We start from the raw sequence: 57671 nt of genomic DNA, 5'->3' as shown, positions 1-57671 counted from the left end.
CGAACACCGCATCGGTGTCGTCCAGGCTTATCAGCAGGTAGTTACCAAATCCTGGATGTACCTTGATGCCGGGCAGCATACTGAGGCCGGCTTGCAAATAGGCACGGTTGGCGGTCAAGTCCAAAACCTGATATTTCATCCGCGCCAAGCCAGGTTCTGAGAGCGCTTGCTCGGCAATCTCTGCCACCGGGACCGGCACGGGATACGGCGGGATCACCTTGAGCATCAAGTTAATAATAGCGGGATTGGCGAGGGTAAAGCCGCAACGCAGTCCCGCCAGAGCGAACGCTTTTGATAGGGTGCGCAAAATGGCCAGATTATCAAAGCGTGCGAGCAAGTCGGTGCAGGTCGCTTCTGGACTAAATTCGATATAGGCTTCATCCAGCACCACAATCGCGCGATCTTGAGTGCGGGTAAGTAGCGCTTCTATGTCGTCGCGGTTAATGAGATTGCCGGTCGGATTATTGGGACTACACACGAAGATAAGCTTGATGCTGGCATCTGCCACCAAGGCGGTATCAATTCCTGCCATGTCCAGCTGCCAGTCCGCGGTGAGAGGCACTTGGGTGGTCGCGATCCCTTGGTTTTCCGCACTGACCGCATACATGCCATAGGTAGGCGGGCAAATTAGCACGCTATCTTGGTTTGGTTCGCAAAAGGCACGCAGCAACAAATCAATCCCTTCATCGGCGCCACGAGTGGTGATGACTTGGTTCGTTGCTACGCCGGCATAGTCTGCATAGGCATTAATCAATGATGCCGGCTGGCAGCTGGAGTAGCGATTGAGCCCTTGTCCACTTACGGTGTAAGTATTGTCAAAGGGTGACTCGTTGGCATTGAGCCAGACATCCCCGCTACCGCCGATACGGCGGGCTGACTGATAGGGAATAAGCGCTTGTACTTGCTCACGGGCGAGTTTTTCGATACTCATGCTAACGAGTCCTCTGAGGCTTGAGTTTGTTGTAGTTTAGTCAGACGAATTTCGACCGCTTGGCGGTGAGCATCCAAGCCTTCTGCTTCGGCAATACGCATCACTGTTGGGCCCAGTGTTTGCAAACCCGTGTCACTAAGCTGTTGCACTGTCATTCGCTTGGTAAAGTCGGCCAGCCCAAGGCTGCTGTAGGTGCGCGTATAACCATAAGTGGGGAGCACGTGATTGGTGCCAGAGGCGTAATCGCCCACAGACTCGGGCGAGTATGCGCCCAAGAAAATCGAGCCAGCGTTATCCAATAGGGGCAATAAGTCCCTTGGCTGTTGAGTTTGCACAATCAAGTGCTCTGGCCCATAACGGTTAGAAATCGACACGCACTGAGTGAGGGTGTCGGCAATAATAATCACACTGCTGCCCAGCGCTTGTTTGGCAATCGCAGCGCGGTTGAGCGTGGTTAATTGCTGCTGCACTGCATCCGCCACTTTCTCTGCCATTTCTGGCGCGGGGGTCACTAGCACTACTTGCGAGTCGGGGCCGTGCTCCGCTTGGCTGAGTAAATCAGCGGCAACAAAGTCCGGATCTGCGCCAGCATCAGCAATCACTAACACTTCCGAGGGGCCAGCAGGCATATCCATGGCTGCGCCATTGGCGGCCAGGCTCACTTGCCGTTTGGCTTCGGTGACATAGGCATTACCCGGGCCAAAAATTTTATCCACCTTGGTCACGCTTTGGGTGCCAAAGGCCATCGCCGCCACCGCTTGTGCGCCGCCCAGGGTATAAATCTCATCAATCTCGCACAGTTTGGCACAGTATAAAATTTCATCGGCCACCGGCGGCGGGGTACACAGCACTACTTTACGACAGCCGGCAATTTGTGCGGGTACGCCCAACATCAATACGGTAGAAGGCAAAGGCGCGCTGCCACCGGGAATATACAGCCCCACACGGTTAATCGGGCGGGTAATGGATTCACACACCACCCCTGGCATGGTTTCGACTTTTAACGGCTGCGCTTTTTGCGCACGGTGAAAGGTGCTGATGTTATCGTAGGCTTGGCGTAAGGCGAGTTTGATATCTTCTCCCAAGCGCGCTTCAGCCTCGGCCAAGGTCCCTTTGTCGAGTTTGATGCTATCCAGTTCGACACCATCAAACTTTTGGGTCAATGCTTTTAAGCTATCATCTCCCCGTTCACGGACATCGGCGATAATCTCCGCGACGCTCGCTTGGGTTTGGGCGCCGGTTGTGATTGCTGGGCGGCGCATTAAGCCTTCTTTTTGTGACTCTCCGAGTGATTTCCAGACTACTGTACGCATGGCGACTTACTCCATCATCTTTTCAATCGGCAGGACCAAAATTGAGCTTGCGCCCAACTGCTTCAATTTTTCCATCGTTTCCCAGAACAGATTCTCGGTGCTCACAAGGTGCACAGCAACACGGTTTTTCTCGTGAGCCAACGGCAAGATGGTGGGATCTTCCGCGCCGGGGAGTAATTCGACCACTTGCTCTAGGGTGTCGTTTGGCGCGTGGAGCATGATGTATTTAGACTCTTTGGCTTGGATGACCCCTTGCATGCGAGTGAGCAAGCGTTCAATCAATGCGGTTTTTTCGTCACTGAAGCGGCCCTCGCGCTGGATCAATACCGCTTTGGAGCGGAAAATGACTTCCGCTTCTTTCAAGCCGTTCGCTTCTAAGGTGGCGCCCGTTGAGACCAAATCACAAATCGCATCAGCGAGCCCTGCACGCGGCGCGACTTCGACTGAGCCATTGAGCATACAAGTGCTAAAGCTCACACCTTGTTTGTCCATATAGGCTTTAAGGATGTTGGGGTAGGTGGTGGCAATGCGTTGGTTGGCCAGGTCTTGTGGGCCGTTATAGCTTTGGTCTTTATCGAGAGCGATGGAGAGACGACAGCCGCCGAAATCGAGTCGGCGCAGCAGTTGATATTGGCTAGGCTCGCCCAGCTTGATGCGCTCAAGGCGTACTTCCTCTAGTTCGTTTTCGCCAATTACCCCTAAATCAACCACGCCGTCCATGATAAGGCCCGGGATATCATCGTCACGGACCAGCAGCAGATCGAGAGGCATGTTTTCGGCGTGGACCACTAAACGTTCACCGGTGTAATTGATTTTTACCCCGCAGCGTTTAAGCAGCTCTTGGCATTCTTTGGCGAGGCGCCCCTTTTTTTGGATGGCGATACGTAGGCGTTGTGTTTGCATGTGTGCTTCCTTGTCTAAAAATGAAAAGCTAAAAAAGAAAAAACCCTCGGAAGACGGTGCTCCCGAGGGTCTGAATTTGTTAGCTGGCTAATGACCGACGGAAGCGCTTGTTACTCGTCTTCCAGTCGAAACCATTCTTCCCGAAAGACTAGTCAGGATGATGGTGGTGATGCATTGTCATTAGCGTTGAAGTCATTTTTTGATGTCCATTTACGTTGGTCAATCTCGTCTCTTTTTCGACAATATCAAAGTGAGCTTAGATTGCAACTCCCAATATGGAGATTTTTTCACCGCCTACAGCGGTGAGCGGTGACGCCGAATCAAACGGTGGCGCCTATACGTAGACATCCAGCGAGCCATCATCTTTTTTGCGTGGCGCGTTCTCTTTTTCAGCTTTTGGTGACGCATCATGATCCGATGTGTCATCCAAGCGGCGTTGTTTGCGCTCTTCAATGCTAGCCTGTTTCTTAATCGCCCAAACTTTGGTGGGTGGTGCAGAGGGCTTTCGGTACACAGGACTTAGGTTGCCAAGCCAATTCATAGTGCGTCCTCCTAGCGTCTTAATTAGAGTATCGACCAGAGAACGCAAAGCTTGATTGTTTTTTGAGCAGCTTAGGGTGGGTTAGCCACAACACTTTTTAAATTTGCGTCCGCTGCCACACGGGCAGGGGTCATTACGTCCCGCTTTGACATGACCGGGGAAGACACCATCGATATATCGCCACTGAAGCTGTCCATCGATCGTTTCTTTGACAAAACGAGAGCGCTCGAACAGGCACTGAGGCTCACCGTCGGCAATAAAGTGAGCTTTGAAGGTCACAAAGCCAAGTTCACCTTGTTGCAACACCTCACTATCTAGCACCTCGAGAGACTGCCACTGATGTTGAGTCATGGTGGCAATGTCTTCACGAAACGAGCTGGCGCCACATTCACTGTGATAGGTCGCAACAATAAAATCCACCAAGCCTTTGGGGTGTGCACTATAACGAGCGCGCATCAATTGCTCAGGATGAGACGCATTGGCAGGGTTTTGGTGAATAGGGGCGCAACAGTCTTGATAGGTTTTATGACTGCAACAAGGGCACAAGTCAGTTTGCATAGCTTTCTCTTAACAATAGGCTGAATGGCTTAACGATGGATAAAGTTGCGGGTTTGTAAGTCACACCCTTGGGCACTACACATCAAGACAGAACCGTGATCATACCAGTCGCCTAACACAATCCGTTGGTACGCGGTGCCGTGTTGGTGCCACTGATGAATATGAGGGCGGTGAGTATGGCCGTGAATCATGTTAGTGACTCCCGCTTTATCCAACTGGCGCTGCACTTCTTGTGGCGTCACATCCATGATGGTGGATGACTTTTGCTGGTTGGCATTGGCACTGCCTGCGCGCATTTTGGCCGCAATCTTACGGCGCCATGTTAGCGGCAAGCACAAAAAGAGTCGCTGCAACCAAGGCTGGTGGACTTTGCGGCGAAACGCTTGATAGTCAACATCCTCTAAACACAAGGTATCCCCGTGTAAGATCAGGGTAGGGGTGCCATATAAATCGATGCACTCAAGCTCGTTTAACAGGGTTACGCCGGTTTCCATAGCAAAGCGTTGACCAATCAAAAAATCGCGATTGCCATGAATAAAATACACCGGCACGCCGCGCTCCGTCACCGCAGAAAACGCCGCTTTAATTTGTTGGTGAAACGGGCTGTTATCATCATCACCAATCCATGCTTCGAATAAGTCCCCGAGTACATAGAGCGCGTCGGCGTGTATCACTTCCTGCTGCATAAAACGTTCAAAGCAGTCGGTAATATCAGGCCGCGTTGGGCTTAAATGGAGATCGGCAATAAAGAGGGTATGTGGCATGCGTTGGCTTTATGATGGTAATAAAAGAAAGGGTAGCCTGAGCTACCCTTGTTGACGAGTGCGGCTTAGTCTTCGATAGTCACGCTATCGATCAAGACTTCTTCAACCGGCACGTCTTGGTGGACATAACCCCAGTTACCGGTGGCAACGCCTTTAATTTTGTTCACGACGTCCATGCCATCAACCACTTCTGCGAATACACAGTAGCCCCAGCCATCTGGCGTTTTAGCTTTGTGATCGAGGAACAGGTTGTCATTAACGTTGATGAAAAACTGCGAGCTTGCTGAGTGCGGCTCCATGGTGCGCGCCATCGCAAGCATGCCAGTACGGTTACTTAAGCCGTTATCCGCTTCGTTTTTAATCGGTGCGCGGGTTGGCTTTTCTTCCATGCCAGAGGCCATGCCACCGCCTTGGACCATAAAGCCGTCAATCACGCGGTGGAACAGGGTTCCGTTGTAAAAGCCGTCACGGCAGTATTGTAAAAAGTTCTCGACCGTAGCCGGTGCTTCGTCCGCAAACATGCGTAATTTGATGTCACCGAACGTGGTATGAAGAGTCACCATGATGTAATCCTGTCATTGGCTTGGCTATAAGGAGCCAAGATTTTAGCCTAACAACGTCTCTGATCAAGCTCGATCCGTGATACAAGCCGAATTAATCCATATTCTCTGGTTCAAAATGATGCAGCAAGGTCTTCAAAAGGCCGGACAATTGGTCTTGTTGTGCTTGACTCAACGGGCTCAACATTTTGTGTAAGTTATCGGTGTGCGCCACCACTGCATCATCAATCAATTGCAGTCCAGCGTCGGTCAATGAAACATAAACACCACGGCGGTCATTGGGATCTGGACTGCGTGCAACCAACCCTTTCTGCTCGAGGCGATCAATTCGATTGGTCATTGCACCTGAGGTGAGCATCAGCGATTGCAGCAGCTGGTTGGGTGTAAGCGTGTGCGGTTTGCCTGAACGGCGCAGCGTTGCGAGGACGTCAAACTCCCCCGGGTTTAAGTTGAATTGATTGAACACCTGCTGAAGGCGCGGATTAATATGCCCTACCACGCGCGCCAACCGCCCGGTAATGGCCATCGGAGAGGGGTCGATATCAGGGCGTTCTTGATGCCACTGAGACAAAATCATATCGACTTTATCGGGCGAACCGAACTCGGCTGAGGATGGCGTGGCGACTTGGTGTTGCTTAGTTGATCGTGTCATGAAAATACCGTGGTTTATTTATCGGTAAAGATTCTTTACAGGAAGCTAAGCGATCTTATCCATGAGCTCAACCACTCATGACAGTTTTTAGTAACGAGATGTGAGTGAGATCGTAGACAACAATTCGGGCAAGACAGCCTGTTGCGTGTCTGTCGTGCTTGCGTCAAGCAGGTATAAAAGGTGTAATAGTCCATTCATTCTAATTTTGTCACTATCGTAACGAGTAACCAAAACCACTATGTCGACGCCAACTAACACGTTAAAGATATACAACTCATTGACGCGAGAGAAAGAGATCTTTCAACCCATCACGCCGGGAAAAATCGGCATGTATGTCTGTGGGGTGACCATTTACGATCTTTGTCATATCGGTCATGGGCGTACTTTCGTGGCGTTTGACATGATCTCACGTTATTTGCGCCATCGTGGTTATGACTTAACGTTTGTCCGCAATATTACCGACATCGACGATAAAATTATCAAACGTGCGGCGGAAAACGGCGAAAGCTGTGAGTCACTGACTGAGCGTTTGATCAGTGAAATGCATCAAGACTTTGATGCGCTCAACATGGCACGTCCCGATATCGAACCGCGCGCCACCGACTACATTGATGAAATTATCTCGCTAGTCGAAAAGTTGATTGAGCGAGGCTTTGCTTACGTTGCAGACAATGGCGATGTGATGTTCGAAGTCGCGAAATTTGACGATTACGGCAAGCTATCCAAGCAAGATCTTGAACAACTGCAGGCCGGTGCCCGTGTTGATGTGGAAGCGGCGAAGCGTAGCCCTCTCGATTTTGTGTTATGGAAAATGTCTAAGCCGGGCGAACCAACTTGGGAGTCGCCATGGGGAGCCGGCCGTCCGGGCTGGCACATCGAATGTTCAGCGATGAACTCTGCGATTTTAGGTGATCACTTTGATATTCACGGTGGCGGCTCTGACTTGCAGTTCCCTCACCATGAGAATGAAATTGCACAGTCTTGCTGCGCGCACAACACCCAGTATGTGAATACGTGGATGCACAGTGGCATGGTGATGGTTGACCGTGAAAAGATGTCCAAATCTTTGGGGAACTTCTTTACTATCCGCGACGTGTTGGCGCACTACGATGCCGAAACCGTGCGCTACTTCTTGCTGTCCGGTCACTATCGTAGCCAGCTCAATTACAGCGATGAAAACCTCAATCAAGCCCGTTCAGCGCTCGAGCGTCTGTACACTGCACTGCGAGGGCTCGACGAGGCAACRCCAGCCGGTGGCGATGAATACGTGGCACGCTTTGAAGCGGCGATGGACGATGATTTCAACACGCCAGAAGCCTACTCCGTGCTCTTTGATATGGCGCGTGAGGTTAACCGCTTACGCGGCGATGATATGGCAGCGGCATCCGCACTGGGTGCGCAAATGCGTAAATTGGCGTCGGTTCTTGGTTTGCTTGAGCAAAATGCCGATAGCTTCTTGCAAGGCGATGCAGGCGCTGACGATGAAGTGGCAAAGATTGAAGCCCTCATTCAAACACGTAATGACGCCCGTAAAGCCAAAGACTTTGCGGCTGCCGATGCGGCGCGCGATGCGCTCACCGCGATGGGCATTGTGCTAGAAGACGGTCCTCAAGGCACCACTTGGCGTCGTAAGTAAGCCAAAGCATAGCGCCCTCGAACGACTCACCCAAAAAACGGAGCCCCAAAGCTCCGTTTTTTCTTATCCGAATCGCATGCTTTTATTGGCACTCATGTTTTACTCGCGATAGTGGCGGTGCTATTCCAATCAAGGCAGCTGTTACAGTCCGGGTGTCACCACGCGTTTGTCGGCTTCCGGCAGCTCACTGCCGCAATGCTTACAAAATGACGCATCGGACTCATGGCCGCTTTTTGAACAATTCGGACACTTTACTAAGTTGCGATGCAGTGACATCTGCTGGCCAATCTCAGCGGTGATGATCCCGGTAGGCACGGCAATGATCGAGTAGCCCATCAACATGGTGAATGACGCCAAGGCCTTACCTACATCGGTTTGCGGCACTATATCACCATAGCCCACCGTGGTGAGGGTGACGATCGCCCAGTAGATAGCATAGGGGATACTGGTAAAGCCGTTTTCTGGCCCTTCAATCACATACATGAGTGCGCCGAACACGGTGACTAGAATTGCCACGGAGAAAAAGAAAATCATCACCTTGCGCGATGATAGCATCATCGAACGGAGTAAGATGTTGGAGTCTTCCAAAAAGCGCATCAACCTCAGAACCCGAAAGATACGTAAAACCCTTAGCAGGCGTACGACCATTAAATAGGTGGTGCCGGGAACAAAAATCGCGATATAGGTCGGCAAAATTGCAAGTAAATCGACGACACCATAAAAGCTACGCGCGTAAGCAGAAGGACGTGGAGAGCAGTAAAGGCGCAGTATGTACTCAATGGTAAAGATGCCGGTAAAGCCCCACTCAATCCAAAACAACCAGTTGGACCACTTAGCGTGAAAGCTAGCAATCGACTCCAGCATCAGTACCACCATCGAGGCGAGGATCAGCACGATCAACGCGATATCAAATGCTTTTCCATGCGGTGTGTCAGTGCCAAAAATGGTGGTATATAAATAGCGTTTTACTCGGTTTTGCGCGTCGGCCATAAGAGGTCCTTGCTATGAATGACACTGATATTGGGCCGAAAAAAAACCGGCACTGCAACCTTTGCTGCGTGCCGGTTATACGTAACTGTGGCTCGGATTACATTTAGCTCAGTCCGGGGAACAACGCCCGCATTCCTGAGGCAATAAACTCAATGCCTAACGAGCCTAGAATAAGGCCCATAATCCGAGTAATGACGTTGATACCCGTTTGGCCGAGAAAGCGCACTACCGCAGGGCCCACACGGAACAGTCCCCAAATACCGGCGGCAAAGATCACTAAGGTGGCAATCAGTGTCAGCGTGCTCCATGTATCTGGGTATTGAGAACCGTAAACAATGGTGGAGCTGATCGCACCCGGGCCAGCCAGCAAAGGCATCGCCAGCGGCACTACACCGACTTGTTCCCGACTGATCGACTCAGACTGCTCTTGCTTGTTTTGCTTACCTTCGCCGAGCTTCCCGTTCATCATGGTAAAAGCAATACTCAGCAATAGCATGCCTCCCGCCACGCGGAACGAGTCCAGCGAAATACTGAACAAATCCAACAACATTTGTCCGGCCAGCAAGGAAACAATCAAGATAACGGCGACGGCGATCGCGGCAGTATAGGCCGTGCGATTGCGTTCTTGTTCATCGAGATGGGCGGTCAAGGTGACAAAAACGGGCATGATACCAATGGGGTTAACAGCGGCAAAAAGCCCGACAAAAAACTGTACGAAGATCATGGGGTCGAAGGCTGCCATGGCGACTCTCGTGATGCGGTGAGGAAGTCCAGTTTCTCTCGGGTTAATGGTTGCGTCAGTATAGCGAGCTCAGCCCAAAAACCAACCGCTTGAGCTTGCATTTTATGCATTTACTGATTGCGTTTCTTTAAACGGATTTTTTGATGTGCTACAGGTGGGCGATCACTGTCACGCAACTTTCTCTCAGCAAACTATACTGAGGGTCGAGTGACGTGGACATAAATAACAACTTTAGCGGCTATTTGTTGAAAATTTCATACAATACCCGCCTTTGGTACTGAGATGTAATGTAAATTACATGTTGCATTGGTGAAAAATGTAGACACATGCCCAGTGTGCTACAAAGATAATAAACCCAGTAACAATGGGGATTAAACGCAGAGATTATTGATATTGATTTGATAACAAATGATCGAGATCAAGTTGTTGATGCTGTGAAAATTTATACTCAGTTTTGAAAGTTATTTACTAAATGCCACGCACCAAACCGTGTCGCTAACTGTCAGAAACATCGGTTAGCTTGCAACAATGCTGCGGCAAGCAATTACTAAATGATTTTCAAATATGAACCAGGAGATGACTATGCCTGTCACTAATATTGCTGAACTCAACGCCATGGTTGAGCGTGTCAAAAAGGCACAAAAAGAATTTGCCACCTACTCACAGGAGCAAGTTGACAAAATCTTCCGTGCAGCCTCGCTTGCCGCGAACAATGCGCGTATCCCTCTGGCCAAACAAGCTGTTGAAGAGTCAGGCATGGGTATCTTGGAAGACAAGGTAATCAAAAACCACTTCGCGTCTGAGTTTATCTACAACAAATACAAAGATGAGAAAACCTGCGGCATTCTAGAAGAGAATGATGAGTTCGGCACCATCACTATCGCTGAGCCTGTAGGCCTTATCTGTGGTATCGTTCCAACCACCAACCCGACCTCTACCGCGATTTTCAAATCACTGATTTCTTTGAAAACCCGTAACGGTATTATCTTCTCGCCACACCCACGTGCGAAAAACTCAACCAATGATGCGGCTAAACTTGTGCTGGAAGCAGCGGTTGCAGCAGGTGCACCGAAAGACATCATCGGCTGGATTGACCAACCTTCAGTTGAGCTTTCTAACGCATTGATGAAGCATGATGACATCAACCTGATCCTTGCGACCGGTGGTCCAGGCATGGTTAAAGCGGCTTACTCATCAGGTAAACCTGCGATTGGTGTCGGTGCGGGTAACGTGCCGGTCGTGATTGACGAAACAGCGGATATCAAACGTGCGGTTGCATCTGTATTGATGTCAAAAACCTTCGATAACGGTGTGGTCTGTGCATCAGAGCAAGCGGTTATCGTGATGGACGAAGTGTACGACGAAGTGAAAGAACGTTTTGCTTCTCACAAAGCTTATGTCCTGAGCAAAGCCGAAGCAGACAAAGTGCGTAAAGTTATCCTGATTAACGGTAACCTGAACGCAGACATCGTTGGCCAGCCCGCCACTAAGATTGCCGATATGGCAGGTGTGAGCGTGCCGTCTGACACCAAGGTACTGATCGGCGAAGGCCTTGAAATCAGCATCGAAGAAGAATTCGCTCACGAGAAACTCTCGCCAACCTTGGGTATGTTCCGTGCGAAAAGCTTCGAGCACGCCGTGGATATGGCATGCAAAATGGTAGAAATGGGCGGTATCGGTCATACCTCTGGCTTATACACCAACCAAGACGTTAACCAAGATCGCATCAAGTACTTCGGCGACCGCCTGAAAACAGCGCGTATTCTGGTGAACATCCCAACCACCCACGGTGGCATCGGTGACCTGTACAACTTCAACGTTGCACCATCACTCACACTGGGTTGTGGCTCTTGGGGCGGTAACTCGATTTCTGAAAACGTTGGGCCTAAACACCTGATGAACAAGAAAACTGTTGCGAAGCGAGCTGAGAATATGCTGTGGCACAAACTACCAAAATCTATCTACTTCCGTCGCGGCAGCTTGCCAATCGCGCTGAGTGATTTGGAAGACAAGAAACGTGCGATGATCGTGACTGACCGTTTCTTGTTCAACAACGGTTACTCTGACGATATCGAAAAAATGCTCAAAGCGCAGGGCATGGATGTGACCACCTTCTTTGAAGTGGAAGCCGATCCTACCTTGAGCGTGGTACGCAAAGGTGCCGACGCGATGAAGAGCTTCCAGCCAGACGTGATCATTGCCCTAGGTGGTGGTTCACCAATGGATGCAGCGAAAATCATGTGGGTTATGTACGAGCACCCGGAAACTGCGTTCGAAGAGCTAGCAATGCGCTTTATGGATATCCGTAAACGTATTTATAAGTTCCCTAAAATGGGTAAAAAAGCAGAGCTGGTTTGTGTAACGACCACATCAGGTACAGGCTCAGAAGTAACGCCGTTTGCAGTTGTTACCGACGATGAAACCGGTGCCAAATACCCACTGGCTGATTACGAGCTGACACCACAGATGGCGATTGTTGATGCCAACTTGGTAATGAACATGCCGAAGTCTCTGACTGCCTTTGGTGGTTATGATGCGATTACGCACGCTTTGGAAGCTTATGTGTCAGTACTGGCAAGCGAATATTCTGACGGTCAAGCGCTACAAGCACTGAAACTGCTGAACGAGTATCTACCAGCGAGCTATGCGCACGGTGCGAACGACCCAATTGCACGTGAAAAAGTACACAATGGTGCGACCATTGCCGGTATTGCGTTTGCTAACGCCTTCTTGGGTGTGTGTCACTCAATGGCGCACAAAATCGGTGCTGAGTTCCACTTACCACACGGTCTTGCTAACGCACTGCTGATTTCAAACGTGGTTCGTTTCAACGCCAACGACAACCCAACCAAACAAACTGCGTTCTCACAGTACGACCGTCCACAAGCACGTCGTCGTTATGCAGAAGTTGCGGATCACTTAGGTCTGTCTCAAGACGGTGACCGCACAGCGCAGAAGATTGAGCGTCTCCTCGCTTGGTTGGAAGAAATGAAGTTGAAACTGGATATCCCTGCGTCTATCCAAGCGGCCGGTGTCCCAGAAGCTGACTTCATTGCCAAACTTGATGAGCTTGCGGAAGAAGCGTTCGATGACCAATGTACTGGTGCGAACCCACGCTACCCACTGATCAAAGAGCTAAAAGAAGWGCTGTTGGCCTCTTACTACGGTAAGCCATATGTTGAAGGTGAAACCTTCGAAGGCACCACGGTTATCAAGAAAAAAGATGACCAACCAGCGGCCGCGCCAACTAAAGCGGGTGCAGACAAAAAAGGTGCGAAAGCAAAAGCCTAATCGCGACGCTTTCACCGAATAAAAATCAAGACCCGCCTCGGCGGGTCTTTTTTGTGCGTTTAATGGCTTAACTTGGCGGGGTGAACATACGTCTCAGCATCAGGCCTGAATCGGGATCTTGAATACAGAGCCCTTTGGTTACGGAATACGGAAAGAGACGAGATGCTTCGCTTACGAAGTACGGGAAAAGCATAAAGCCGTTTCTAGGCCCTAGGCCCTAGGTCCTCGATCCCTCTACCCACTTGCCTCTAATAATCGGCCGTTAAAAGAGTCGTTGGAGACGATATATTCCGCATTACGAATCAGCTCATCATCCATTCCTCCGCTTGCGCGATTCATCGTGCGTCCGCGAGGAACAATACCGCCAACGCGAATTTTGAGCCCAGATAATTCTTTAGCCCACCGCTGAGTGAGCCCTCCAATCATGGCATTAGCGACCGTATCTGGGGTTAAATGATGGCCGGCAACATTAATAATCACACCGGGGCGTCCACGCTGTTGCATGCAAACGGCGGCGCGTTGCACGACGACATAATAATGCGAAGTAGAATCGGCGACCGTTTGTGGCATATCACCCAAGTTTCCATTGTCTAAAAGGCTAGGCAGAACATCCCCTTGCCAATGATTGATGAGCACATCAATACCACCAAACAGTGTGACGATTTGAGCAAAGGCATCATTGATGGATTGAGGCTGATAATCGGCTAAACAGATCGGCTGGATCCGGCCGGGATAATCTCGGCACTGATCGGCGCTTAGGCGTAGCGTCGGCCACTCGGTATCAAGCAGTACGACATCGGCGCCTAATGAGCAAAAATGTTCAGCCATGGCACGCCCGGATGGCGAGCCGCCTGCTGTGATGACGACCACCGCGTTATCTATCTTCATGGTCATTTCCTCAATCACATCAATCCTTTACGAAAAATCACTGTCTCTACAATATGTTACGAATTTCATTCACGAGAAAGTGACAACTTACCCCCAGCTTGTTCAAGCGTGGGAAGTTAATACTGGTACAGAAACACGCGGGGTGCGCAAAAAATGTTCAAAACAAGTGGGTAAATTGGGGATCGATTGCTCGGAATATATAGAGGATCACATTTTGGAAAAGGATCGCTATTTATCGTCGGGATCGACTTGCGATCTTGGTGGTTATGCGCTCACACGCATTTTGTCTTGGCAGTGTGCGGTGGTGAGATTTTCATACAAGGTCGTCGGGTTGAGTGAGAGTCGTGCAGACTCGCTATCTGCCAATTTACGACGCTGGTGGCCAGATAAATTGTGATAGACCGCCTCATCAAAGCCGTGGGTGCCTTGGGGCGGGTAGTGCATGGCAGCAGGTGCGAGCTGAAAGCGCAGATGTGCACTGGCAATCCCGCCACGGTGGAAGGCATCGGCTTGCGCACCAGCACGAACGTAATCTTCTTCATTACTGGCCGCCAACGGCTGAGGTGGGGCAAGCTGAAATTGACGACGTAGAACCTCATCATTAATGGTCTTTTCGTCAAGCGGTGAGAGTGGCGTTGACTCATTGGCATCACCGGACATCAGGGCGAGCATCAACGCAAAATCAGAGCGACGTCCTTGCGTCACTGCATGATTCAGCTTGTCTCCAAACTGCACATCACTGATGATGCGTGCTTTGTCGATGGTGTGCACTGTCACTGTGGGCGCCTTACCTTAAGTATCAAACCAATGAGCCGGTTACTTTGGTTATCGGCAAGGCGCAGAGAACTTTAGCTTTTTTTGCCTACTGAGCGTTTTAACTGACTTTCGCTAACCGCGGCTTCAGGGGCTGAGTTTGTTGGCCGGCAAAGTGACGCATGGAAAACGCAACGCGCGCTTCGGGTAATGGTGGATAGCGACATGGCGGTAAAGACTCGATCAACCTTAGTCTGGGCAACAAGCCACAGCCATTGGCGATTTGAATCGCAAGCCCGGGGCGAGCATTTAACTCCAACACCATTGGGCCTTTGTCTTTATCAAGGACCATATCGGTGCCCATGTAACCGAGCCCAGTCATCTCCCACGCACTGGCGGCAAGGGTGAGCAATTGCTGCCAATGTGGGACCCTAAGCGTATACAAGTCTTGGTGCGTATCAGGGTGGTGAGTAATGGGGCTGTTAAATTGCACCGCTTTTAATGCATGACCAGTTGCAAGATCCAGCCCAACCCCAACCGCGCCTTGGTGCAGGTTAGCCTTACCGTCTGACGCCGAGGTTGAGAGACGCATCATCGCCATCACAGGATAGCCTTGAAACACAATCACACGAATATCAGGCACGCCTTCATAACTAAAGCCGCTAAAGCTGTCATCGAACGCGATTAAGTTCTCGACCACCGCCACATCGGCTTTACCGCCGAGGGAAAACAAGCCCGCCAATGTGTTGGTAATATGGCGCTCTACATCGTCATGACTGACTTCTTTGCCGGAGGCTTTAAAATAGCGCCCTTGGTGATTTTGCGTGATCACCATGATCCCTTTACCGCCAGAGCCTTGGGCCGGTTTAATCACAAAGCCCGGCCAGTTTGCGACCATGGCGTGAATGCGTTTAACATCCGCTTGGCTATCAATCACACCAATCAAGTCCGGCACCGTCGCGCCGGCTTGTTGTGCAATCAGTTTGGTTTTGAGCTTATCATCCACCAGTGGATACAAGCGTCTATCGTTGTAGCGACCAATATAACGAATATTACGTTGGTTCATGCCCATCACGCCCGCTTCATTGAGACGGAAGGGCGACGCCAGTTTAGCGAGGAGTGTTCGCATCATCACCTCCCGAGGTGGGCGCAAGGCCGAGACTTTTTTCATTAGCAGCAAGTGGGCGGAAGCGCTTCAGCTCAGAGAGGCGATAGCCCGTGTAGTTACCCAGCATTAAGATCAGGGCCAGAATCACTAACTGCACACCAATGAAATTAAAGGTCAGATGGCGAACTAACTCATTGGTCATCGCGAGATAGACCAGCACGGCGGTGAGAAGCGAGCCGCCGCCTTGAATAACCACCTCTTTAGCGCCTTCTTCTTCCCATAGAATCGACATCCGTTCAATCGTCCATGACAAGATGATCATCGGGAAGAAGGTAATGGTTAGTCCTTCGATTAGGCCGATGTGGAACGCAATCACACTGAACACGGCGATAATCAAAATCACGGTAATAATCACCGCAGAGATCCGTGCCACCAGCAATAAGTTGAGCCGGGAGAGATAACTTCGGATCACCAAGCCCGTGCCGACAATCAGAACAAAGCCAACAATGCCGGTGATTAATTGGGTTTGCACAAACGCGACTGCAATCAATACTGGCATAAAGGTGCCAGAGGTTTTTAAGCCAACAATGACCCGTAAGAACACCACGATCAGCGCACCAATTGGGATCAGCATGATGGTTTTGAACATGGCTTGCTCTTCAATCGGCAAGCTATGAATCGAAAAGTTGAGCAGATCGTCGGCGTTCACTTTGGCGGTGGTCGCCTGCTGCGGACTGATATCCTGAGAAATGATCGAGAAGTTGACATGACTGTGCTCACCGCCTGTCACTTCCAGCAAAGGACCGCCTCGTTGGTTCCATAGGAGAACGTCGTCGCGATGGCCATTTTGTCCGGTAGTGAGATCGAATAAATGCCACTGTGTGTCTTGCCACACTTGGATCATTGGTGAGATGCTTTGGCGACGGCGACCGTCTTCTAACTTCAAACCACCCACAACGCGGGCATGGATCCCTTCTAGCGCCAATGTCTTTTGAACCGCATCTGGCTTATCAAAGGCGTTAAGCAACAATGCCGCGTTTTGGCTGTCGGTGCTGTTAAATTGTTTGATTAGCTCTCTGGTCAGGGTGATGTTATCCGCCGAGCGGGCGCGAGCACGATCGAGTAAGGCGAGCGCAGCGTTTTTAGCCGCATTGTCCATTACCGGGGCAGCAACGGTGTCGTGCTCCGGTGGCGTCATGGTATAGCGGGCACTGTCATCCACCAGCATTTGGTTTTTGAAATAAAGGGTTTGTTCGCCGGTGGCGGTGCGTGTTGACCATTGCGCTTGGCGGCCGTAGTCGGTATCAAGCAAAGAAAACCCATAGCCAGATGACGAGGTGCTTTCGTCAATCAAAGTCAGGCCGGGTTGGCTATCGGGCGCGGCAAGATTCACCTTCACCGGCCCACCGGTGGCATCAAAATTGATGCGTGCTTCAATCTGCCACACTTGGCGAGTTTCATCAGCGAGCCATGGCACGCCATAAACCATATGACGGTATGCGCTTAACGCAATACCTGCCAAGACCAGAAAACCGATTAAAAAGTAAAATGGAACACGTGAAACCATAAAGGTGACCTATTTTTGGTTAGCGTCGTTACTGCTAGCATCCGGTTGCGTTTCAGGCTCGTACTTGGGATGAATATGTTCTTGGCTGACATCAACCACTGCGAGATCTTTGAAGAACTCTCGGCCCAGTAGGACGGGATATTCCATGTTGGTGCGATCAGCGAGCGTAAATTGGGTTTTTTCGTGGATACTGCCGACACGGATCCAGGCTTCTACAACTGGACGACGGTCGGTTTTATCGGTGGAAGATTGGCGAATACGCACCCAGCGTTTCACCGGCATTTCCATAAACACGGGCTCGTCATTATTTTCGCTATGGTTAACGTTAAACTTCACCCAAGTATCACCATCGCGTTCAAATTCTTGAATATCCACTGCATTCAATGAAGATGTTTCTGCGCCGGTGTCAACGCGCGCTTGGAAAGTGCTTTCTACCGCGTCAAACCATACCCATTCACGGGCACCCAATAAGACTTTATCGTCGTTGACCGGGACACGAACCACTTTCTCTTTCACCTTCACTTCCGGTTTGGCCTCCGCCATGTTGGCGTACACTTTCGCTTGGGTGCGCTGCATCACTTTCAGTTGGCTTTCGATCGCACTGATTTTGTCAGATAAACGAGAAAGCGCATCATCATGATTCGATAATGACGCGGATAGATTTTGCTGTTGCTGATTGGTTTGTGCGGCAACATGGTCAATTTTGTCCAATGTTTCTTGGTGTTGGTGCTGTGAGGTGAGGGTACAACCTGACATCGTTAACAAGAGCGCACTAATCAGTGAGCAGCGAAATAACATCATAATCTCCAACCGGTGCAAAAATGGTTCAGTCACGTCTCAGTCAAGGCGCCGAACGGTGAGCGCAAATTCTAATCGATGCGGCGAAGATGGGTAGAGGGATTCTGTCAAAAGTTAGTCAGGATTGACTGAGTGATGGTTTTATCGACGTTTTCTGTCACTTTTTGCCCGTTATCTTTTTGATCTGGATAGAAAATATGGCGTGAACGTGAAAGAAAGTCGAGGCGGTTAAATAATGTTCTGCTTGCTGAACGTCAAGCCAACGTGCGCCCCTTGTCAAACCAAGAGGCGCGCAATCATTAATCAGGGTTACGTGCGACCAAAATGGCACGTTTAGGGGCGGGATAGCCTTCTACCGTAAGATGCGGATTGGCAGGGTCAAGGTAATCGGGCAGTGAATTATGGGTCATCCACTCGGTGCTGCGTTGTTCGTCAGTGGTAGTAACACACTCATCAACAATCCGAACGTCTACGAAACCGACCTTTTCTAACCAGACTTTCAGTGCACGAGCTGAGGGGAAGAAATACACATTACGCATTTGCGCATAGCGGTCAGTCGGAACCAACACTGCGTTTTCATCACCATCGATCACTAAGGTTTCCAACACCAGCTCGCCATCTTTACGCAATTGATCTTTGAGTTGCATCAGATGATCGAGCGGGGAGCGGCGGTGATATAACACACCCATACTAAACACGGTGTCGAATGCACGCAGCGCCGGCAGTTTTTCGATTCCCAAAGGCAGAAGGTGGGCGCGTTGGTCGTTGCCCATCAAGCGGCGGATGGCATCGAACTGCATCAAGAAAAGCTCTGATGGGTCAATACCGACGGTCAGTGCTGCGCCTTCTCCCAGCATACGCCACATGTGATAGCCATTACCACAGCCAACATCCAAGATGTAACGGCCTTTGAGTGGCGAAATATGAGGAAGCACACGATCCCATTTCCAGTCGGAGCGCCATTCGGTATCAATATCAATGCCATGCACCTGATACGGGCCTTTGCGCCACGGATGGAAGCTACGTAATAAGTTTTCGAGCTTTTTGCGTTCACCGGACGGCAGACTTTGGTCATCGCCAATACGCACCGCGTCTTTCAGCTCAACCGTTTCTGGCGCGGTAGTTGGGATCTTATTAAGCACCTTAATCCACTTCGGCATATCGCCATGCGGCTGGTTTTGCCACTCCGCTAATTGGGCCGGGAGAACCTCCAGCCAGTGGCTTAGGCGATTTTTGGCAATAAGCTGATAGAAGTCAGAAAAATCAAACATGAAACTACTCGTACCGGTTGGCTTACTTGATGGCTAGCATAGAGCCGAAGTTAAAACACTGGAACCACATGGCAACACTACTAAAACCGATATCACTCAATCGGGCTTTGTGGGTGCCAATACTGTCTGGACGCATGACGTTTTCAAGGGCGCTACGCTTTTGGCTAATTTCCAGCTCGCTGTATCCATTGGCACGTTTAAAGTCATGGTGTAGGTCAATCAAAAGCTCGTTGGCAGTGTCATCATCAAAGCAGTACTTTTCCGATAAAATCAGGATGCCACCGGGATTAAGCCCTTGGTAAATTTTGCTTAACAAGGCTTGGCGGTCGTCAGGACTTAAAAATTGCAGGGTAAAGTTAAGTACAACCATAGACGCATTTTGGATCTCGATATCTCGAATATCCGCTTCTTTGACCTCTACGTCAGCAGCACCACGGTATGCGTTCACATGGAGACGACAGCGTTCGACCATCGCCGACGAGTTATCTACCGCGATAATCTGGCAGCTTGCGTGTTCGATATGGCGACGCATCGATAAGGTGGCCGCGCCCAATGAACAGCCCAAATCGTAGATATTGGTATTTGGCTTGGCAAAACGCTGCGCCAACATCCCAATCGCCGAAATGATATTGCTATAACCCGGTACGGATCGTTGAATCATGTCCGGAAAGACTTCGGCGACGTTCGCGTCGAAGGTAAAATCACCCAGTTTTTCAATGGGCGCCGCGAAAATTTTATCCTGATTAGCCATGAGAGCCCCTACAAATCAGCCAATGCCCAGCAGTAAAAGCGGCGTATTGTAGTGAATTTTTCCCCGTCTGTCTTTATTCTGCCTTGCCATTGTCCCTAGGTGATTACAGCAGCGAGAACTGCTGTGACTGTGCCGCGCGTTGCACACTGGCGAGAGGGGTTGATAATTCAAGGCGTTGGTAGAGCGCTGCGGCAAGCGCAGGAGCCTGATCATTATCTGAAGTATGGATCATTAAATAAGGTGTTTTCCCTTCATTCATCCAGTGCTGCAATTTGGCGATCCACGGCGTAAAGAAAGCGGCATTTTCATCGAGCGTGGGGTGACCAATAAAGCGCACCATGGGCGCTTCATGGGTGGCGATAGCATGAACCGGTACGCGTGGCTTTTTCTGTTGGGCGTCAATAATCGCCGGCGAGTCCGGTTTGGCGGCGAACACAGGGCGGCTGTCCATGATCACCCGATTCGCTTTCTGTTCGAGTAGCAGGCGATTCAATTGACGCTCGGCGTCGCCTTTGGCAAAAAATGCTGGGTGACGGACTTCCACGCCAACCGAAAAATCCGCGGGTAGTTGCTGTAAGAAAGTAGCCAATGCCGGCAAGCCTTCGGGACCAAAACGGGCAGGGAGTTGGATGGTCCATTGCCCCACCTTTTCATGGAGCGGCGCCATCAGGGTGATGAAATCTTGCGTCAATGTCTGCGCATGGCGCAACTGGCACTGATGGGTAATGGTTTGCGGAAATTTAAAGGTAAACCGAAACGCATCCGGCGTGGCCGCGGCCCAATTGGCAACTGATGAGCTTGAGGGTGAGGCATAAAAGGTCGTATTGCCTTCAACCGTATTAAACACCTCCGCATAGCGCGCTAAACGATCGGCCGTTTTGGTGCCCGGAGGATAAAAGTGATGTTGCCAGCTGGGGTGGGACCATTGTGTCAGCCCAAGGCGTAGGGGCGGCACGGAAACGTGATTTAACGTCAGGGACATGGCTTGGCTTTTATCGGTCAATCGAGATGGTGATAGCCTAATCGGAAGTGCGCCAAAAAACCATTCATCGGCCAAACAGAATAAAAAAGCGCGATCGCTTTACCAAGGGAGGGGCTTTTCCTTTATAATGGCAGGTCTTTGACAGTAACGGCACCAATGGGGGCGTACCGTCAGGTACGACAGACGCTGTTACCCGAATTCCCCTCAGTATTTGGCAGGCTTGTGCCCAAGGGGGCAAGCGGAATAATCAGAATCAGATCAGGAATACTCTATGCGCACCCAATATTGTGGTCACCTGAATAAAGCCCATGTCGGGCAAGAAGTAAGTCTTTGTGGTTGGGTTAACCGTCGTCGTGATTTGGGCGGATTGATTTTTATCGATATGCGAGACCGTGAAGGGCTCGTACAGGTCGTGATCGATCCTGATATGGGTGACGTTTACGAGCAAGCGAACAAGCTACGTAACGAATTCTGTATTCAAATTCGCGGTGAAGTGCGTGCGCGTCCAGACAGCCAAATCAACCGTGATATGGCGACCGGTGAAGTTGAAGTGGTGGCAACTGGGTTAGACATCATTAACCGCAGTGCCCCGTTACCGATCGACTTCAACCAATTCATCTCTGAAGAACAGCGTTTGAAGTACCGCTATCTTGACCTGCGTCGTCCAGAAATGAGTGACCGCATCAAATTGCGTGCGAAAGCGACTAGCTTTGTCCGTCGTTTCTTGGACAGCAATGACTTTTTAGATATCGAAACGCCGGTATTGACCAAAGCAACGCCAGAAGGCGCGCGTGACTACTTGGTTCCTAGCCGTGTGCATAAAGGCAGCTTCTATGCCTTGCCACAATCGCCTCAGCTGTTTAAGCAGTTGTTGATGATGTCTGGCTTTGACCGTTACTACCAAATCGTGAAGTGCTTCCGTGATGAAGACTTGCGCGCTGACCGTCAGCCAGAATTTACCCAGATCGATATCGAAACCTCGTTCATGAGCGCTGAGCAAGTGCGCGAAGTGACCGAGAACATGATCCGCGAAATGTGGCAGTCGCTGCTTGACGTCGACTTGGGTGCTTTCCCAATCATGAAATATGAAGAAGCGATGCGTCGCTTTGGCTCTGACAAACCGGATCTGCGTAACCCGCTTGAAATCGTCGATGTGGCGGATCTGGTCAAAGACGTTGAATTTAAAGTCTTCTCAGGCCCGGCAAACGATGAAAAAGGCCGCGTTGCCGTCATTCGTGTACCGGGCGGTGCCAGCCTGTCTCGCAAGCAAATTGACGAATACACCAAGTTTGTGGGTATCTATGGCGCCAAAGGGCTTGCATGGCTGAAAGTCAATGACCGTGACGCGGGCTTGGACGGTGTTCAGTCACCGGTAGCGAAATTCCTTAATGCGGATGTGGTTGAAGGGATCCTTTCACGTACTGAAGCACAAACCGGTGATATCATCCTGTTTGGCTCAGATAAAAAGTCGGTAGTCACCGAAGCGTTGGGCGCATTGCGCGTGAAGCTTGGTCTGGATCTCGAGCTGACAGACACCCAAGCATGGGCACCGCTGTGGGTGGTTGACTTCCCAATGTTTGAGGAAGACGACGAAGGTAACCTTCATGCAATGCACCACCCATTCACCGCGCCAACTGACGTGACCCCAGAAGCGCTGAAAGCGAATCCGGCAGCGGCGAACTCGAATGCTTACGACATGGTTATCAATGGCTATGAAGTGGGTGGCGGCTCGGTGCGTATCCACAACCCAGAGATGCAAGCGGCAGTATTCGAAACCCTTGGTATTGGCGAACAAGAGCAGCGCGAGAAGTTTGGCTTCTTGCTGGATGCACTGAAATTTGGTACCCCACCACACGCAGGTTTGGCGTTTGGTATGGACCGTTTGGTGATGTTGCTATCTGGCACTGAAAACATTCGTGACGTGATTGCTTTCCCGAAAACCACGGCAGCGGCTTGTTTGATGACAGATGCACCTAGCATTGCTAACGAAGCAGCGCTTGAAGAACTGGCGCTTAGCATTACTGCGGCGGCGGAACAAAGCGAGTAACGTCATCCAGAGACGATAAGTCCGATCACGGGCGACAGCGTTTGCCCGTTGACCCCATGATTAAGAGCGATGCCTATCTCGCGGTATGGCCTTAGCATGCGGGAATTTTCATCAACGCGCCTCCGACTGCAAAGCCAAGGCGCGTTTTTTCTTATTACTCCTTTCACGTGAGGGGAGCGCAAAAAACGGAGAGTCGATATGGCAGGTCACAGTAAGTGGTCGAACATTAAACACCGTAAAGCCGCTCAAGACGCGAAGCGCGGTAAGATTTTCACCAAACTAATCCGAGAAATTGTGGTGGCAACCAAAGAAGGTGGCCCCGAAGCAGAAACCAATCCTCGCCTGCGTGCCGCGGTGGATAAAGCGCTGTCTAACAATATGACCCGTGACACCATCAATCGTGCGATTTCGCGCGGTACGGGCGGTGATGGCGACGACAACATGGAAACGGTGATCTACGAAGGCTACGGTCCGGCAGGGACGGCGGTGATGGTAGAGTGCATGACCGACAACCGTAACCGTACCGTGTCTGGTGTGCGTCACGCATTCTCAAAATCAGGCGGTAATCTGGGTACAGATGGTTCGGTGAGCTTCTTATTCGAGAAAAAAGGCGTGATCACCTACGCTTCAGGGCTTGACGAAGATGCGGTGATGGAAGCTGCATTGGAAGGGGGAGCCGATGATGTGGTGACTTACGACGATGGCTCGATGGATGTCTACACCACGCCAAATGATTTCGGCAATGTAAAAGATGCCTTGGACAAAGCGGGTTTCGAGGCTGAGCGTGCTGAAGTCACACAAGTGCCGTCGACCAAAGCGGAGCTGGATGCGGACACCGCCCCTAAGCTACTGCGTCTTATCGATATGCTAGAAGACCTTGACGATGTGCAAGAAGTCTACCATAACGGTGATATCTCCGACGAAGTGGCAGCGAGCTTAAGTTAAATGGCAATCATACTGGGCATTGACCCAGGTTCGCGGATCACCGGCTACGGCGTGATCCGCCAACAAGGCCGRCATTTGGAGTACCTTGGCAGCGGCTGTATTCGTACCGACAGTGAGGATTTACCCGGCCGGCTCAAGCAAATTTATGCGGGGGTGAGTGAAGTGATCACCCAATTTCAGCCGGATAACTTTGCAATTGAACAAGTGTTTATGGCGCGTAACGCCGACTCCGCGCTGAAGCTGGGTCAAGCTCGTGGCAGTGCCATTGTCGCTGCCGTGAATGCAAACTTACCGGTGTCAGAATATGCGGCCCGTTTGATCAAACAAGCCGTCGTGGGGAAAGGCAGTGCGGATAAAAAGCAGGTGCAGCACATGGTCACCCATATGTTGAAACTCAATGCTACTCCACAAGCCGATGCTGCCGATGCGCTTGCCGTGGCGATTTGTCATGCGCATACCTATCACACCATGATAGCGATGGCGGGCAAAGCCAGCTCTGCGCGTCGCGGGCGGTATCGGTAAAAGCGCCTAGGGATTTCGAATACAGAGCGCTTCGCTTACAGAATACGGGAAGWGCAGGAAGTAGTGCCTAGATCCTAGGATCCCAGGCCCTAGGAACTTTTTCTATTACTCGTTCCCACGCTCCTGCGTGGGAATGCATACGGAATTTGACCCATGATCAGAGGTCGTGACAAAACCATCGAGCCGCACTTCCGACGCCTGATTTATACATCGATGATACCATTGGCGTAGGTGACAAAAGCCCCAGCAAAATGTTGGATATGTGCAAATTGCCAACGGGCGCCAGTTGCACTGCGCCTGTCACGATCGGCACCAAATTTGACATCGATGTCAAATTTAACCGCCAATGTCGGGTGGCACCACGGCTATGGCTATCCGCGCGCGTGCTCCCTCCTGTTATCCGTTCTTGCACGCACTTCACATTTCAGCCAGTGTTAACCTAACGGTGACAACAAACCTATCCAAAAATCTGGTCTGTTCAGTAGAATACACCGCCATGGTTCTTGCTTGGTGGACAATGCGATGGGATATAAACTCATTAGACTGACCGATCTCATGGCGTATGAGTTTGGGCAAGTAGAGGGCGATATTGAGGCGCTTAATGAGCGAGACCTTGGTAATGTAATGCCTGATGGGGTGAGCTTTTCACAATTTAAAGAAAAGCTTGATAGCGGTGAGTTTGCCCTGTTGACTGATACCCCAATGCGGCCCGCGATGGTGCATGATAATACGAATAAGGTTTGGGCCCTCTCGCCAGATACTGAAACGACCCTCTCACCACAAACCCGTTCAGCACTTGCCGCTAGAGCCAATCAATCTGGCAGTGTGGCCGGCGGCGCTGGCGAATCGGGTGGCGTTAGCCATAGTGCGCATGCGGCAACCAATATCGAAGACACCTATGTACCCGAGCCGGTAAAACCTGACCGTTCGGATGCGCCACCGCCACTTAAGTACGAGTACTGTTTTGAAATCGCCAGCTCGGACAAAGTCTTTAGCAAGACCGTAGGATGCAAATTTGAGTTAGCTAAAACACAGCAAGAAGGCGTGAAGGGTGATTGGCAAACCGCGCGCACTGAACACGGCACTAAGTACACTACGTATACCGCATTCAACGAGCCCAAAAAGCTTGTTGCCAAAATAGCATCAGCGTCAATGGGCATCAGCGTGCCCGAGCCCGTACAGGTAAAGCCGATTGGCTCTGGGATAACCCAAGAGGCCTTTATTCCGGTGACACCTTCTGTTCAACTCGGCGAGCGACTGGGCCTCCCCACCGAAGGCTATTACTACCATTTTCACCAAAAGCGCTTAGTGCAGGAGTACAAGCTGCTGGGTGATGGCAAATGGCAGTTTTTCGCCACGCGCTCTAAACATGACAGACTCAACCAGGAGCAAGGTTTTAATCGTTATCAAAGCGCCATACTGGTGTACTGGAAGATTGGCGGCAAAGAGGTCGAAGACCAACATCTTGTCTATCTCAAAGAGCCGATCACGCGAAACGCGCTTGATAACCTGGACGACGAATGGCTGGAAGAAAACGGCATTAACCTGTCTATCAATGAATTACTCGCCGCGCCGAAGCAAGCTATCTCCAAACGAGATGACCCCTCTTCTGAAAAAGATACCGATAAGCGTGATGAGTCAAAGCAGCCGACAACCCACACGGTCAAAACCGATCCGGCCACCCGCCAACGTGAATCATGGACTGCCATTGCCGAACAATATGGTCTGTCCGCTAAGCAGCTGTTGGAGTTGAATCCGCAGTATGACGCTGAACCGATGTCGTTAGCCGTGGGTGATAGCCTAACGGTTAGCCAGCCAGCGGCGAAAAAGCAAACTCAAACTGCTTCTTATGGCTTTCCACCCCTATCGCCAGATTGGTTCAATCATCCATTAAATACGTTTTACGACTACAGCGAGCGTTGTTTACTTAATTCTGCTGTTAAAGCAATCAGCGATGAAAAAACAGTCGAAAAAGAGCTTCCAGTCGTCAACCTAAAACGCGAACGGACACTGCGTATTGGGGTATTCTTTGATGGTACAGGGCAAAATAGTCCTAATGATGAATACAAAGAGACGTACGGCAATAAGTCGCGTACCAATATTGCTCGCCTATTTGAGGCGTACCCAGAACAAGATGGCCAATCAGCTAAAATCTATGTGTCTGGGGTAGGCACAGTGGATGATATTCCCATTATCCCCGGAGAGCGTAACCCAATCATTGATGCAGGTGGTGATGAGAAGCYCTTCCCTGGACAAGCTTTTGGCGTGTTTGATAACACCGGTGGATTGTGGAAATGGCAAACCTTACTACAACAACTATCAGAGATTATTGCGTATCTCAAACAGGCAGATGACTATCAAAAGATAGATCACATTCAGTTTGATGTGTTTGGGTTCAGCCGCGGTGCCGCACTGGCAAGGCATTTTGTCAATGCACTAGAGGCCGGTTTTCCTGACTATAGCAATCCCGAAAGAAGCAAAAACCCGAGCGAGATTTATCCAAACTTACTAGGCAATGAGAGCTATAAGCGGTTTGATTCCCTATCCGATGAATTTTATGCGGCAGATACACAGCGCCGTATTTCTGTTCGTTTTGTGGGCCTTTTTGATACCGTAGGCTCATTTTATATGCCCGGTAACAATGACGAAGGGGAATATAAGCTTGGCCTCAAACCAAATGCGGCAGAAAAAGTATTCCAGATTTGTGCACAGCATGAGTACCGTGAGAACTTTCCATTAACCTCGCTAGGGAAAGGCCACACCGAGGCGGTTGCCTTCAGTGACGGTATTTTCTGTCAAGAAGTATTCCCTGGCTGTCACACCGATATTGGCGGTGGCTATCCATCTAAAAACCAATATGGCAGGACAGACCTACCAGCGCGCCTCAACCAACCTGTAGACTCCACTTATCATAGAAAGCTTACCCATAAAACATCACTTTATGATAAGTATCAATCTGATATTCAAAAATTTAAATCAGCCCATGAACTTGCCGCCTATGCCCAACAGAAGCTTGCGCAAGAGAATCTAGCTTGGCAACAACAAACGCGAGAAGAGCACGGTATTCATGGTGAAGTTAAACTCGTCAACGGTGAGCTACATTACTACCATTTTATCCCAACCAGCAATGCACTGGCAGGGCTCACTTTTGAGCGGATGAAACAGCAAGCCGAAAAGCAAGGAATTCGGTGGCTCCCAAATGTTATTGAAGCGCAGAAAAATCTCTCTTCGATTGACTACAATAACGACACGTTTATTGAAAGCCTTTGGGAGGAAATCAAAAGTATTTCAACCGGATCTGTCAGTACTCAGTGGAGAAATAAAGAACCAAAATTACAGCAACGATACATTCATCGCCCCCATGATGCCTTGATCAATCCTGGCTACGAAAGTGTAATTGATAGGTCCGTTAACGCATTGAGCATCGACAGTAATAATCAACCAAAACGTCAGGTATTCAGCAATGATTAAATGGATAGCCTTTTTATCACTACTCTTATCGTTGGCTATTTTGGGCTGTGAGCCTGAGCCTTATACTGCTGAAGTTGGTTTTACGAATGGTAGTTCCACAGGTAGGCACTCTGTCTATAAAATGACAATTACAACCGTGTCTGGCGGTAAAGCCAACTTTGCCATGGGAGGAGTGAGCGGTTATCCCGGCGCTCACTCATCAGGTGGGCGTATAGACGCTCCCGCTTACATTGAAGGCGAATGGGAAGAAGGATGGGGATTTGCAGACGATGACATCAGCTCTACACCTCATCACCGCATATCTGCTCCCATTCCAGATAATGCCGAAGCCAAAATGAAAGCAATGGATAATTACTACCAAAATTTCGATCGTGACTATGGTTCAATACAAGTCATTGTCGATGGTCAAAGAGTTAGGATCTTTTACACTAAAAACTGCTTAAACAAACTGGCTGATTGCACACCAAAGAAAGGCGCCGACCCTAATGGCTGGGTTAAGAAATCACCTCGCAATTTGACTGATGTAGTTGTGCTCTTTGATGGCAAAGGCGAATCTTCTCCGACTCCTTTTCCTTCAGCTGACGCTGCGACATCACAACAATTGGAAAAGGCAAACTCTCCGGAATAGATCTAGCTGTCAATTGATGCCAACCCAAACTTCAGGTATTCGGCAATGATTAAATGGAGAGCATTTCTACTACTGCTATTGTCAGTAGCTGTTTTAGGTTGTGAGCCCGAACCTTATACAGCTAAGGTCGGCTTTACCAATGGCAGCACCTCCGGAGAACATGGTGTAAAAAAAATGGTAATTACCACCCAATCAGGCGGAAAGGCTAATTTTGCAATGGGGGCCGTCAGTGGCTATCCAGGAGCTCATTCGTCTGGTGGACGCATGGATGCACCCGCTTACATTGAGGGATACTGGGCTAAAGGATGGGAATACCCTTTCGTGTCATATCACCGCGTATCTGCACCCATTCCAAATGATGCCGAAGCCAAAATGAAAACAATGGATAATTATTACCAAAATCTCGATCGTGACTATGGTTCAATACAAGTCATTGTTGATGGTCCAAGAGTTAGGGTTTTTTATACTAAAAACTGTTTAGACAAACTGGCTGATTGCACACCAAAGAAAGGCGCCGACCCTAATGGCTGGGTTAAGAAATCACCACGCGATTTGACGGACGTTGTGGTTCTCTTTGATGGCAAAGGAGAATCTTCTTCGACACCTTTCCCAAACACCTTTTTTGCCGATTTGGAAAAGCGTAAAAAAGCGAGTTCATCTGAGTAGAGGGAGAGGTGACACAAGCCCCAGCAAAATGTTGGATAAGTGCACATTGTCAACGGGCGCGCGGCGGAAATCACACCAAGCTTGCGCGATCGAGAAGGCGCTTATGCCGACCTAGGCGATATTCGGGATTTTGAATACAGAGCGCTTCGCTTACAGAATACGGGAAGAGCAGGAAGTAGGTCCTAGGATCCTAGGCCCTAGGAACTTTTTCTACAGGTACGATACGCTTTTCCGTAATCCGTATCCCCCTCAATCCGACTGGATATAGATCCAGTTATTATTTATCCTTGTCGACAAAGTAAAAAACTGAGAGCACATTGTGATAGGCCGATTACACGGAACCCTGCTAGAAAAGCAGCCCCCTGAGATTTTGATTGATGTGAATGGCGTTGGCTATGAAGTGAGTATGCCGATGAACTGTTTGTATCAATTGCCCGAAGTCGGTGAGGTGGCCACTATTTATACTCATTTCGTGGTGCGCGAGGATGCGCAGCTTTTGTTTGGCTTTAGTGGTAAACGTGAGCGTGCCTTGTTTCGAGAAGTGATTAAGGCCAATGGCGTCGGACCCAAGCTGGGCTTGGCGATTTTGTCCGGCATGACGGCTCACCAGTTTGTCGATAGTGTTGAGCACAACGATGTGTCTACCTTGGTCAAAATTCCCGGTGTGGGTAAGAAAACGGCAGAGCGGCTGGTGATCGAAATGCGCGATCGGTTGAAAAACTGGGAAGCGTTTGATCTCTTTACGCCTTATACCGATGCCGCCGATGGAAGCGGCGCACCAACGCGTCAGGCGCCGACCACTGTCTCATCTGCTGCTGACGAAGCAGTGAGCGCGCTGGTGGCGTTGGGCTATAAAGCCGCGCAGGCCGAGAAAGTGGTGAAACAAATCGCAACCGACGAAATGAGCAGTGAAGACGTCATCCGACACGCACTGCGTTCAATGGTGTAATCCATGATAGAAGCTGATCGTTTAATCTCCGCGCAAGCCAATCATGATCGGGAAGAAGACGTGATTGACCGCGCGATTCGTCCCAAATTATTGGACGATTACCAAGGGCAAGATCATGTCCGTGATCAAATGGAAATCTTCATCCATGCCGCACGTAAGCGACAAGAGGCGTTGGATCACCTGTTGATTTTCGGCCCGCCGGGGCTGGGGAAAACCACTTTGGCAAACATTGTCGCCAATGAAATGGACGTTAATATTCGTACCACCTCAGGCCCCGTATTAGAAAAAGCCGGCGACTTAGCGGCACTTTTGACCAACCTTGAACCGCATGATGTCTTATTCATTGATGAAATTCACCGTCTAAGCCCAGTGGTTGAAGAAGTGCTTTATCCGGCGATGGAAGACTATCAATTAGACATTATGATTGGTGAAGGACCAGCGGCACGCTCCATTAAGATTGATTTACCACCGTTTACCTTGGTTGGTGCGACAACACGGGCAGGCTCCTTGACTTCGCCACTGCGCGATCGTTTCGGGATTACCCAACGGCTTGAATATTACAATGTGCATGACTTAACGGGGATTGTAAAACGCAGTGCTCACTGCCTCGCGCTGTCGATGGAAGACGAAGGCGCAGTAGAAGTAGCACGCCGCTCTCGCGGGACACCACGTATTGCGAACCGACTGTTGCGCCGTGTACGAGACTATGCCGAAGTGAAAGGCAGCGGCCACATTTGCGCGGATATTGCGCAACGAGCACTGGATATGCTGGATGTGGATAGCCAAGGGTTCGATTACATGGACCGTAAGCTACTCAATGCCATCATTGAAAAGTTTGATGGTGGACCGGTTGGGTTAGATAACTTAGCGGCTGCGATTGGCGAAGAAAAAGACACCATTGAAGATGTGATTGAGCCGTATTTGATCCAACAAGGCTATTTGCAGCGCACGCCGCGAGGTCGCATCGCCACCCAACGTGCTTACCTGCACTTTGGCTTTGATCTGCCGCAGCCCTAAAACAGGTCAAGCAAAATAATTGATAAATCGCCCCATTGGCCGCCAACCAATGGGTTTTTTTGATCTAGATTAAGGTTATGTAGCACGTGACCCCGTATTGTGGCGACAACTGCCCGTGTCAGTCGCATCGCGTGAGTGAGAGCTAGCTTCAAAGGCTGCGCCATCATCATCGCTTTTCTTTGTGGTTAATCACATTTTTATAAATTATCGTCATTAGCATGCTGGTTTTGCAGCTTGCTCGACAAACCGATAACGACAAAGTTAACGACAACACATTGTGCGTCTAACATTAGAAATAGCTTAATTAGATTTGKTTTAACTATAAAGCAACGTTAGCGTTTCAATCGTGTAACAAGCGAGCGGTTATTGAGAAAGTGTGTGTGGCTTTCCCCGCGTCAGCAGTGGTGACAATTGCGCGCAGGGTGAGAAAGAAAAACGAACGATACCTTGTATCGGCACCGAGAAACGGTGTGAAGGAGTGACCATGATTACCGATATCGTCGATTTATCGCGGCTGCAGTTTGCGCTGACCGCGATGTATCACTTCCTGTTTGTTCCGTTAACACTCGGCATGGCATTTTTGCTGGCCATCATGGAATCCCTGTACGTGATGACCGACAAGCAAATCTACAAAGACATGACCAAGTTTTGGGGCAAATTGTTTGGTATTAACTTTGCGCTCGGTGTGGCAACAGGCCTCACTATGGAGTTTCAATTTGGTACCAACTGGGCGTACTACTCCCACTATGTAGGAGATATTTTTGGGGCCCCACTTGCCATTGAAGGACTGATGGCCTTCTTCCTTGAATCCACTTTTGTGGGCCTATTCTTCTTTGGTTGGGACCGGCTCAGTAAGCGCCAGCACCTGATGGTGACTTGGCTGGTGGCCTTAGGCTCAAACTTTTCTGCGCTTTGGATCTTGGTGGCTAACGGTTGGATGCAAAACCCAGTCGGCGCTGAGTTCAATTTTGAAACCATGCGTATGGAAATGGTTAGCTTCGCCGAGGTGGTCTTTAACCCCGTCGCCCAAGTGAAGTTTGTCCACACCGTCGCGGCTGGCTACACCACCGGCGCGATGTTCGTGTTGGGCATCAGCGCTTACTATCTGCTAAAAGGGCGTGACTTGGCGTTTGCTCGCCGCTCGTTTGCGATTGCCGCGTCGTTTGGTATGGCGGCTATCTTGTCAGTGATTGTGTTGGGTGATGAATCTGGCTATGAGCTTGGCGATGTACAAAAAGTGAAGCTGGCCGCCATTGAAGCGGAGTGGCATACCGAAGAAGCGCCGGCGGCGTTCACGGTACTCGGTTTGCCGAATCAAGAAACCATGCATACTGACTATGCGATTAAGATTCCGTATGTGATGGGCATTATCGCCACTCGCTCGCTGGATAAAGAAGTGACAGGTCTGCGTGATTTGGTGACTGAACACGAGCTGCGTATTCGTAATGGTATGGAAGCTTATGCATTGCTTGAAAAATTACGTGGCGGTGAGAAAACACCAGAGAACATCGCAGCCTTCAATGAAGTGAAAGGCGATCTTGGCTATGGGCTACTGCTAAAACCCTATACCGATAAAGTTGTAGATGCGACAGAAACCCAGATCCAGCAAGCCGCGCAAGACTCAATTCCACATGTTGCGCCTTTGTTCTGGAGCTTCCGCATCATGGTGGCCTGTGGGTTTGCGATGTTGTTTATCTTCGGCATGAGCTTCTGGCAAACCACCCGTCAGCGTATTGGTGAGAAGCCATGGCTGCTAAAACTGGCGATGATCGGTATCCCGCTTCCTTGGATTGCTTGCGAAGCTGGCTGGTTTGTTGCCGAATACGGCCGTCAGCCTTGGGCTGTGGGTGAGATCTTACCTGTGCACATGGCAGCTTCAAACCTGGCTGCAGGCGATATCATTTTCTCGATGATCGCTATCTGTACCTTATACAGCTTGTTCTTGGTGGCAGAGCTTTATCTGATGTTCAAATTTGCGCGTCTAGGGCCAAGTAGCCTAAAAACAGGACGCTATCACTTTGAGCAGCAAGGCAACCGAGAAGCGGACTTTAGCCGTCAGATTGAAGCATAAGGAGAGACAGCATGTTTGATTATGAAATTTTACGGCTGATCTGGTGGGTCCTCATCGGGGTGCTACTGATTGGTTTCGCCGTAACAGACGGCTTTGATATGGGCGTCGGCGCGCTGCTTACGGTGATCGGTAAAACCGACAGTGAACGTCGTGTGATGATCAACTCGGTGGCGCCGCACTGGGACGGAAACCAAGTGTGGTTGATTACCGCAGGGGGCGCGCTGTTTGCTGCTTGGCCTTTAGTCTATGCAACTTCGTTTTCGGGCTTTTATGTCGCGATGATCATCACTTTGGCGGCATTGTTCTTCCGTCCAGTTGGGTTTGACTATCGTTCTAAGATTGAAGATACCCGCTGGCGAACGCTGTGGGATTGGGGCCTATTTGCGGGTGGGTTTGTGCCACCGATTATCTTCGGGGTGGCATTTGGTAACCTGCTGCAAGGCGTGCCTTTCCAGCTCAGCGATCTGTTGATCCCAACGTACACGGGCAGCTTCTTTGCACTGCTTAACCCGTTTGCCTTGGTGTGTGGCCTAGTGAGCTTAGGCATGATTGTGTTGCAAGGGGCGACGTGGCTGCAAATGAAGACCACAGATGCACTGCATGAGCGTGCACGTGTTGTCGCGCAAATCAGTGCATTGGCAACCACGGTTTTGTTTGTACTCGCCGGTTTTTGGATCCAACACATCGATGGCTACGTGATTGTGGGCGAGATTGCCAAACAAGCCCAATCCAACCCATTGGTTAAAGAGGTTGCGGTACAAAGTGGTGCGTGGATGCAAAACTATCAAGCTATGCCAATCTTGTGGCTTGCGCCGTTAGCCGGTGCGCTGATGCCGCTGTTGGCACTGATCGCATCGCGCGTTGAGCGCGGTGGTTGGGCGTTCCTGTTTTCAAGCCTGACCATTGCCGGTGTGATCCTGACGGCAGGCATTGCAATGTTCCCCTTCGTGATGCCATCAAGCACCTTCCCAGGCCATAGCTTGACCTTGTGGGATGCCACCTCAAGCGAACTGACCCTGTCTATTATGACGGTGGTGGCGTGTATCTTTGTTCCCTTGATTTTGTGTTACACCCTGTGGTGTTACATCAAAATGTTTGGTCGCCTAGATGCCAAGTTTATCGAAGACAACAAACACTCACTGTACTGATTAAGGAGCCTGCATATGTGGTATTTCACTTGGATTCTCGGCGTCCTGCTGGCTTGCGCGTTCGGTATTATCAATGCCCTGTGGCTTGAACATACCGAGGCGATGGATAAAGACAATGAGTGATCACACTCACGCACCCAAGGGGCGGGATTTTCCCGGCCCTTGGCGCCTGCTGTCACTTGCCTCAGCCTTGTTCTGGGGTGGTCAAGTGATGTGGCACCCTCAAGCGCTTGCCGCACAGATGGGGGGCTTTAATGTGCTCATCGGGTTGGGATTGCTATATGCAACCTGCATTGGCGTTATTCATGCGGTGGGCTTTTGCGCCCAAGGGCGCTGGAGCCAATGGCTAACGTGGCCGCCTTTGGGGTGGCTGGTGAGCATGATGCTGCTTTGGGTATGGCTGATGCGTTAAGTGGCGTTCTACATACGCTTAAGCAAACGTGGCATCGGCGTCAAAGTGCGTAAAGTGACATCCAAATGACAAAAGCACCCAAGTGGTGCTTTTTTCTGCATTTAAGTGCCGAAAAAGCGCGAAAGTTTGGGGCATATCACTTCTCTTGGTAAGAATTGTTTAGAATCCGAGACTCGTATCGTGCGAGCATTTCTATGCGTAAACAACTTAGGTATAGTATTTGCCTATCTCTAAGCGACAATGGGTAAAGAAATGACGGGATCTGTGCCGTTTCGCTGGCCGATTCGCATTTATTACGAAGACACCGATGCGGGTGGGGTCGTTTATCACGCCAACTACCTCAAGTATTTTGAGCGCGCGCGCACTGAACTGCTGCGCGAAGTGGGTGTCAATCAACACACACTCTTTGACGACAATATCGCTTTTGTTGTTCGCCACATGGATATCGACTTTCAACGTGGGGCGCGATTAGACGATGCCCTCGAGGTTGTCACTACAGTGTCAGGCATCGGGCAAGCGACCTTGACGTTTTGTCAAACTTTGGTGAATTCTGAGCAACAAACATTGTGTGCGGCGACGGTTAAGATAGCCTGTGTCGACCCTACAGTGATGAAACCCAAATCGATTCCAACACAGATAAAATCGGAGATATTACGTGACCGCTGAACTTTCCATTCTCGACCTGTTTTTGCAAGCAAGCTTGCTTGTTAAGGGAGTGATGTTGATATTGCTGGGTATGTCAGTGGTGTCGTGGGCGATGATTATCAAACGCTCTAAAGTCATGCAGCAGGCTTTTGGCAAAGCAGAACGCTTTGAAGACCGATTTTGGTCGGGGATTGACCTTTCTCAGCTTTTCCAAGAAGTGCAAGCACGAAAAGACGCCCTGACGGGGAGTGAGAAAATCTTCTATTCAGGCTTTAAAGAATTTGCCCGTTTGCACCGCAGCAATGGCAAAGTGCCGGAGGCGGTCATGGAAGGTACTGCACGTGCCATGCGTGTGTCGCTTTCTAAAGAAGTCGAGGAGCTCGAAACGCACCTGCCTTTCCTTGCGACCGTGGGCTCGATCAGCCCTTACATCGGTCTGTTCGGGACTGTGTGGGGCATCATGCACGCATTTATTGCGTTGGGCGCAGTTAAACAAGCCACCCTTGCGATGGTTGCCCCAGGTATTGCTGAAGCCTTGGTAGCAACCGCCATGGGTCTGTTTGCCGCGATCCCTGCGGTGATGGCCTATAACCGACTGACTGCGAAAGTCTCCAAGCTTGAACACAATTACATGAACTTTATGGAAGAGTTTTCAAGCATCTTGCACCGTCAAGCGTTTGCGGCAACCCAGGAGTAATCCATGGCGTACCAACCGAAACGACGCAAAATGACGGCAGAAATCAATGTGGTGCCATACATTGATGTAATGCTAGTGCTGTTGATTATCTTCATGGTGACCGCTCCCTTTGTAACGCAAGGGGTGGATGTTGAGCTACCCAAGACGGCGGAAGCGAAAACCGCCGCAGAGCTGGCTAAAGAAGAAGACAGTGGCGCGTTTATCATTGTTGAAGTGGATAAGGACGGTCAACTCGGCTTGAGTGTGAATAATGGCGACATGGTTCGCGGCTTGAGTTTGCAAGATACCTTGGTGCGCGTAAAAGCCGAGTTGCAGCTTAATCCTAATTCTCCGGTCTTAGTGGGAGGTGATGGCCGCGTGCCTTACTCGGAAATCATCTTAACGCTCGATGCGCTCAATCAGGCTGGTGTGTCATCGGTAGGCCTAATGACTGAACCTTATGAGTCATAGGGAAAAGCGATGAGCGAAACAAAGAAAGTCACCCATAAAAAAGACTCGTTAGCGCCTGCGTTGGCGATATCTGCCGCGCTCCACCTTGTGCTCGTGATCGCTCTTCTCGTTGGCGCGGACTTTGGAAAAACAGCCACGCCAACCCCGAAAGCGGGGAGTACGATTGATGCGACTGTGATTGATCCTGCGGTGGTCAATGCTCAAGCACAGAAGATCCGCCAACAGCGTGCCCAAGCCAAGCAAGAAGAAGCGGAGCGACTCAAGCGATTAGAGCAGCAAGCTCAGCGTCTTGAGCAGCAACGTGAACAAGAAGAGCAGCGCTTACGCGAGGTAAAACGGCAAAAGCTTGAGGCTGAGCGCCAAGCACGTGAAGAGAAAAAACGTCTTGCCGAGCAAAAAGCCCAAGCAGAAGAGCAAGCGCGCATCGCGCGTGAAAAAGCCCAACAAGCAGAGCGCGAGCGTCAGCGTAAGCTGGAAGAAAAACGTCAGGCTGAACTCGCCGCGGAGCAGGCAGAAAAAGCGCGTCAGCAAAAACTAGCAGAACAACGCAAGGCCGAAGAGGCAGCGAAAAAAGCAGAGGCGGAGCGCCAACGCAAGCTCGCAGAGCGTAAGAAAGCGGAAGAGGAAGCCCGCAAAGCCGAGCAAGCGCGCCAAGAGGCAGAGCGAAAAGCCGAAGAGGCAAAACGCCGACAGCAAGAGCAAGAGGCGGCCTTAAATGATTTGTTCTCTGGCCTTGAATCTGAGGCCAGTCAGCGGCAAAGCGCACGCGGACAATTTATCCAAGATGAAGTGGCGCGTTATGGCGCCATTTTTACCCAAATGATCCAGCAACGCCTGCTTGTTGACGACGGATTAACGGGACAAGAGTGTGTGGTAAATATGCGCCTTTCGCCAACCGGTCTGCTTTTGGATGTAAAAGAGAAAGCGGGCAATACACGCTTATGTCGCGCAACTAAAACTGCGGTGGTATCTGTATCTCAATTTCCCATGCCAGATGATGGTGACATTATAGCCAAACTGCGTGAGATTGAGTTAACGGTTAGACCTAACTAATTGACAGGAAGAAGACATGATGGAAGTGAGCCTAGCTGGTGGCACAAACACGATGACAAAGAGGCGTAATCAGGCCGCATGGCAGCGTGCCCTAACGCGTGGTATGGCATTGATGGCCATGCTATTTGCCTGCCTGCTTTTAGCAACGCAACCTGCGCACGCAGCACTCAAGTTGGTGATCACTGAAGGGGTAAACTCAGCCCGTCCTATTGGCGTGATCCCCTTTCAGTGGAAAGGGCAGGGTGAGTTACCGGAAGATGTGTCGGGCGTGGTTGGGTCGGATTTACGCCGTAGTGGTAAGTTCAACCCATTATCGGTGAGTGAAATGCCGCAAACCCCTTATCGCGACAGTGATGTCGACTACAACGCTTGGACTGCGTTGGGTGTGGATTCAGTACTCACTGGCACCATCACGCCAACCGCTGACGGCCGCTATCAAATTGATTATCAGTTGATTGATATTGTCCGTGGTCAACTCACCGGTGGAGAAAGCAAAGGATTGGGCGCGGACGGCCAGCTGGTCAAAACCGACGATCATTTATTGGTAAATAACCGCGCAACCGTGAAAGCCAGCGATTTACGCCGTTACGCGCATCGCATTTCAAATATTGTCTATGAAAAGCTGACTGGCGAAAAAGGCGCTTTCCTCACACGCATCGCATACGTGGTGATTGAGGAGGAAGCCGATTATCCGTATCAGCTGCGTTTGTCTGATTACGACGGATTTAACGAGCGCTTGGTGTTGCGTTCAAAGCAGCCGCTGATGTCTCCAGCATGGTCTCCAGACGGTCGCCAACTGGCCTACGTGAGCTTTGAAAATGGCCAAGCGGAAATCTTTATCATGGATATCTACACCGGTGAGCGTGAAAAGATTTCTTCGTATCCACGCCACAATGGGTCACCGCGTTTTTCTCCAGATGGTAGCCAATTGGCACTGGTACTCTCGAAAACCGGCAGCCTGCAGGTGTATACCTTCGATTTGAAAACGAAGAAGCTCACTCAAATTACACATGGCCGCGCGAACAGCACCGAGCCATTTTGGGATCCAGATGGTAACTCGCTCATCTACACCTCTGACCGGGGTGGCAAACCTCAGATTTATCGCGTAAATTTAGCCGACGGGACCAGCAGACGTATCACTTGGCAGGGCAACCAAAACATGGGTGGGCAACTCACGCCAGACGGTCGCTTCTTGATTATGGTGAATCAGTCAGCGTCGGGATATAACATTGCCAAGCAAGACTTAAACAGCGGGGCGGTGCAAATTCTGACCAAAACCTTGTTGGATGAGTCGCCAAGTATTGCGCCAAATGGCAGCATGGTGATTTACAGCTCGGTATATGGACGTAAAAACGTGTTGTCGCTTGTCTCAGTAGACGGTCGCTTTAAAGCGCGGCTTCCGGCAACCAACGGGCGCGTGCGTGCACCAGCCTGGTCACCTTACTTATAAGTTTTTAATTTTAAACAACGTGCGCTAACTTTCTAGAAAAGGAAAATAGAATGCAAATCAATAAAGTACTAAAAGGTCTGGCGGTGGCACTGCCGATGTTTACTTTGGCCGCTTGTAGCTCAAGCGACAGCGCAACGGGCAGCGGTGCTGGTCAATCAACTAACCAAAACGGCACCACCGTCGTTTCTCCGGTTGACGGTCAAGGCTCAATGACTGAGCAAGAAATCCGCAACCAAGAGCTACGTCAGTCGCAAACCGTTTACTTCAACTTTGACGATTCGTCAGTTCTGCCACAATACGAAGACATGCTGGATGCGCATGCGACGTACCTACGTAACAACCCTGCGATGGAAGTTGTAGTTGAAGGCCACGCAGATGAGCGTGGTACCCCTGAGTACAACATCGCACTGGGCGAGCGTCGTGCAGAAGCGGTATCTAAGTACCTGCAAGCACTGGGCGTTCCTGCAAGCCAGATTTCAATCGTAAGCTACGGTGAAGAGAAACCATTGGTTCTTGGCCAAAGCGAAGACGCGTACGCGAAAAACCGTCGCGCAGTATTGGTTTACTAATCCTCCCTTTGGGTGATGGATAAAAGGTATGACAATGAACAGTAACTCTGTGCGAACTCTCGCGCTGGCGTTACTGGTGAGTGTGGCAGTCCCAGTGGCTGCCGCACCTGCTCCGGTGACAGAAGTAGGGTCAGGTGGCACCGCCATTGAGCGCCTAGAGCGCATGCTGCAAGCGCGTAATCAAATGCAGCTCGATATGCAGCGTCAACTTGATCAAATGGCGCAAGAATTAAGCAATTTACGCGGTAACGTTGAACGAAATAGCTACGACATTCAACAAGTGGTTGAGCGTCAACGGGACCTCTATCGAGAAATCGATGATCTGCGCACGGCGAAATCCTCAGCGCCTAAAGAAACAAAATCCACTGATGAAAACCCGTCAGTGAACTACACCAGCGATCAAACCGAGAATGCGGCGTATGAAGCGGCCGTGAATCTAATCTTAAAAGAGAAAGACTACCAAGGGGCAACCAAAGCGTTTAATGCGTTTTTGAAAAAATACCCAGAGTCTGTCTACACCGCAAATGCCCATTACTGGCTGGGCCAGCTGTTCTTCTCCAAGCGTGACTTTGAGCAGGCGAGCAAGGAATTTACTGCCGTAAGCCAGTTTAAAGATTCCAATAAACGTGCCGATGCCTTACTCAAACTGGGTTTAATTGCTCAGAAGCAAGGCAACACAGCGCAAGCCAACCAGTATTTCCAACAAGTCATTGATACTTATCCGGATTCTACCAGCGCTAAACAAGCGAAAAATGCGATGTAGGCAATAAGGTCCTAGGAGCCTAGGGCCTTAATGAATACAGAGCGCTGTGCTCGTGGGATACGAAAAGCGGGGACATGAGCGAGACAAACACAATGAGGTTAAAATGACGGGTATGCACCAAGAGCGCTGGCAGCTTAGACTTCAAAACTTGATTAAAGCGCAATACCGGCTTGCTAAAGCTTGTAGCCAACAAAGCTACAATGAGCTTGAATTAGCCGGTTTGGTGCAAACGTTCGAGTTTTCATTTGAGCTAACGTGGAAGACGCTCAAGGATTTACTGAACTATGAAGGGTTCGATGTGGCATCTCCACGGAGTGTGATTCGTACAGCGTTAGAGGCAAATCACCTGTCTTCTGAACAATGTGAAACCTTGCTTGATGCGCTGATAAAACGAAACTTGCTATCACATACCTACGACGAACAAAACGCACTCGAGGCACAAAGGCTGATCGTCAAACATTACGCACCGATCATTGCCGACGTTATGCATTATTTGGAGAAAAAAAGTGGACAATAATGCCACGCTTGCAAGGGGGATGGGGCTAAAGCCACACCAATACCAGCTGATCCATGATTTTGTATTCAGTCACCCTAAAGTCAGATATGCTTGGGTGTTTGGCTCTCGCGCAACCGGTTCATTTAGAGACAATTCCGATATCGACATTCTGATTGAGGGCGATACGTTGACACTTAATGATGTTGCCATCATTCAAGATCAGCTTGAACAATCGACACTCCCCTACACTGTTGATATTGTACTCAAAAATCAAGTCCAATCGTCTGAGCTTATCAAGCGGATCAAAGAAGAAGCCAAGCAAGTCAAGTAAATAAAAAGTCCTATTAGCGGTGATGGTATAAAACTGACTACGATATACTTTTTCCGTATTCCGTCGTCTAGGACCTAGAACCTCCGCCCTAGGACTCCAGCCCCACTCACGTTATACTACCCGGACTGGAAGTAAGCATGAGTAATCCCATGAGCCAAGTGATTGAAACGTCGCAAAGGGTTTATCCCTTTCCGCCGAAACCTGTGGCATTGAGTGACGCTGAGAAAAAACAACATGTTGCACGCATTAAACAACTGCTAAAAGAAAAAGATGCTGTGCTGGTCGCTCACTATTACACGGACCCAGAGATCCAAGCGCTCGCCGAAGAAACAGGCGGGTGCGTCGCGGACTCATTAGAGATGGCCCGTTTTGGCAATCAACATCCAGCCAAAACCCTGATTGTGGCTGGCGTTCGCTTTATGGGCGAAACAGCCAAAATTCTGACTCCCGAAAAAACGGTATTAATGCCTACACTGGACGCGGAGTGCTCACTGGACTTGGGTTGTCCGGCGGATGAGTTCACCAAGTTTTGTGATGCGCACCCTGATCACACTGTCGTTGTCTATGCCAATACGTCTGCCGCTGTCAAGGCGCGTGCCGATTGGGTAGTGACCTCGAGTATTGCGTTAGAAATTGTCGAGCACCTAGACAGTCAAGACAAGCCGATCATCTGGGGTCCCGATCGCCATCTTGGCGCTTATATTGAAAAAGAAACCGGCGCTGACATGCTGCTATGGCAGGGTGAATGTGTGGTGCATGATGAATTCTCGGCCCAAGCGCTTGAGAAAATGAAGCATCTTTATCCAGACGCGGCGATTTTGGTTCACCCGGAATCACCGGCGAGCGTGGTGAAAATGGCCGATGCGGTGGGCTCGACCAGTCAGCTGATTAAAGCGGCGCAAACCTTGCCGAACAAAAAACTGATTGTGGCCACCGACAAAGGCATTTTCTACAAAATGCAGCAAATGGTGCCGGAAAAAGAGCTCGTTGAAGCACCCACAGCCGGCGCGGGCGCGACCTGTCGAAGCTGTGCCCATTGTCCTTGGATGGCCATGAACGGCTTGAAAGCGATAGAAAACGCGCTCGAAAACGGTGGCAAGCAGCATGAAATCCACGTGGATGCAGCATTACGTGAAAAGGCGTTAATCCCTCTTAATCGGATGCTTAACTTTGCCGCGGAAATGAAAGGGCAATAAAAGAAGCGCACTGCTACATGTTATGTTGCTAGCGGTGAAGCTTGAATAGAAAAAGCGTTCCTATGGGCCAGCCTTGGGAACGCTTTTTTATTATGGTAGCGACACTGATGGTTTTAATGCCATCGCATAAGTAGCGGCGTTATTCTTGCGCTTCTGCTAGCGTCGCACCGTGATGTGTAAGGCCACATAACATGATTGGCATCGCATTATATATTTCTTCAAACTGTGCTAACTCTTCTGCGCCTTGTGCTTCCATGGTGGATAGCGCCGTTTCTGGATCATAGAGCAAGCTGATTGACAGCACGACACCGCCGAGAAGGGCATTGCTTTCGGTGTTTTCCGGCATCAAGGTTTCCCAATCATCACGCGTTAAACTCCAGCCTTGGAGCAAGCCTTCGGCAAAATCACGTGTTGCTTGGTTGACGACCTCTGCATCATCAAGAGCACAACCTTCTGGYCAGTGCCATTGTTTGTCTAACAGCTGTTGGCGCTGTTCATTCCAAATATCGWCAATCAGGTTCGCGTAGTCTTCAAATTGCTCGTGATTTTCAAACGGCGCTTGTTCTTCACCGCCCCAAAGTACAGGTAGCCACTCACTCGGGCTAATCACATGGGGGGCAGCCGCCATGGCGGTAACGACGCCACGGGTTTGCATCTCATTCAATAGCTTGTCGCTATCGGCATGTTGGGCAAGAAATTCAGATAAAGTCATTACAAGTCTCAGCCAGCTGTTATCGTTGATGGGTGGAGTTTAACAGTTTTCGTTCTCGCTTGCGTTGTTACATCATGGAATCCCACGTCTTTCCATTCCAAATGCGCCTGCGAATAAGCGAATTAGGGTAGATGTGGTGAGAAAGCAGTCATTCGCACCGATAAAGGTGCTTAACCGGTTGACCCCAAGGCGGCAACTCACTATAGTACACCCCCGTTAGCGCAGATGGCTTTAGCTTCTTAGCGCTAAAAAAATATGGTGAGGTGTCCGAGTGGCTGAAGGAGCACGCCTGGAAAGCGTGTATACGGCAACGTATCGAGGGTTCGAATCCCTCTCTCACCGCCATTTTAAAAAAACCGCCCTCGTGGCGGTTTTTTGCTATCTACCGTTCTCTTCTTACAACCACTCGCGTAATGCTTGTGCGAGAAATACCAATATTACCGGAACGCTTACATGTCGCGGTGATGTCTTATGCGGGTTTCACATTTGGTTACTGTCACTCATTGGTAGTGGTTTGAGTAATGGGTTTGCGTCTCGGCACTGATTATTGATCAGTGAAAAGCGCGGTACTGGCTTAGGCTGACAGTGTGATGCAATAGGACGTAGCTCCTGAATAAACTGATCCAGCTGATTATATTCCTCAACCTGCTGTAATAGCTTGGCTTGTTCTGCTGGGCTCATCGTTTTTATGGAGTAAACAATATAGCGAGCCGGACCTTCACATGGTGAATAACCCATTGGGAAATACCGGCATTGATCGAGCGTTTCTGCGTACGTTTGATGGCTCACGGCAAGAAGCGTTTCCCTTAGGCGTTTATGCTGTACTTTAGGTGGCACACTTTCACTGACTTGGTTGTTACTAATAGCGGAATTACTCGCAGACTCTGGGTCTTTGGGTGCGATTGATTGACATCCTAATAACATAAAACTCATTAATAGAGTGAGTGTAATCGTTTTAATGAGTGCAAATAAATTAATAGATTTCATAATAAACCTAAATAATGCATGGAATAAAACATCCTGACATCACTAAGGATACACCAAATAACAGAAAATTATTTCAAATTGATATTTTTATGTTGAGTTTTTGTTTAACGTTCCGTAGTTTAATTTTTCCTTTTACATGGAAGTGAATAATAAGGGAATTAAATGCAAAACAATGGAATGAAGCGAGGACTGCTCGCAGTACTCGTGTTATCAGCCATTTCAGGCTGTAATACGCAAGACGAGGATACCAAACCGGTTACGACCATGGAGCCTCAAACATTTGAAGCAACAGAAATGAAGCAGGGGGTGGGATTGCCACTGCAAATTCTCCCTCAAAACACCACGGTAGAGGCTATAAAATTCTTCGAGAAAAATACCGAAGTGACGAAGAATACTCGCGACCAATACCTCTTCTCACACGGTCTCGTGAATGCCGATCTCACCAATAAAACGGTGCTCTATGTGCCAATCAATGCCACCCAAAACCGAACAATCTCTTATGAGCTGACGACGGCAGATCAAATATTACGTGGGTCGGTGACTATTAGCGGCGATTTTAAGTCCGATCCGTTATTTTCCGAACAGTGGCATCTCAATAACACCGGTCAGACCGGTTACGCCATGCAAGCGCAAACGTATCAAGCATGGATAGATTTACGCACGGCACAAGGAATGAGTGAAGAGGAAGCGCGTCGCCGTTATCAATACGACCCGAGCATTCTTGTCTCTGGTGAAGACATGAATGTGTTAGCGGCACATCAACAAAACATTACCGGCCAACAGGTAACGACTGTTGTGGTGGATTCGGGAATGGCGATTGCCCATGAGGATCTCGTTGATAATGTATTGCCGAATCGTTCGATTAACTTTGTGGATGACTCTAGTGACCCAACAGCGACCGGTACCGGTGGCGACCATGGCACATCCGTCGCCGGTTTAATTGCGGCAAAAGGCTGGAACGGCTTAGGTGGACGCGGGATCGCGCCCGACGCCAATCTGATTGGTATGAATTATCTTGAGGAACAGTCCAGCGCAAGCCAAGCGGCAAGCTATGGCATGACAGGTTCAGGGATTAGCGAAAACGAAAACATCGCCGCGTTCAACCGCAGTTATGGTATTTCAGCGCCAGCGTTTATTCCGACAGAGACGATGGATGAAACCATGTACCGTTACCCCACACAATACCTTCGCCAAGGCTTGGGGGCGTTGAATATTAAATCGGCAGGGAATGCCTTTGAGTCGACGCAAAGCTGGGCTGAAGGCAATCAACTTTGCGATGATGCTCAAAACGGTATTGTATCTGGACAATCACGTGTTCTTAGTTGCTATGACAGCAACTGGGATCCCGCTAATGCTAGCTTTTACACTGTGACGGTGGGGGCGACGACCACGGCAGGTAAAAAATCGAGCTACTCGACGGCAGGTTCCAGTCTTTGGGTTGCTGCGCCAGGCGGTGAATACGGTACGACAGAGCCCGCCATGGTGACAACCGATCAAATGTCGTGTCAGCGTGGTTATGCCAGTCAAGCGGCGGTCGATGAATTTGAACAATCGAACGGGGCCTTTTTGGCATCGCTTGGCGTTGAGGATTTTCATGCCCGAGTTTGGCCATTTAATACACCGGGGAGCGACCTTAACCGTGACGTGAATCCATCATGTAATTACACCAATACCTTCAATGGTACCTCTTCTGCTGCGCCGAATGTGACTGGTGTGGTTGCGTTGTTAGCGCAGGCCAATCCGCAGCTTACGTGGCGACAAATCCGTTATATTCTCGCGGCAACTTCTGACAAGATTGATGTCAACGATAAGCCTATCTCACTGTTGGTAGGGGGAGAAGACAGTCAGCGTACCGTTCCCGTACATTTGGGATGGGTCGATAACGCAGCAGGGTTCTCGTTTAATAATAAGTACGGTTTCGGGCGTGTGAATGCCGGAAAAGCGATTGAGATGGCGACCCAGAACCCGATCAAATTACCGCCATTAGTAGAAAGTGAGTGGATCGATGTGTCCCCATCCGCGCCGCTCAGCATCCCTGATGCGGATGCAAAAGGGACCAGCTTGCGCTTTACGCTTGATGAAAGCCGTCTTGAAAGCAATCTGACCATTGAAGGACTGCAATTTGGCTTTAATATTGAAAATGCCGATTTAACCGCCGTTAGCAACGGAGACCTGACTGGAAGCACAGCCGCGTCAGATATCGCAATTAAAGTGACGTCTCCGTCGGGTACCGAAGCAATCCTCGCTACGTCGCGCACGTCTTTAGGTGCCTATCAAGGGTTAGGTAACAGTGACCATCCAGGATATGCGTATCATATTAGTGGACCTATGTTGGCCAATACCTTTTTAGGCGAAACCGTATATGGCCAATGGACGGTTGATATTGTCGATACAAATCGCGCCGATTTTGGTGAGATATACAATAATCACGTACCCAGCCAATTGACTGCAGCACAAATTCGCGTCTATGGCCACTGATCCCATTGACAGCAACCAGATTGATAGAAAGGAGTTCATCATGAAAACAGCCGTAATGATTGTTATCACTGCAATGGGAATAAGTGGTGCTGCAAACGCAAGTGACATGGGTAGCATTCAGCAACCGGCGCAATCTTCGATAGTGCAACCTATCGAGCGTAAAGCGACCACCGCGGAGCAAGCCATTGCCGAGAAGCTCGGAGAGAATGCCACCTTATCCGATTTACCTGAACTGCAAAGTTACAAAGGGGTAAACCTAAATAACCAACCGCTGCAAGCGGGGAGTACGGTTTATAACGAAGTGACTCGCAGTGTAGGGAAAGTGACAGGTAATATCACCGTTTTGCTGAGCCATGGTTCCATTTATGACTTGGCAGAAGCTTTCAAGCTCAACGTCACCTACTTTGACGAGCGTGCGAAGTTAGGGCAGCTCAGTGCTGCGGGCCAGCATGATATCCTCGCCACCTTGGATAAAGTGCGCCAGTCTCCACAAGTTGCCTCGGCGCGCCTTGATATTGCTGAGAGCCGTAATCGTCCTCAGTGAACCTCTTTGCGCCTCAATAGGAAACCAACGGGCCATGGCGGCCCGTTTTTTATGGGACGCTAGTTTCAGACTTTATATCAGAAAACACGAGAAGTAGCGCAAAAGATGAACCTTTATAGGTTTGCAAATGCGTTTGGGACACTATGATAGAAAAGAAAACTAGTTACAGGGGTACTGCTATAAAGCACGCTCCCTATAGTGATGGACTAAAAAAGATAGCCAAGGAAAAAGTGTGGACGATAAAAATCAAGCTGTAGCACCGCAAAACATGACGCCTCCTACTTTTTATCAGGTGCACGAGGATGAGATTGATATCAGAGAGCTCTGTTCAGCAATATGGGCCGGAAAGCTTACTATTATCACTTTTACTTTATTATTTTCCATTTGTGCGATTTTTTATGCGTTGCAGGCACAAGAGTGGTGGTCAAGCAAAGCGGAGATATCACTACCTAGTGTTACCGATATATCTGAATTTCAGGAGCAAGTTAATCAATATCAACCAATATTTAACGCAGCAACAGAATCAGATGAAAAAAATGTAACTGTTCTCAATAAACAGTTATCTGATCTGGCCGATCAAGAAAATATATTTTTGCGATTTACATCATTATTCAGTGCGACCCAAACAAAACTTGATTTCTTTAATCAAAACGAAGAATTCCAAAGGATAAAAAAGATGTTTGGCGCTCAAGGTGCTACTATGTCGCAAGACGATGTTTCTGGTCGTCAATTTTATCAAAGCTGGCTGAACCGTTTTAAGATTGAGCAAGATAGACTCTCGATGAGAGATATTATATCAGTTCAATCTGTGACTGCAGAGAGTAGCTACATTTTGCTTACTGATTATATTTCCTTTGTGAGCAGTCGGCTGAATGAACAGCTATATAGCGATCTATCCTCAATCGTGAAAAGCGAAACATTGGCTATAGAGCGCCAAAGAGGCAGCTTAAAGTTGATTGCTAAGAATACGCTAAAACAAGAAATAGAACGAACTGAAAATGCCCTCAAAATTGCTCAGTCTGCGGATATTAATACACCTATTCCTAATCAGAGCAATCAAGAGTTATTTCCTATACATCTTGGCGTCAATGCTATTTCAGCTAAGCTATCGATACTCAAAAGCCTCAAGGACCCGAGTATTTTAGAGCCAAAACTGAGTACGCTCTTGGCTAAAATAGCGAACTTGAAAATGATAAATATCAAACAAAAAAAAATACAGCCTTTTAGTGTGCTAGAGATGCCGTCAAAGCCATTGTCTCGCGATAAGCCTAAGCGGGTATTAATTGTAATATTCGGTACTTTTGTTGGTGGTATGCTAGGTCTTGTCATTATATTGCTGCGATTTACATGGAACCGCCATCAAAAATAGAGAGTGCTTATGTTGAAAATTGCCGTTGCAGGAACAGGTTACGTCGGGTTGTCGAATGCCATGCTACTGGCGCAACACAATCAAGTGGTTGCCCTTGATATCGTCGAAGAGAAGGTCAACCTGTTGAATAACAAGCAATCGCCGATTGTAGACGCGGAGATCGAGCGTTTTCTGAAAGAAAAACCGCTCGATTTTGTCGCGACGCTAGATAAAAAACAGGCCTATCAAGACGCTGATTTTGTTGTGATCGCAACACCCACTGATTACGACCCCGAAACCAACTACTTTAACACCAGCTCAGTTGAGGCGGTTATTCAGGATGTGATGGCGGTTAATCCGGATGCGGTGATGGTGATCAAATCCACTGTTCCGGTCGGCTACACAGCAGGGATTAAAGCAAAATTTGGTTGCGATAATATTCTCTTCTCACCGGAATTCTTACGTGAAGGCAAAGCGCTATACGACAATCTATATCCTTCGCGTATTATTGTCGGTGAAGACTCAGATCGTGCGCGCACCTTTGCCAGTCTGCTGCAACAAGGAGCCATCAAAACAGATATCTCGGTACTATTCACGCACTCCACCGAGGCGGAAGCGGTCAAACTTTTTTCCAATACCTACCTAGCGATGCGCGTTGCATACTTTAATGAGTTAGATAGTTATGCCGAGTCTCATGGTTTAGATGCAAAGCAAATCATTGAAGGCGTCGGACTCGACCCACGCATTGGCGATCACTACAACAACCCCTCGTTTGGCTACGGCGGTTACTGCCTGCCAAAAGACACCCGACAACTCCTGGCTAACTATCAAGATGTGCCTAACAACATTATCCAAGCGATTGTCGATGCGAACACCACTCGCAAAGACTTTATTGCCAATGCCATTATTGCTAAAAAGCCGGCGGTAGTCGGTGTATACCGTTTAGTGATGAAAGCAGGGTCAGATAACTTCCGCGCCTCGGCGATCCAAGGAATTATGAAGCGCATTAAAGCGAAAGGGATTGACGTTATCGTTTATGAACCTGTACTTGAAGAACAAAGTTTCTTTAACTCCGAAGTGATCACTGATCTGGACAGCTTTAAACAGCGCGCGGATGTGATTGTTGCCAACCGGATGGTCGATGAAATTCGAGATGTAGAAAGCAAAGTCTACACTCGTGATCTGTTTGGCGCAGATTAAGCGATGAGTGAGGGTCTAGGATCCGAGTTTACTCGTTCCCACGCTCCTGCGTGGGAATGCATACGGAATTTGAACTATGAACTGAAATCGTTATAAAATCATCAAGCCACACTTCCTACGACTGTTTTATATTTCGGTGGTGTCATTGGCTGAGCTAGCGCTTTTCGCTCCCTCCCTCGCAAAACTCTCTTAACACCATACAACTTAACCATCGACCTTACGTATCCTCACCCTACATTCATAATCCGTCGATGATGCTATGTTATTTATCACCAGCCGTATTCCTGAACAGGGACCGAAAAGTGAGGCCAGCCGTTGGTTGAGTTTTGATCATCAAAACACCGATATATCGAAATGGGTGTATTTTTGCCAGCGCGCGGGACAGGGTGAATATCAAGAGCTGACAGCGGCGCCGTTTATGGCGAGATTAAAAGCCTTACCCACCCAAACCCAGATCCTCTTTTTACTTCATGGCTATAACAATCACATGGAGCGCCATGTTTTTCCGATGGCCCACACGCTTCAGGTTCAATTTGACAGAATTGCACCCAACGCCATTATGGTCGTACCGATCATCTGGCCCTGTGATGACGATGGTCGGCTCGGCATGATTGATGATTACTGGGACGATCAACTGGCGGCCACGGCGTCTGGTCTGGCTTTTAGTCGCTTACTGGCGATGTTTGATGAATGGCGTCGCGCTCCAGAACAACAAGCGAGCCCCTGCAAGCGACGTATGAATATACTGGCGCATTCTATGGGAAACCGAACCTTAATCAGTACCTTTCACCATTGGCATCAACACGCGGGGCTGGATACCATGCCACAATGGTTCCGACATATTTTTATGGTGGCGGCGGATGTTGATAATCAAGCCTTAGAACCTCAGCAGCCGGGCAGAACTGTGCTGGATGCGGCTAAACAAGTCCACATTTATTATGCCGCAGACGATTTAGCCATGGCTGCCTCCAAAGTGGTCAACATGCGTCATCGTACCATCACTCGGCGTCTGGGGATGACAGGGCCAGAAAACCTTGATGTGTTTCCTGCTCACAAGGTGACGGTAACCGACTGCGATGCCTTTAACGACCAATTCGACCCAAGCTGGGGACACACTTACTTTCTTACTGACGACAATGGCCACCCAAGCCCATTGATAGAACAAATGATGAATAAGATGATAAGAGATTGAATATGGAAAGAGACGCTCCAAAAAGGACAGCCTATGCCCAATACTTCCATCGATAACGACATCCTCACCGTCATCCACCATGGTGGCTATCGTACGGTGACGGGCTCATGCCATCAGCTAGATATTAAACCGAGTGGTTTACGCTTGCTGATTGATTGCGGCCAATACCAAGGTGACGAAGCGCGAGAGGCGAGAGTGCACCTCAATGGCAAGGGTATCGATGCGCTTATTCTTACCCATGCGCATATTGACCACTGTGGCTTGCTGCCTTGGTTACTGGCGGCGGGGTTTTCTGGACCCATTTACTGCACCGAAGCGACGGCGGCACTGGTGCCACTGTTGATTGATGATACATTAAAACTGCAATTGAACATGCGCCATGGCGATCGCCAGCCGATACTAGAGCGTATTAGCCAGTTGATGGTTTACCTACCTTATAATACTTGGCACCGACTAAAACCAAAGCAAAAAGGGCAGTCAGCGACGTATTTGCGCCTTCAACCCGCCGGGCACATTTTGGGTTCAGCGTATGTGGAGTTAAAACTGCCTGATGAGCGGCGCGTGGTGTTCTCAGGAGATTTAGGCCCAAGCAATACACCGCTATTACCCGATCCTAAACCGCCTGCGCGCGCAGACATTCTCTATCTCGAATCCACTTATGGAGACAAAACACATCAATCCGTCGCGACGCGTTCACAGCGGCTCGAGGCGATTATTCAGCATTCATTGCAAGATGGAGGCGCGATACTGATCCCCGCATTCAGTGTGGGTCGTACCCAAGAATTGCTCTTTGATATCGAACAGCTGATTTATCAAAAACAGCTAGATAATGCGCTTCCTATCATTCTCGACTCACCCATGGCCCAACAGGTCACGCGCCAATATCGCCACTTCAAAAAACTGTGGAGCAAAGAAGCCAACGCTAAACTGAATCAACACCGCCATCCGTTAGCGTTTGACCAATGCATTACCATTGATGCACACAGCCAACACCAAGCGCTAGTGAATCGCCTCAAACAGACCGGAGAACCCGCCATTGTGGTGGCCGCTTCCGGCATGTGCCAAGGCGGGCGAATCATGAACTATTTGACTGCATTACTCCCTGACCCGCGCACGGACATCATCCTTGCCGGCTACCAAGCCCAACACACCCTAGGGCGTGAGCTTCAACAAGGAAAAAAGCAAGTTTGGATAGACAATGAAACGATAAACGTTCAAGCCCAAATTCACACCCTATCGGGCTACTCAGCCCATGCTGACCAAGCCGACTTAGTCAACTTTGTGCACGGCATTCAGCCTCCCCCCGAGCAAATCCACCTTATTCATGGTGAGCCAGACAGTCAGCGCGAGCTCCTAGAGTGTTTTCAAAATGTTACGAAGTGAGTGGAGTAGTACAATTATGATCAAATATCAAACATCATGGTCGCTTTTTTTTCATTTTTCGCTCGTACTTTGAGCGCCTTCTTGTTTTAGTTGCCTCGCTCTTTTCCAACCCTTCTTTGTAAGTAAACTCATAATCATGGGTTTAGCCCTGTTGTTACAAGAATATGAATATAACGTTTAACGCGCATTGGGGGAGCGAAACCTCATGGCGGTAGCGTCTTCCTTCACTCTTCATTCCTACATCAAGTAACGTATCTTTGCAGTCGTATTTTATACTCAAAATTGGGTCAACAACGTTTGCAAAGTACTTTTTCGATTTATAAAAAAGTTAACTGATCCTGTTATTCAAACAGGGGAGCATTAGCATGGTAGAACATGATAAAAAAATACGCATCGCCGTTGTTGGTTGTGGAAGAATTTCTAAAAATCACTTCGGCTCCATCGAGCAGTTAAGCGATGAATATGAGCTAGTTGCTGTTTGTGATAACAATCCAGAAGTATTAGAAAAACATAAAAGGGAGTACCAAGTCCCCGGCTATTTATCATTTGATGCTTTGCTTGAAGAACAAGATCTTGATCTAGTGACTCTTTGTACGCCTTCTGGTATTCATGCCGAGCATACAATCAAAGCTGCCGCGCATGGTGTAAACGTTGTAACAGAAAAGCCAATGGCAACAAAGTGGAGCGACGGATTAGCTATGACCAAAGCTTGTGAAGATGCAGGTGTAAAACTTTTTGTTGTAAAGCAAAACCGTCGTAACTCCACACTTCAATTACTAAAGCGTGCCATTGATGAAAAACGTTTTGGCCGCATATATATGGCACATTTAAATGTTTTTTGGACTCGACCTCAAGACTATTACGATCGCGCGGAATGGTCAGGTACATGGCACATGGATGGTGGCGCTTTCATGAACCAAGCAACCCACTATGTTGACTTGTTGCATTGGTTAATAGGGCCGGTTGAGGATATTCATGCAATGCTCTCAACACATAGAGATATCGAAGTTGAAGATACAGGTGTTGTGAATATTAAGTGGCGGAATGGGGCATTAGGCTCAATGGCTGTCACCATGTGTACCTATCCTAAAAATTATGAGGGCTCGATTACAATATTGGGAGAAAAGGGAACCGTAAGAATTGGCGGTGTTGCAATTAATGATATTCAAGAATGGAAATTTGATGATCACAAAGAATATGATGAAGAAATAACGAACGCCAATTACGAGACTACGTCTGTTTATGGATTTGGTCATCCACCATACTTCCAAAATGTTGCAGATGTTCTGAGAGGACGAGCTTTGCCTGAAACCGATGGTCGAGAAGGCTTGAAGTCACTAGAACTCCTTACTGCAATTTACCGCTCTGGTCGAGATAAATCAACCATTGGTTTACCACTCGATCTTTAATAATACCTCTTTAAATTAAAAAATAGAGAAGAGAACTATGGAGTTGCACAACTTAAAAATTGCGGTAATAGGGTTAGGGTATGTTGGACTACCTCTTGCTGTTGAATTTGGTAAGCAATACCCAACGATTGGCTACGATGTAAAAGAGGACCGAGTAAAAGAGCTCTTAGCTGGACATGATTCGACGAAAGAGTGTACCGATGAGGAACTGGCGCAAGCCGAACTCCTTGCATATACAAGCCAGCTAGCAGATATCTCGCAGTGTAATTTTTACATTGTGACTGTCCCAACACCGATTACAGAAGAAAAAACGCCAGACTTTACACCGCTTAAAAAAGCCTCTCAGGCTTTAGCAAGTGTGGTGAGTAAAGGAGATATTGTTGTATTCGAATCGACCGTCTACCCTGGTGCGACAGAAGAAATATGTATCCCAATTATTGAGAAGCTTTCAGGGTTGGTCTTCAATCAAGATTTTTTTGCTGGCTATAGCCCAGAGCGTATTAATCCCGGCGATAAAGTTAACCGCTTACCGACGATTGTTAAAATCACTTCAGGTTCAACGCCAGAAACTGCGGAGTTTGTCGATAACGTATATCGTCAAATTATTACTGCAGGTACACACAAAGCTTCATCGATGAAAGTCGCAGAAGCCGCTAAAGTGATTGAAAACACACAGCGTGATCTGAATATAGCTATCATTAATGAATTTTCTAAAATCTTCAATAAACTAAAAATAGATACGGAAGAGGTGTTGAAAGCCGCAGGTACGAAGTGGAACTTTCTACCTTTTAAACCGGGTCTTGTAGGTGGTCATTGCATCAGTGTTGACCCTTACTATTTGACGTTCAAGGCACAAGAGGTGGGCTATCGTCCTGAAGTAATTCTTGTTGCAGGACGGCGAATCAATGATGGTATGGGGGAGTATGTTGCTACTCAGCTAGTAAAAGCGTTGTCCCGCCGAAAAATTCACATTGATGAAGCTCGTGTATTAGTTATGGGGATCACTTTTAAAGGGGATTGCCCTGATGTACGCAACACAAAGATTGTTGATATTATCAAAGAACTTAAAGACTTTAATATGAGCGTTGATGTTTACGACAGCTGGGCGAATTCCGCTGAAGTAAAAGATGAATACGGTATTGAGCTTATTACTCATTTATCTCCAAGCACTTATGATGCGATTGTTTTGGCTGTTGATCACTCAGAGATGAAGTTGATGGGTGAGGACGAGTTACGGGCGCTTGGTAAGCCTCAACACGTCCTTTACGATGTCAAACATGTGCTAGAAATCGGCGAATCCGATTTACGCTTATAGCCAATAATACGCCGTTAAAAGTAGATAAAACATGGAATATTATAAACATGAAAGTGCTATCGTTGATGAGGGCGCACAAATTGGAAGTGGCTCGCGCGTGTGGCATTTTGTTCACGTTTGCAGTGGCGCCAAGATAGGCCAAGGCGTCTCACTAGGTCAAAATGTTTTCGTCGGTAACAAAGTCACCATCGCTGATAACTGCAAAGTACAAAATAACGTCTCTGTCTATGACAATGTGCATTTAGAAGAAGGCGTGTTTTGTGGTCCGAGCATGGTGTTCACCAACGTCTATAATCCTCGCTCTCTTATTGAGCGTAAGGATGAGTACAAAGATACTTGGGTAAGAAAAGGCGCCACCCTAGGCGCGAACTGCACCATTGTTTGTGGCGTAAATATAGGCAAGTTTGCGTTTATTGGCGCAGGTGCGGTGATCAATAAAGACGTGCCGGCTTATGCCTTAATGGTGGGTGTGCCCGCTAAACAAATCGGTTGGATGAGTGAATACGGTGAGCAGCTCGATTTGCCGCTGATTGGTAATGCGCAAGCAACTTGTCCTCACACGGGTGACATTTACCAACTGACTGACTCAATGCTAGAGAAAATTTAATCATGCAATTTATAGATTTGGCCGCCCAGCAGGCTAAAATAAAAGAAAAAATCGATACCGCGATTCAAAATGTATTATCACATGGCAAGTATATTCTAGGGCCCGAAGTTGATGAGTTAGAGCAAAAACTAAGTGAATTTTGCGGAGCTCAGTATTGCATAAGCGTGGCAAATGGTACCGATGCACTACAAATCGCATTGATGGCGCTTGAAGTAGGGCCGGGTGATGAAGTAATTATCCCAGGCTTTACCTATATAGCGACGGCAGAGACGGTGGCGTTACTGGGCGCAAAACCCGTGTATGTTGATATTGATGAGCGCACTTACAACATCAACCCCGAAGCCATTGAGCCAGCGGTTACTAGCAAGACTAAAGCAATTATGGCGGTGTCGCTCTATGGTCAATGTGCGGATTATGATGCGATCAATGCCGTTGCTGAAAAACACAATATTCCGGTGATTGAAGATGCGGCCCAAAGCTTTGGCGCTAGCTATAAAGATAAACGCTCATGCAACTTAACCACCATTGCTTGCACCAGCTTTTTCCCAAGTAAACCGCTCGGGTGCTATGGTGATGGCGGCGCGATTTTCACCAATGACGATAAGCTTGCCCTTGTCATGCGACAAATCGCACGTCATGGCCAAGATCGCCGCTATCACCACATTAGAGTGGGCGTCAATAGTCGCTTAGATACGCTACAAGCGGCAATTTTACTGCCAAAACTCGAGATCTTTGCCAAAGAAATTGAGCTGAGAAATCAAGTCGCAAGCCGCTATAACCAACTACTTAACGAAATGGGTATTTACACCACGCCTTACGTGGAAGAGCACAATATCTCAACTTGGGCGCAATACACCATTCGTATTGAAAACCGTGAAGCTGTGCAAGCTAAGCTTAAAGAGGCTGGTATTCCGACAGCTGTGCATTATCCAATCCCGCTCAATAAGCAACCTGCGGTGGCTGACCACCATATTCAGTTGCCCGTGGGAGATAAAGTGGCCGAGCAAGTTATAAGCTTGCCAATGCATCCATATATGGATGGCAATGATATAGAGCGTATAATTGGAAACTTGTCTTAACTCATATGCGGACTATCTTGAGTAATCCGTTTTAATGATCGTTATCAGCCACTATATTTTTATAGCTAGATTAAGAATCTAATATTTTGATCAAGAATGAGTTCTCCAAAAACGTTTTGACGTTAATGACAGGCACAGTGATAGGACAGGCAATTCCAATAGCTTTAATTCCTATCCTTACGAGAATGTTCTCACCTACAGATTTTGGTCTGTTAGCCCTATATAGTGCGGTCATATCAATATTAGGAGTGGTAGCAACTGGGCGTTATGAAATAGCTATTATGCTTCCAGAAAAGGATGAAGATGCCCGAGCTTTATTGCAGGCATCAGTTTTAATAGCTATGTCCATATCTACAGTTATTAGTATTCCCATTTTTATATGGAATGCTGAACTTGCAACACTATTAGGTAACGAAGAAATAGCTCCTTGGTTATACCTAGTTCCGATATCAGTCTTGCTAAAAGGTATTTATCAAGCTCTCACATATTGGAATAATCGACACAAGAGGTTTAGACATACTGCTGTATCTCGCGTGTCGCAAAGTGGTTGGCAAGGTGTTACGCAAATTTCACTCGGTTATTTCAAAGTGTTTGGTGGCTTGATAATAGGGCAAGTTATCGGGCTATTTTCATCCGTAATCTATTTACTCGGTAGAGAAAATAATCACCAAAGAATATTTAAAAATGTGAGTGCGATAGATATAAAAATCCAAGTAAAGAAGTATGACAAGTTACCTAAATATAGTGTATTAGGGGGGCTTTGTGATTCAGGTGCTACACAAATGCCTATTCTGATGCTTACCCAGTTTTATACGAGTACTGTGACAGGGTTGTTTAGTTTAACCTTTCGTATATTAAATGTCCCCACATCGATTATTCCACATCGATTATT

55 protein-coding genes, 1 tRNA gene and 1 other annotated feature (1 of these 57 running past the window's edge) are annotated in these 57671 nt (G+C 48.9%); of the genes, 36 read left to right on the top strand and 20 right to left on the bottom strand.

What is annotated here, in order from left to right:
- From hisC to BZJ18_RS04000, 8 genes are all read right to left on the bottom strand, one after another.
- Positions 1-925: the 5' portion of a histidinol-phosphate transaminase gene (gene hisC, locus BZJ18_RS04035; RefSeq protein ID WP_108743114.1), read on the bottom strand. The gene continues 128 nt to the left of window position 1, outside the view; 925 of the gene's 1053 nt are visible here — the first part of the coding sequence; it begins with the start codon at positions 923-925; the stop codon falls past the left edge of the window.
- A 2-nt stretch (positions 926-927) separates the two neighbouring features.
- Positions 928-2244: a histidinol dehydrogenase gene (gene hisD, locus BZJ18_RS04030; protein ID WP_077455437.1), complete on the bottom strand. Its 1317-nt coding sequence runs from the start codon at positions 2242-2244 to the stop codon at positions 928-930.
- A gap of 6 nt (positions 2245-2250) precedes the next feature.
- The gene (gene hisG, locus BZJ18_RS04025) at positions 2251-3147 is read right to left on the bottom strand and encodes an ATP phosphoribosyltransferase (RefSeq protein ID WP_077455436.1); all 897 of its coding nucleotides are present in this window, start codon (positions 3145-3147) and stop codon (positions 2251-2253) included.
- A 34-nt stretch (positions 3148-3181) separates the two neighbouring features.
- Positions 3182-3320 (bottom strand) — a sequence feature (His leader region).
- Between the two features lie 161 nt (positions 3321-3481).
- The gene (locus tag BZJ18_RS04020) at positions 3482-3688 is read right to left on the bottom strand and encodes a hypothetical protein (RefSeq protein ID WP_077455435.1); all 207 of its coding nucleotides are present in this window, start codon (positions 3686-3688) and stop codon (positions 3482-3484) included.
- 81 nt (positions 3689-3769) lie between these two features.
- Positions 3770-4246, bottom strand: a complete 477-nt coding sequence (locus tag BZJ18_RS04015) for a YchJ family metal-binding protein (protein ID WP_077455434.1) — start codon at positions 4244-4246, stop codon at positions 3770-3772.
- A 29-nt stretch (positions 4247-4275) separates the two neighbouring features.
- A complete protein-coding gene (gene lpxH / locus BZJ18_RS04010; protein WP_077455433.1) occupies positions 4276-5010 on the bottom strand; it encodes a UDP-2,3-diacylglucosamine diphosphatase in 735 nt (244 codons plus the stop codon).
- Between the two features lie 65 nt (positions 5011-5075).
- Positions 5076-5573 carry a peptidylprolyl isomerase gene (locus BZJ18_RS04005; RefSeq protein ID WP_077455432.1) on the bottom strand — a complete coding sequence of 166 codons (498 nt, stop codon included), beginning with the start codon at positions 5571-5573 and terminating at the stop codon, positions 5076-5078.
- Positions 5574-5664: 91 nt separating this feature from the next.
- Entirely contained in the window at positions 5665-6222 is a 558-nt protein-coding gene (locus BZJ18_RS04000; RefSeq protein ID WP_077455431.1) for a MarR family winged helix-turn-helix transcriptional regulator, read from the bottom strand.
- Between the two features lie 238 nt (positions 6223-6460).
- Between BZJ18_RS04000 and cysS the strand changes: the two genes are divergently transcribed.
- On the top strand, positions 6461-7858 hold the full coding sequence (cysS, locus tag BZJ18_RS03995) for a cysteine--tRNA ligase (protein ID WP_069587325.1): 1398 nt from the start codon (positions 6461-6463) through the stop codon (positions 7856-7858).
- 141 nt (positions 7859-7999) lie between these two features.
- On the opposite strand, the gene BZJ18_RS03990 is transcribed toward cysS, so the two are convergent.
- Together BZJ18_RS03990 and BZJ18_RS03985 are read right to left on the bottom strand one after the other, a co-directional pair.
- Positions 8000-8848, bottom strand: coding sequence for an ion transporter (locus tag BZJ18_RS03990; protein WP_077455430.1), 849 nt, complete (start codon positions 8846-8848; stop codon positions 8000-8002).
- 103 nt (positions 8849-8951) lie between these two features.
- Entirely contained in the window at positions 8952-9590 is a 639-nt protein-coding gene (locus BZJ18_RS03985; RefSeq protein ID WP_077455429.1) for a YchE family NAAT transporter, read from the bottom strand.
- A gap of 582 nt (positions 9591-10172) precedes the next feature.
- Between BZJ18_RS03985 and adhE the strand changes: the two genes are divergently transcribed.
- Positions 10173-12881, top strand: a complete 2709-nt coding sequence (gene adhE / locus BZJ18_RS03980; RefSeq protein WP_077455428.1) for a bifunctional acetaldehyde-CoA/alcohol dehydrogenase — start codon at positions 10173-10175, stop codon at positions 12879-12881.
- Positions 12882-13115: 234 nt separating this feature from the next.
- Here adhE and BZJ18_RS03975 read toward each other — a convergent pair whose 3' ends face one another.
- The 8 genes from BZJ18_RS03975 to BZJ18_RS03940 all read right to left on the bottom strand — a co-directional run bounded on the left by BZJ18_RS03975 (position 13116) and on the right by BZJ18_RS03940 (position 20999).
- Positions 13116-13769 carry an SDR family NAD(P)-dependent oxidoreductase gene (locus tag BZJ18_RS03975; RefSeq protein WP_158011250.1) on the bottom strand — a complete coding sequence of 218 codons (654 nt, stop codon included), beginning with the start codon at positions 13767-13769 and terminating at the stop codon, positions 13116-13118.
- A 264-nt stretch (positions 13770-14033) separates the two neighbouring features.
- Positions 14034-14546: a VC2046/SO_2500 family protein gene (locus tag BZJ18_RS03970; protein WP_077455426.1), complete on the bottom strand. Its 513-nt coding sequence runs from the start codon at positions 14544-14546 to the stop codon at positions 14034-14036.
- A 97-nt stretch (positions 14547-14643) separates the two neighbouring features.
- Entirely contained in the window at positions 14644-15651 is a 1008-nt protein-coding gene (locus BZJ18_RS03965; RefSeq protein WP_069591045.1) for an alpha-L-glutamate ligase-like protein, read from the bottom strand.
- A complete protein-coding gene (locus BZJ18_RS03960; RefSeq protein WP_077455425.1) occupies positions 15632-17197 on the bottom strand; it encodes an inactive transglutaminase family protein in 1566 nt (521 codons plus the stop codon). The genes BZJ18_RS03965 and BZJ18_RS03960 overlap by 20 nt, the downstream gene beginning before the upstream one ends.
- A 9-nt stretch (positions 17198-17206) precedes the next feature.
- Positions 17207-17998: an ATP-dependent zinc protease family protein gene (locus BZJ18_RS03955; RefSeq protein WP_241824912.1), complete on the bottom strand. Its 792-nt coding sequence runs from the start codon at positions 17996-17998 to the stop codon at positions 17207-17209.
- A 296-nt stretch (positions 17999-18294) separates the two neighbouring features.
- Complete coding sequence (gene cmoB, locus BZJ18_RS03950) at positions 18295-19266, bottom strand: tRNA 5-methoxyuridine(34)/uridine 5-oxyacetic acid(34) synthase CmoB (RefSeq protein ID WP_077455423.1); 972 nt, start codon at positions 19264-19266, stop codon at positions 18295-18297.
- A 22-nt stretch (positions 19267-19288) separates the two neighbouring features.
- Positions 19289-20017, bottom strand: coding sequence for a carboxy-S-adenosyl-L-methionine synthase CmoA (cmoA, locus tag BZJ18_RS03945; protein WP_077455422.1), 729 nt, complete (start codon positions 20015-20017; stop codon positions 19289-19291).
- Positions 20018-20120: 103 nt separating this feature from the next.
- Positions 20121-20999 carry a DUF72 domain-containing protein gene (locus tag BZJ18_RS03940; protein WP_077455470.1) on the bottom strand — a complete coding sequence of 293 codons (879 nt, stop codon included), beginning with the start codon at positions 20997-20999 and terminating at the stop codon, positions 20121-20123.
- Positions 21000-21270: 271 nt separating this feature from the next.
- On the opposite strand from BZJ18_RS03940, the gene aspS reads away from it, so the two are divergent.
- The 22 genes from aspS to nadA all read left to right on the top strand — a co-directional run bounded on the left by aspS (position 21271) and on the right by nadA (position 42525).
- A complete protein-coding gene (gene aspS, locus BZJ18_RS03935; protein ID WP_077455421.1) occupies positions 21271-23046 on the top strand; it encodes an aspartate--tRNA ligase in 1776 nt (591 codons plus the stop codon).
- A gap of 198 nt (positions 23047-23244) precedes the next feature.
- Complete coding sequence (locus BZJ18_RS03930) at positions 23245-23991, top strand: YebC/PmpR family DNA-binding transcriptional regulator (protein ID WP_077455420.1); 747 nt, start codon at positions 23245-23247, stop codon at positions 23989-23991.
- Positions 23992-24513 carry a crossover junction endodeoxyribonuclease RuvC gene (gene ruvC / locus BZJ18_RS03925; RefSeq protein ID WP_069591060.1) on the top strand — a complete coding sequence of 174 codons (522 nt, stop codon included), beginning with the start codon at positions 23992-23994 and terminating at the stop codon, positions 24511-24513.
- Positions 24514-25035: 522 nt separating this feature from the next.
- Positions 25036-27984: a phospholipase effector Tle1 domain-containing protein gene (locus tag BZJ18_RS03920; RefSeq protein WP_158011249.1), complete on the top strand. Its 2949-nt coding sequence runs from the start codon at positions 25036-25038 to the stop codon at positions 27982-27984.
- On the top strand, positions 27977-28612 hold the full coding sequence (locus tag BZJ18_RS03915; protein ID WP_077455418.1) for a hypothetical protein: 636 nt from the start codon (positions 27977-27979) through the stop codon (positions 28610-28612). The genes BZJ18_RS03920 and BZJ18_RS03915 overlap by 8 nt, the downstream gene beginning before the upstream one ends.
- 45 nt (positions 28613-28657) lie before the next feature.
- Complete coding sequence (locus BZJ18_RS03910; RefSeq protein ID WP_077455417.1) at positions 28658-29278, top strand: hypothetical protein; 621 nt, start codon at positions 28658-28660, stop codon at positions 29276-29278.
- Between the two features lie 319 nt (positions 29279-29597).
- Positions 29598-30227 carry a Holliday junction branch migration protein RuvA gene (ruvA, locus tag BZJ18_RS03905; RefSeq protein ID WP_069591062.1) on the top strand — a complete coding sequence of 210 codons (630 nt, stop codon included), beginning with the start codon at positions 29598-29600 and terminating at the stop codon, positions 30225-30227.
- A 3-nt stretch (positions 30228-30230) separates the two neighbouring features.
- Complete coding sequence (gene ruvB, locus BZJ18_RS03900) at positions 30231-31244, top strand: Holliday junction branch migration DNA helicase RuvB (RefSeq protein WP_069591064.1); 1014 nt, start codon at positions 30231-30233, stop codon at positions 31242-31244.
- A gap of 487 nt (positions 31245-31731) precedes the next feature.
- Positions 31732-33315, top strand: a complete 1584-nt coding sequence (gene cydA, locus BZJ18_RS03895) for a cytochrome ubiquinol oxidase subunit I (RefSeq protein WP_198532181.1) — start codon at positions 31732-31734, stop codon at positions 33313-33315.
- Positions 33316-33326: 11 nt separating this feature from the next.
- A complete protein-coding gene (cydB, locus tag BZJ18_RS03890) occupies positions 33327-34463 on the top strand; it encodes a cytochrome d ubiquinol oxidase subunit II (protein ID WP_077455416.1) in 1137 nt (378 codons plus the stop codon).
- A gap of 15 nt (positions 34464-34478) precedes the next feature.
- Positions 34479-34586 carry a cytochrome bd-I oxidase subunit CydX gene (cydX, locus tag BZJ18_RS03885; protein WP_069591070.1) on the top strand — a complete coding sequence of 36 codons (108 nt, stop codon included), beginning with the start codon at positions 34479-34481 and terminating at the stop codon, positions 34584-34586.
- Positions 34579-34875: a cyd operon YbgE family protein gene (locus tag BZJ18_RS03880; RefSeq protein WP_158011248.1), complete on the top strand. Its 297-nt coding sequence runs from the start codon at positions 34579-34581 to the stop codon at positions 34873-34875. The genes cydX and BZJ18_RS03880 overlap by 8 nt, the downstream gene beginning before the upstream one ends.
- A gap of 252 nt (positions 34876-35127) precedes the next feature.
- Positions 35128-35541, top strand: a complete 414-nt coding sequence (ybgC, locus tag BZJ18_RS03875; protein ID WP_077455469.1) for a tol-pal system-associated acyl-CoA thioesterase — start codon at positions 35128-35130, stop codon at positions 35539-35541.
- Complete coding sequence (gene tolQ, locus BZJ18_RS03870; RefSeq protein WP_069591074.1) at positions 35531-36217, top strand: protein TolQ; 687 nt, start codon at positions 35531-35533, stop codon at positions 36215-36217. The genes ybgC and tolQ overlap by 11 nt, the downstream gene beginning before the upstream one ends.
- 3 nt (positions 36218-36220) lie before the next feature.
- On the top strand, positions 36221-36667 hold the full coding sequence (gene tolR / locus BZJ18_RS03865) for a protein TolR (RefSeq protein ID WP_069591075.1): 447 nt from the start codon (positions 36221-36223) through the stop codon (positions 36665-36667).
- Between the two features lie 9 nt (positions 36668-36676).
- Positions 36677-37720: a cell envelope integrity protein TolA gene (gene tolA / locus BZJ18_RS03860; protein ID WP_077455414.1), complete on the top strand. Its 1044-nt coding sequence runs from the start codon at positions 36677-36679 to the stop codon at positions 37718-37720.
- A gap of 103 nt (positions 37721-37823) precedes the next feature.
- Positions 37824-39170 (top strand): Tol-Pal system beta propeller repeat protein TolB, encoded by a 1347-nt coding sequence (tolB, locus tag BZJ18_RS03855; protein ID WP_077455468.1) that lies wholly within the window; start codon positions 37824-37826, stop codon positions 39168-39170.
- A gap of 50 nt (positions 39171-39220) precedes the next feature.
- Positions 39221-39739, top strand: a complete 519-nt coding sequence (gene pal / locus BZJ18_RS03850) for a peptidoglycan-associated lipoprotein Pal (protein WP_077455413.1) — start codon at positions 39221-39223, stop codon at positions 39737-39739.
- A gap of 34 nt (positions 39740-39773) precedes the next feature.
- Positions 39774-40502 carry a tol-pal system protein YbgF gene (gene ybgF / locus BZJ18_RS03845; protein ID WP_077455412.1) on the top strand — a complete coding sequence of 243 codons (729 nt, stop codon included), beginning with the start codon at positions 39774-39776 and terminating at the stop codon, positions 40500-40502.
- Positions 40503-40614: 112 nt separating this feature from the next.
- Entirely contained in the window at positions 40615-41019 is a 405-nt protein-coding gene (locus BZJ18_RS03840) for an HI0074 family nucleotidyltransferase substrate-binding subunit (RefSeq protein WP_443216498.1), read from the top strand.
- The gene (locus BZJ18_RS03835; protein WP_241824911.1) at positions 41009-41329 is read left to right on the top strand and encodes a nucleotidyltransferase family protein; all 321 of its coding nucleotides are present in this window, start codon (positions 41009-41011) and stop codon (positions 41327-41329) included. Before BZJ18_RS03840 ends, BZJ18_RS03835 begins: the two co-directional genes overlap by 11 nt.
- 149 nt (positions 41330-41478) lie before the next feature.
- Entirely contained in the window at positions 41479-42525 is a 1047-nt protein-coding gene (nadA, locus tag BZJ18_RS03830; protein WP_077455409.1) for a quinolinate synthase NadA, read from the top strand.
- Between the two features lie 139 nt (positions 42526-42664).
- Here nadA and BZJ18_RS03825 read toward each other — a convergent pair whose 3' ends face one another.
- On the bottom strand, positions 42665-43237 hold the full coding sequence (locus tag BZJ18_RS03825) for a UPF0149 family protein (RefSeq protein ID WP_077455408.1): 573 nt from the start codon (positions 43235-43237) through the stop codon (positions 42665-42667).
- 257 nt (positions 43238-43494) lie between these two features.
- Between BZJ18_RS03825 and BZJ18_RS03820 the strand changes: the two genes are divergently transcribed.
- Positions 43495-43582 (top strand) — tRNA-Ser (locus BZJ18_RS03820).
- A 135-nt stretch (positions 43583-43717) separates the two neighbouring features.
- Here the strand turns inward: BZJ18_RS03820 and BZJ18_RS03815 are convergent.
- The gene (locus BZJ18_RS03815; protein ID WP_131825259.1) at positions 43718-44161 is read right to left on the bottom strand and encodes a hypothetical protein; all 444 of its coding nucleotides are present in this window, start codon (positions 44159-44161) and stop codon (positions 43718-43720) included.
- Between the two features lie 225 nt (positions 44162-44386).
- Between BZJ18_RS03815 and BZJ18_RS03810 the strand changes: the two genes are divergently transcribed.
- From BZJ18_RS03810 to BZJ18_RS03760, 11 genes are all read left to right on the top strand, one after another.
- Positions 44387-46702, top strand: coding sequence for a S8 family serine peptidase (locus tag BZJ18_RS03810; protein ID WP_077455406.1), 2316 nt, complete (start codon positions 44387-44389; stop codon positions 46700-46702).
- A 40-nt stretch (positions 46703-46742) separates the two neighbouring features.
- Positions 46743-47246, top strand: a complete 504-nt coding sequence (locus tag BZJ18_RS03805) for a hypothetical protein (protein ID WP_077455405.1) — start codon at positions 46743-46745, stop codon at positions 47244-47246.
- 232 nt (positions 47247-47478) lie between these two features.
- Positions 47479-48615, top strand: coding sequence for an LPS O-antigen chain length determinant protein WzzB (locus BZJ18_RS03800; protein WP_077455404.1), 1137 nt, complete (start codon positions 47479-47481; stop codon positions 48613-48615).
- A gap of 12 nt (positions 48616-48627) precedes the next feature.
- A complete protein-coding gene (locus BZJ18_RS03795; RefSeq protein ID WP_077455467.1) occupies positions 48628-49794 on the top strand; it encodes a nucleotide sugar dehydrogenase in 1167 nt (388 codons plus the stop codon).
- Positions 49795-50053: 259 nt separating this feature from the next.
- The gene (locus tag BZJ18_RS03790; RefSeq protein WP_077455403.1) at positions 50054-50986 is read left to right on the top strand and encodes an alpha/beta hydrolase; all 933 of its coding nucleotides are present in this window, start codon (positions 50054-50056) and stop codon (positions 50984-50986) included.
- 33 nt (positions 50987-51019) lie between these two features.
- On the top strand, positions 51020-52369 hold the full coding sequence (locus tag BZJ18_RS03785) for an MBL fold metallo-hydrolase RNA specificity domain-containing protein (protein WP_077455402.1): 1350 nt from the start codon (positions 51020-51022) through the stop codon (positions 52367-52369).
- 365 nt (positions 52370-52734) lie between these two features.
- Entirely contained in the window at positions 52735-53778 is a 1044-nt protein-coding gene (locus tag BZJ18_RS03780) for a Gfo/Idh/MocA family protein (RefSeq protein WP_077455401.1), read from the top strand.
- A 37-nt stretch (positions 53779-53815) separates the two neighbouring features.
- Complete coding sequence (tviB, locus tag BZJ18_RS03775) at positions 53816-55093, top strand: Vi polysaccharide biosynthesis UDP-N-acetylglucosamine C-6 dehydrogenase TviB (RefSeq protein ID WP_077455400.1); 1278 nt, start codon at positions 53816-53818, stop codon at positions 55091-55093.
- A 31-nt stretch (positions 55094-55124) separates the two neighbouring features.
- Positions 55125-55700, top strand: a complete 576-nt coding sequence (locus BZJ18_RS03770; RefSeq protein ID WP_077455399.1) for an acyltransferase — start codon at positions 55125-55127, stop codon at positions 55698-55700.
- A 2-nt stretch (positions 55701-55702) separates the two neighbouring features.
- Positions 55703-56779, top strand: coding sequence for a DegT/DnrJ/EryC1/StrS family aminotransferase (locus BZJ18_RS03765; RefSeq protein WP_077455398.1), 1077 nt, complete (start codon positions 55703-55705; stop codon positions 56777-56779).
- A 137-nt stretch (positions 56780-56916) separates the two neighbouring features.
- A partial coding sequence (locus BZJ18_RS03760) for a lipopolysaccharide biosynthesis protein (protein ID WP_241824910.1) occupies positions 56917-57671 on the top strand: 755 nt, incomplete at its 3' end.

The sequence above is a fragment of the Salinivibrio sp. IB872 genome (genome assembly GCF_001995345.1).
GTDB lineage: Bacteria > Pseudomonadota > Gammaproteobacteria > Enterobacterales > Vibrionaceae > Salinivibrio > Salinivibrio proteolyticus.
This window is presented reverse-complemented; position numbering and strand designations above follow the sequence as displayed.

Coding starts and splice junctions, on each gene's coding strand:
- cydB (WP_077455416.1), top strand. CDS start 33,327: ATGTTTGATTATGAAATTTTACGGCTGATCTGGTGGGTCCTCATCGGG.
- BZJ18_RS03840 (WP_443216498.1), top strand. CDS start 40,615: ATGCACCAAGAGCGCTGGCAGCTTAGACTTCAAAACTTGATTAAAGCG.
- BZJ18_RS03910 (WP_077455417.1), top strand. CDS start 28,658: ATGATTAAATGGAGAGCATTTCTACTACTGCTATTGTCAGTAGCTGTT.
- BZJ18_RS03915 (WP_077455418.1), top strand. CDS start 27,977: ATGATTAAATGGATAGCCTTTTTATCACTACTCTTATCGTTGGCTATT.
- BZJ18_RS03930 (WP_077455420.1), top strand. CDS start 23,245: ATGGCAGGTCACAGTAAGTGGTCGAACATTAAACACCGTAAAGCCGCT.
- tolB (WP_077455468.1), top strand. CDS start 37,824: ATGGCATTGATGGCCATGCTATTTGCCTGCCTGCTTTTAGCAACGCAA.
- pal (WP_077455413.1), top strand. CDS start 39,221: ATGCAAATCAATAAAGTACTAAAAGGTCTGGCGGTGGCACTGCCGATG.
- tolA (WP_077455414.1), top strand. CDS start 36,677: ATGAGCGAAACAAAGAAAGTCACCCATAAAAAAGACTCGTTAGCGCCT.
- BZJ18_RS04000 (WP_077455431.1), bottom strand. CDS start 6,222: ATGACACGATCAACTAAGCAACACCAAGTCGCCACGCCATCCTCAGCC.
- BZJ18_RS03805 (WP_077455405.1), top strand. CDS start 46,743: ATGAAAACAGCCGTAATGATTGTTATCACTGCAATGGGAATAAGTGGT.
- BZJ18_RS04020 (WP_077455435.1), bottom strand. CDS start 3,688: ATGAATTGGCTTGGCAACCTAAGTCCTGTGTACCGAAAGCCCTCTGCA.
- BZJ18_RS03975 (WP_158011250.1), bottom strand. CDS start 13,769: ATGAAGATAGATAACGCGGTGGTCGTCATCACAGCAGGCGGCTCGCCA.
- ybgF (WP_077455412.1), top strand. CDS start 39,774: ATGAACAGTAACTCTGTGCGAACTCTCGCGCTGGCGTTACTGGTGAGT.
- aspS (WP_077455421.1), top strand. CDS start 21,271: ATGCGCACCCAATATTGTGGTCACCTGAATAAAGCCCATGTCGGGCAA.
- BZJ18_RS03815 (WP_131825259.1), bottom strand. CDS start 44,161: ATGTTATTAGGATGTCAATCAATCGCACCCAAAGACCCAGAGTCTGCG.
- BZJ18_RS03880 (WP_158011248.1), top strand. CDS start 34,579: ATGAGTGATCACACTCACGCACCCAAGGGGCGGGATTTTCCCGGCCCT.
- hisD (WP_077455437.1), bottom strand. CDS start 2,244: ATGCGTACAGTAGTCTGGAAATCACTCGGAGAGTCACAAAAAGAAGGC.
- BZJ18_RS03955 (WP_241824912.1), bottom strand. CDS start 17,998: ATGATGTTATTTCGCTGCTCACTGATTAGTGCGCTCTTGTTAACGATG.
- hisG (WP_077455436.1), bottom strand. CDS start 3,147: ATGCAAACACAACGCCTACGTATCGCCATCCAAAAAAAGGGGCGCCTC.
- BZJ18_RS03985 (WP_077455429.1), bottom strand. CDS start 9,590: ATGGCAGCCTTCGACCCCATGATCTTCGTACAGTTTTTTGTCGGGCTT.
- cmoA (WP_077455422.1), bottom strand. CDS start 20,017: ATGGCTAATCAGGATAAAATTTTCGCGGCGCCCATTGAAAAACTGGGT.
- cmoB (WP_077455423.1), bottom strand. CDS start 19,266: ATGTTTGATTTTTCTGACTTCTATCAGCTTATTGCCAAAAATCGCCTA.
- BZJ18_RS03780 (WP_077455401.1), top strand. CDS start 52,735: ATGGTAGAACATGATAAAAAAATACGCATCGCCGTTGTTGGTTGTGGA.
- BZJ18_RS03960 (WP_077455425.1), bottom strand. CDS start 17,197: ATGGTTTCACGTGTTCCATTTTACTTTTTAATCGGTTTTCTGGTCTTG.
- BZJ18_RS03990 (WP_077455430.1), bottom strand. CDS start 8,848: ATGGCCGACGCGCAAAACCGAGTAAAACGCTATTTATATACCACCATT.
- tviB (WP_077455400.1), top strand. CDS start 53,816: ATGGAGTTGCACAACTTAAAAATTGCGGTAATAGGGTTAGGGTATGTT.
- lpxH (WP_077455433.1), bottom strand. CDS start 5,010: ATGCCACATACCCTCTTTATTGCCGATCTCCATTTAAGCCCAACGCGG.
- tolR (WP_069591075.1), top strand. CDS start 36,221: ATGGCGTACCAACCGAAACGACGCAAAATGACGGCAGAAATCAATGTG.
- nadA (WP_077455409.1), top strand. CDS start 41,479: ATGAGCCAAGTGATTGAAACGTCGCAAAGGGTTTATCCCTTTCCGCCG.
- BZJ18_RS03765 (WP_077455398.1), top strand. CDS start 55,703: ATGCAATTTATAGATTTGGCCGCCCAGCAGGCTAAAATAAAAGAAAAA.
- BZJ18_RS03770 (WP_077455399.1), top strand. CDS start 55,125: ATGGAATATTATAAACATGAAAGTGCTATCGTTGATGAGGGCGCACAA.
- BZJ18_RS03790 (WP_077455403.1), top strand. CDS start 50,054: ATGTTATTTATCACCAGCCGTATTCCTGAACAGGGACCGAAAAGTGAG.
- BZJ18_RS04005 (WP_077455432.1), bottom strand. CDS start 5,573: ATGGTGACTCTTCATACCACGTTCGGTGACATCAAATTACGCATGTTT.
- BZJ18_RS03810 (WP_077455406.1), top strand. CDS start 44,387: ATGCAAAACAATGGAATGAAGCGAGGACTGCTCGCAGTACTCGTGTTA.
- BZJ18_RS03940 (WP_077455470.1), bottom strand. CDS start 20,999: ATGTCCCTGACGTTAAATCACGTTTCCGTGCCGCCCCTACGCCTTGGG.
- ybgC (WP_077455469.1), top strand. CDS start 35,128: ATGACGGGATCTGTGCCGTTTCGCTGGCCGATTCGCATTTATTACGAA.
- cydX (WP_069591070.1), top strand. CDS start 34,479: ATGTGGTATTTCACTTGGATTCTCGGCGTCCTGCTGGCTTGCGCGTTC.
- BZJ18_RS04015 (WP_077455434.1), bottom strand. CDS start 4,246: ATGCAAACTGACTTGTGCCCTTGTTGCAGTCATAAAACCTATCAAGAC.
- BZJ18_RS03965 (WP_069591045.1), bottom strand. CDS start 15,651: ATGCGAACACTCCTCGCTAAACTGGCGTCGCCCTTCCGTCTCAATGAA.
- BZJ18_RS03785 (WP_077455402.1), top strand. CDS start 51,020: ATGCCCAATACTTCCATCGATAACGACATCCTCACCGTCATCCACCAT.
- ruvB (WP_069591064.1), top strand. CDS start 30,231: ATGATAGAAGCTGATCGTTTAATCTCCGCGCAAGCCAATCATGATCGG.